General features: G+C 38.0%; 53 protein-coding genes, 3 tRNA genes and 1 pseudogene (2 of these 57 cut by a window edge). 19 read left to right on the top strand and 38 right to left on the bottom strand.

The window, feature by feature from the left end; translation table 11 throughout:
* Both dnaE and CQZ96_RS00215 read right to left on the bottom strand, forming a co-directional pair.
* Positions 1-2,237: the 5' portion of a DNA polymerase III subunit alpha gene (gene dnaE, locus CQZ96_RS00210; RefSeq protein ID WP_105713759.1), read on the bottom strand. 1,336 nt of this gene lie to the left of the window's left edge; only the first 2,237 of its 3,573 coding nucleotides appear in the window; the start codon lies at positions 2,235-2,237; its stop codon lies off the left edge, out of view.
* A 467-nt stretch (positions 2,238-2,704) separates the two neighbouring features.
* The gene (locus CQZ96_RS00215) at positions 2,705-3,577 is read right to left on the bottom strand and encodes an ATP-binding protein (protein WP_105713758.1); all 873 of its coding nucleotides are present in this window, start codon (positions 3,575-3,577) and stop codon (positions 2,705-2,707) included.
* Between the two features lie 201 nt (positions 3,578-3,778).
* Between CQZ96_RS00215 and CQZ96_RS00220 the strand changes: the two genes are divergently transcribed.
* The 5 genes from CQZ96_RS00220 to CQZ96_RS00240 all read left to right on the top strand — a co-directional run bounded on the left by CQZ96_RS00220 (position 3,779) and on the right by CQZ96_RS00240 (position 6,528).
* The gene (locus CQZ96_RS00220) at positions 3,779-5,290 is read left to right on the top strand and encodes a DUF3336 domain-containing protein (protein ID WP_056511973.1); all 1,512 of its coding nucleotides are present in this window, start codon (positions 3,779-3,781) and stop codon (positions 5,288-5,290) included.
* Positions 5,287-6,099, top strand: coding sequence for a protein kinase domain-containing protein (locus tag CQZ96_RS00225; RefSeq protein ID WP_004719295.1), 813 nt, complete (start codon positions 5,287-5,289; stop codon positions 6,097-6,099). Before CQZ96_RS00220 ends, CQZ96_RS00225 begins: the two co-directional genes overlap by 4 nt.
* A gap of 108 nt (positions 6,100-6,207) precedes the next feature.
* A tRNA-Leu gene (locus tag CQZ96_RS00230) sits at positions 6,208-6,292 on the top strand.
* 41 nt (positions 6,293-6,333) lie between these two features.
* Positions 6,334-6,407: transfer RNA gene (locus CQZ96_RS00235), tRNA-Trp, on the top strand.
* Between the two features lie 36 nt (positions 6,408-6,443).
* Positions 6,444-6,528 (top strand) — tRNA-Leu (locus tag CQZ96_RS00240).
* Between the two features lie 172 nt (positions 6,529-6,700).
* Here the strand turns inward: CQZ96_RS00240 and CQZ96_RS00245 are convergent.
* The 7 genes from CQZ96_RS00245 to CQZ96_RS00275 form a co-directional block, all read right to left on the bottom strand.
* Positions 6,701-6,904 (bottom strand): hypothetical protein, encoded by a 204-nt coding sequence (locus CQZ96_RS00245; protein ID WP_004719296.1) that lies wholly within the window; start codon positions 6,902-6,904, stop codon positions 6,701-6,703.
* Positions 6,905-7,226: 322 nt separating this feature from the next.
* Positions 7,227-7,967: an alpha/beta hydrolase gene (locus tag CQZ96_RS00250; protein ID WP_105713757.1), complete on the bottom strand. Its 741-nt coding sequence runs from the start codon at positions 7,965-7,967 to the stop codon at positions 7,227-7,229.
* A 24-nt stretch (positions 7,968-7,991) separates the two neighbouring features.
* Positions 7,992-8,723, bottom strand: coding sequence for a hydroxyacylglutathione hydrolase (gloB, locus tag CQZ96_RS00255; RefSeq protein ID WP_105713756.1), 732 nt, complete (start codon positions 8,721-8,723; stop codon positions 7,992-7,994).
* Between the two features lie 204 nt (positions 8,724-8,927).
* Positions 8,928-9,545 carry a hypothetical protein gene (locus CQZ96_RS00260; protein ID WP_105713755.1) on the bottom strand — a complete coding sequence of 206 codons (618 nt, stop codon included), beginning with the start codon at positions 9,543-9,545 and terminating at the stop codon, positions 8,928-8,930.
* Between the two features lie 233 nt (positions 9,546-9,778).
* Entirely contained in the window at positions 9,779-10,474 is a 696-nt protein-coding gene (locus CQZ96_RS00265; RefSeq protein ID WP_034613374.1) for a methionine ABC transporter permease, read from the bottom strand.
* On the bottom strand, positions 10,471-11,496 hold the full coding sequence (locus CQZ96_RS00270) for a methionine ABC transporter ATP-binding protein (RefSeq protein WP_105713754.1): 1,026 nt from the start codon (positions 11,494-11,496) through the stop codon (positions 10,471-10,473). Before CQZ96_RS00270 ends, CQZ96_RS00265 begins: the two co-directional genes overlap by 4 nt.
* 113 nt (positions 11,497-11,609) lie before the next feature.
* Entirely contained in the window at positions 11,610-12,482 is an 873-nt protein-coding gene (locus CQZ96_RS00275) for a MetQ/NlpA family ABC transporter substrate-binding protein (RefSeq protein WP_105713753.1), read from the bottom strand.
* A gap of 560 nt (positions 12,483-13,042) precedes the next feature.
* Here CQZ96_RS00275 and CQZ96_RS00280 point away from each other — a divergent pair.
* Entirely contained in the window at positions 13,043-13,705 is a 663-nt protein-coding gene (locus CQZ96_RS00280) for an RBBP9/YdeN family alpha/beta hydrolase (protein ID WP_105713752.1), read from the top strand.
* A gap of 94 nt (positions 13,706-13,799) precedes the next feature.
* On the opposite strand, the gene purD is transcribed toward CQZ96_RS00280, so the two are convergent.
* The 7 genes and pseudogenes from purD to CQZ96_RS21840 form a co-directional block, all read right to left on the bottom strand.
* Complete coding sequence (gene purD / locus CQZ96_RS00285) at positions 13,800-15,083, bottom strand: phosphoribosylamine--glycine ligase (protein ID WP_004719304.1); 1,284 nt, start codon at positions 15,081-15,083, stop codon at positions 13,800-13,802.
* A 143-nt stretch (positions 15,084-15,226) separates the two neighbouring features.
* Complete coding sequence (gene purH / locus CQZ96_RS00290) at positions 15,227-16,801, bottom strand: bifunctional phosphoribosylaminoimidazolecarboxamide formyltransferase/IMP cyclohydrolase (RefSeq protein ID WP_105713751.1); 1,575 nt, start codon at positions 16,799-16,801, stop codon at positions 15,227-15,229.
* 94 nt (positions 16,802-16,895) lie between these two features.
* On the bottom strand, positions 16,896-17,165 hold the full coding sequence (gene fis, locus CQZ96_RS00295) for a DNA-binding transcriptional regulator Fis (protein WP_001086304.1): 270 nt from the start codon (positions 17,163-17,165) through the stop codon (positions 16,896-16,898).
* A gap of 384 nt (positions 17,166-17,549) precedes the next feature.
* The gene (locus CQZ96_RS00300) at positions 17,550-18,410 is read right to left on the bottom strand and encodes a zinc-ribbon and DUF3426 domain-containing protein (protein ID WP_105713750.1); all 861 of its coding nucleotides are present in this window, start codon (positions 18,408-18,410) and stop codon (positions 17,550-17,552) included.
* Between the two features lie 21 nt (positions 18,411-18,431).
* Positions 18,432-19,334, bottom strand: coding sequence for a 50S ribosomal protein L11 methyltransferase (prmA, locus tag CQZ96_RS00305; RefSeq protein WP_105713749.1), 903 nt, complete (start codon positions 19,332-19,334; stop codon positions 18,432-18,434).
* A 128-nt stretch (positions 19,335-19,462) separates the two neighbouring features.
* A complete protein-coding gene (locus CQZ96_RS00310; protein ID WP_105713748.1) occupies positions 19,463-20,338 on the bottom strand; it encodes a bile acid:sodium symporter family protein in 876 nt (291 codons plus the stop codon).
* A gap of 517 nt (positions 20,339-20,855) precedes the next feature.
* Positions 20,856-21,089: pseudogene (locus CQZ96_RS21840) on the bottom strand (hypothetical protein); the annotation flags it as partial.
* A 259-nt stretch (positions 21,090-21,348) separates the two neighbouring features.
* On the opposite strand from CQZ96_RS21840, the gene mnmG reads away from it, so the two are divergent.
* The gene (mnmG, locus tag CQZ96_RS00320; protein ID WP_004719311.1) at positions 21,349-23,229 is read left to right on the top strand and encodes a tRNA uridine-5-carboxymethylaminomethyl(34) synthesis enzyme MnmG; all 1,881 of its coding nucleotides are present in this window, start codon (positions 21,349-21,351) and stop codon (positions 23,227-23,229) included.
* Positions 23,230-23,353: 124 nt separating this feature from the next.
* A complete protein-coding gene (locus tag CQZ96_RS00325; RefSeq protein WP_105713747.1) occupies positions 23,354-24,292 on the top strand; it encodes an ADP-ribosylglycohydrolase family protein in 939 nt (312 codons plus the stop codon).
* 61 nt (positions 24,293-24,353) lie between these two features.
* On the opposite strand, the gene CQZ96_RS00330 is transcribed toward CQZ96_RS00325, so the two are convergent.
* Both CQZ96_RS00330 and CQZ96_RS21500 read right to left on the bottom strand, forming a co-directional pair.
* Positions 24,354-25,310, bottom strand: a complete 957-nt coding sequence (locus tag CQZ96_RS00330) for a hypothetical protein (protein WP_105713746.1) — start codon at positions 25,308-25,310, stop codon at positions 24,354-24,356.
* Positions 25,311-25,733: 423 nt separating this feature from the next.
* Positions 25,734-26,729 carry a helix-turn-helix transcriptional regulator gene (locus CQZ96_RS21500; RefSeq protein WP_004719313.1) on the bottom strand — a complete coding sequence of 332 codons (996 nt, stop codon included), beginning with the start codon at positions 26,727-26,729 and terminating at the stop codon, positions 25,734-25,736.
* 310 nt (positions 26,730-27,039) lie between these two features.
* Between CQZ96_RS21500 and CQZ96_RS00340 the strand changes: the two genes are divergently transcribed.
* The 5 genes from CQZ96_RS00340 (at position 27,040) to CQZ96_RS00360 (ending at position 31,634) form a co-directional block, all read left to right on the top strand.
* The gene (locus tag CQZ96_RS00340; protein ID WP_105713745.1) at positions 27,040-28,641 is read left to right on the top strand and encodes a circularly permuted type 2 ATP-grasp protein; all 1,602 of its coding nucleotides are present in this window, start codon (positions 27,040-27,042) and stop codon (positions 28,639-28,641) included.
* A gap of 38 nt (positions 28,642-28,679) precedes the next feature.
* A complete protein-coding gene (locus tag CQZ96_RS00345) occupies positions 28,680-29,288 on the top strand; it encodes an alpha-E domain-containing protein (protein ID WP_004822456.1) in 609 nt (202 codons plus the stop codon).
* Entirely contained in the window at positions 29,285-30,064 is a 780-nt protein-coding gene (locus CQZ96_RS00350; RefSeq protein WP_105713744.1) for a transglutaminase family protein, read from the top strand. The genes CQZ96_RS00345 and CQZ96_RS00350 overlap by 4 nt, the downstream gene beginning before the upstream one ends.
* A gap of 73 nt (positions 30,065-30,137) precedes the next feature.
* Positions 30,138-30,872, top strand: a complete 735-nt coding sequence (locus CQZ96_RS00355; RefSeq protein WP_004719323.1) for a proteasome-type protease — start codon at positions 30,138-30,140, stop codon at positions 30,870-30,872.
* Between the two features lie 333 nt (positions 30,873-31,205).
* Positions 31,206-31,634, top strand: coding sequence for a BLUF domain-containing protein (locus CQZ96_RS00360; protein WP_004719325.1), 429 nt, complete (start codon positions 31,206-31,208; stop codon positions 31,632-31,634).
* A 66-nt stretch (positions 31,635-31,700) separates the two neighbouring features.
* Here CQZ96_RS00360 and alr read toward each other — a convergent pair whose 3' ends face one another.
* Positions 31,701-32,774 carry an alanine racemase gene (gene alr / locus CQZ96_RS00365; protein ID WP_105713743.1) on the bottom strand — a complete coding sequence of 358 codons (1,074 nt, stop codon included), beginning with the start codon at positions 32,772-32,774 and terminating at the stop codon, positions 31,701-31,703.
* Positions 32,775-33,056: 282 nt separating this feature from the next.
* Here alr and CQZ96_RS00370 point away from each other — a divergent pair, with 282 nt between their 5' ends.
* Positions 33,057-33,479 (top strand): DUF4259 domain-containing protein, encoded by a 423-nt coding sequence (locus tag CQZ96_RS00370; protein WP_004719330.1) that lies wholly within the window; start codon positions 33,057-33,059, stop codon positions 33,477-33,479.
* A 57-nt stretch (positions 33,480-33,536) separates the two neighbouring features.
* Here CQZ96_RS00370 and dnaB read toward each other — a convergent pair whose 3' ends face one another.
* From dnaB to rpsF, 4 genes are all read right to left on the bottom strand, one after another.
* On the bottom strand, positions 33,537-34,982 hold the full coding sequence (gene dnaB / locus CQZ96_RS00375; protein ID WP_105713742.1) for a replicative DNA helicase: 1,446 nt from the start codon (positions 34,980-34,982) through the stop codon (positions 33,537-33,539).
* 219 nt (positions 34,983-35,201) lie between these two features.
* A complete protein-coding gene (gene rplI / locus CQZ96_RS00380; protein WP_004719333.1) occupies positions 35,202-35,648 on the bottom strand; it encodes a 50S ribosomal protein L9 in 447 nt (148 codons plus the stop codon).
* A 9-nt stretch (positions 35,649-35,657) separates the two neighbouring features.
* Positions 35,658-35,885, bottom strand: a complete 228-nt coding sequence (gene rpsR / locus CQZ96_RS00385; RefSeq protein ID WP_004719336.1) for a 30S ribosomal protein S18 — start codon at positions 35,883-35,885, stop codon at positions 35,658-35,660.
* Positions 35,886-35,896: 11 nt separating this feature from the next.
* Positions 35,897-36,283 carry a 30S ribosomal protein S6 gene (rpsF, locus tag CQZ96_RS00390; protein WP_004719337.1) on the bottom strand — a complete coding sequence of 129 codons (387 nt, stop codon included), beginning with the start codon at positions 36,281-36,283 and terminating at the stop codon, positions 35,897-35,899.
* Between the two features lie 266 nt (positions 36,284-36,549).
* On the opposite strand from rpsF, the gene CQZ96_RS00395 reads away from it, so the two are divergent.
* The gene (locus tag CQZ96_RS00395) at positions 36,550-37,035 is read left to right on the top strand and encodes a hypothetical protein (RefSeq protein ID WP_105713741.1); all 486 of its coding nucleotides are present in this window, start codon (positions 36,550-36,552) and stop codon (positions 37,033-37,035) included.
* A 65-nt stretch (positions 37,036-37,100) separates the two neighbouring features.
* Here the strand turns inward: CQZ96_RS00395 and CQZ96_RS00400 are convergent, their stop codons facing one another.
* The 9 genes from CQZ96_RS00400 to ppsA all read right to left on the bottom strand — a co-directional run bounded on the left by CQZ96_RS00400 (position 37,101) and on the right by ppsA (position 48,796).
* Positions 37,101-37,850 (bottom strand): DUF3142 domain-containing protein, encoded by a 750-nt coding sequence (locus CQZ96_RS00400; RefSeq protein ID WP_105713740.1) that lies wholly within the window; start codon positions 37,848-37,850, stop codon positions 37,101-37,103.
* A gap of 7 nt (positions 37,851-37,857) precedes the next feature.
* A complete protein-coding gene (locus CQZ96_RS00405) occupies positions 37,858-39,990 on the bottom strand; it encodes a hypothetical protein (protein WP_105713739.1) in 2,133 nt (710 codons plus the stop codon).
* Positions 39,991-40,076: 86 nt separating this feature from the next.
* Entirely contained in the window at positions 40,077-40,955 is an 879-nt protein-coding gene (gene cyoE, locus CQZ96_RS00410; RefSeq protein WP_004719345.1) for a heme o synthase, read from the bottom strand.
* A 6-nt stretch (positions 40,956-40,961) separates the two neighbouring features.
* Positions 40,962-41,288: a cytochrome o ubiquinol oxidase subunit IV gene (gene cyoD, locus CQZ96_RS00415; RefSeq protein ID WP_171066910.1), complete on the bottom strand. Its 327-nt coding sequence runs from the start codon at positions 41,286-41,288 to the stop codon at positions 40,962-40,964.
* Positions 41,285-41,905, bottom strand: coding sequence for a cytochrome o ubiquinol oxidase subunit III (gene cyoC, locus CQZ96_RS00420; RefSeq protein WP_004719350.1), 621 nt, complete (start codon positions 41,903-41,905; stop codon positions 41,285-41,287). The genes cyoD and cyoC overlap by 4 nt, the downstream gene beginning before the upstream one ends.
* Positions 41,906-41,909: 4 nt before the next feature.
* Positions 41,910-43,901: a cytochrome o ubiquinol oxidase subunit I gene (gene cyoB / locus CQZ96_RS00425; protein ID WP_004719352.1), complete on the bottom strand. Its 1,992-nt coding sequence runs from the start codon at positions 43,899-43,901 to the stop codon at positions 41,910-41,912.
* 3 nt (positions 43,902-43,904) lie between these two features.
* Complete coding sequence (cyoA, locus tag CQZ96_RS00430; RefSeq protein WP_004719354.1) at positions 43,905-44,969, bottom strand: ubiquinol oxidase subunit II; 1,065 nt, start codon at positions 44,967-44,969, stop codon at positions 43,905-43,907.
* Positions 44,970-45,264: 295 nt separating this feature from the next.
* Positions 45,265-46,044: an RDD family protein gene (locus tag CQZ96_RS00435; protein ID WP_056512633.1), complete on the bottom strand. Its 780-nt coding sequence runs from the start codon at positions 46,042-46,044 to the stop codon at positions 45,265-45,267.
* Positions 46,045-46,417: 373 nt separating this feature from the next.
* The gene (gene ppsA / locus CQZ96_RS00440) at positions 46,418-48,796 is read right to left on the bottom strand and encodes a phosphoenolpyruvate synthase (protein ID WP_004719359.1); all 2,379 of its coding nucleotides are present in this window, start codon (positions 48,794-48,796) and stop codon (positions 46,418-46,420) included.
* A gap of 154 nt (positions 48,797-48,950) precedes the next feature.
* Between ppsA and CQZ96_RS00445 the strand changes: the two genes are divergently transcribed.
* Together CQZ96_RS00445 and CQZ96_RS00450 are read left to right on the top strand one after the other, a co-directional pair.
* Positions 48,951-49,787 (top strand): pyruvate, water dikinase regulatory protein, encoded by an 837-nt coding sequence (locus CQZ96_RS00445; protein ID WP_004719361.1) that lies wholly within the window; start codon positions 48,951-48,953, stop codon positions 49,785-49,787.
* A gap of 112 nt (positions 49,788-49,899) precedes the next feature.
* A complete protein-coding gene (locus CQZ96_RS00450) occupies positions 49,900-50,652 on the top strand; it encodes a hypothetical protein (protein ID WP_228722756.1) in 753 nt (250 codons plus the stop codon).
* A 70-nt stretch (positions 50,653-50,722) separates the two neighbouring features.
* Here CQZ96_RS00450 and CQZ96_RS00455 read toward each other — a convergent pair whose 3' ends face one another.
* The 6 genes from CQZ96_RS00455 to CQZ96_RS00480 all read right to left on the bottom strand — a co-directional run bounded on the left by CQZ96_RS00455 (position 50,723) and on the right by CQZ96_RS00480 (position 55,619).
* Positions 50,723-51,280 (bottom strand): flavoprotein, encoded by a 558-nt coding sequence (locus CQZ96_RS00455; protein WP_105713737.1) that lies wholly within the window; start codon positions 51,278-51,280, stop codon positions 50,723-50,725.
* A gap of 17 nt (positions 51,281-51,297) precedes the next feature.
* Entirely contained in the window at positions 51,298-52,227 is a 930-nt protein-coding gene (locus CQZ96_RS00460) for a ferritin-like domain-containing protein (RefSeq protein WP_004719369.1), read from the bottom strand.
* A 213-nt stretch (positions 52,228-52,440) separates the two neighbouring features.
* A complete protein-coding gene (yiaA, locus tag CQZ96_RS00465) occupies positions 52,441-52,923 on the bottom strand; it encodes an inner membrane protein YiaA (protein WP_004719371.1) in 483 nt (160 codons plus the stop codon).
* 238 nt (positions 52,924-53,161) lie between these two features.
* A complete protein-coding gene (locus CQZ96_RS00470) occupies positions 53,162-54,175 on the bottom strand; it encodes an LLM class flavin-dependent oxidoreductase (RefSeq protein ID WP_004822422.1) in 1,014 nt (337 codons plus the stop codon).
* A gap of 169 nt (positions 54,176-54,344) precedes the next feature.
* Positions 54,345-54,884, bottom strand: coding sequence for a glycine zipper domain-containing protein (locus CQZ96_RS00475; protein WP_105713736.1), 540 nt, complete (start codon positions 54,882-54,884; stop codon positions 54,345-54,347).
* Positions 54,885-55,187: 303 nt separating this feature from the next.
* The gene (locus CQZ96_RS00480) at positions 55,188-55,619 is read right to left on the bottom strand and encodes a hypothetical protein (RefSeq protein WP_004822418.1); all 432 of its coding nucleotides are present in this window, start codon (positions 55,617-55,619) and stop codon (positions 55,188-55,190) included.
* Between the two features lie 390 nt (positions 55,620-56,009).
* Between CQZ96_RS00480 and prfA the strand changes: the two genes are divergently transcribed.
* Both prfA and prmC read left to right on the top strand, forming a co-directional pair.
* Positions 56,010-57,098, top strand: a complete 1,089-nt coding sequence (gene prfA, locus CQZ96_RS00485) for a peptide chain release factor 1 (RefSeq protein WP_004719378.1) — start codon at positions 56,010-56,012, stop codon at positions 57,096-57,098.
* Positions 57,098-57,671, top strand: partial view of a peptide chain release factor N(5)-glutamine methyltransferase gene (prmC, locus tag CQZ96_RS00490; RefSeq protein WP_105713735.1) — the 5' portion only. 245 nt of this gene lie beyond the right edge of the window; the window shows 574 of its 819 coding nt (coding positions 1-574); the start codon lies at positions 57,098-57,100; its stop codon lies off the right edge, out of view. The genes prfA and prmC overlap by 1 nt, the downstream gene beginning before the upstream one ends.

The raw sequence follows: 57,671 nt of genomic DNA on the forward strand, positions 1-57,671 counted from the left end.
CCATAGCCTGCGAATTTTTCCATATAGTCAAAGATATGGTTGGCTGTACCTTCATCAATATCTTTTTTCGCAGCACCTTCAATAAAGGTGGCACGTTGCTTGACCATTTCCTCGACTTTCTTTTTACCCATCGCACGACGAAGTAAATCTGCACCACCCAGTGTATAGCCTGCACAGAACTGTGCGGCTTGCATCACCTGTTCCTGATATACCATGATCCCATAAGTGGGTTCGAGTACACTTTCTAACAGCGGATGTAAGTATTCAAACTCACCACCATGCATACGATGGATAAAGTCGGGGATAAGGTCCATTGGACCCGGTCGATATAAGGATACGAAGGCAATAATTTCTTCAAATTTACTTGGGCGTGCTTCTTTAAGCATTTTTTTCATGCCCACGGATTCAAACTGGAATACCGCGGTGGTATTTGCGTCAGCAAATACTGCATAGGATTTAGGATCGTCCAAAGGAATGTTTGAAATATTTAACGGCTTATCAGATTGAATACGCTTATTAATATTTTGAATCGCATCTTCAATTACAGTAAGGTTACGTAAGCCCAAGAAGTCGAATTTTACTAGGCCCGCAGCTTCTACATCATCTTTATCGAATTGGGCAACCCGTCCTGTGCCATCAGCTTCACACAAAATTGCCGAATAATCGGTGATTTTGGTTGGTGCGATGACCACACCACCTGCGTGTTTACCTGTATTACGGGTAATGCCTTCAAGCTTGAGCGCCATTTCCCAGATTTCAGCAGCATCATCATAATCTGGGTTGGATGGATTGGTCACAATATCTTTAAGTTGTGGTTCAGCCTCAATAGATTCTTCTAAGGTGAGACCTAAAGGTTTAGTCGGAATCATTTTAGAAATACGATCTGCTAAACCATAAGATTTACCTAAAACCCGTGCTACATCTCGAATCGCACCTTTAGCAGCCATGGTACCGAAGGTTGCAATCTGAGAAACCGCATCACGACCATAATGGCGTGCCACATAATCGATGACCTTATCACGCCCAGCGATACAGAAATCGATATCAAAGTCGGGCATGGATACACGTTCTGGGTTTAAGAAACGTTCGAAGAGTAGGTCATAACGCAGCGGGTCTAAGTCAGTAATTTTTAAACTATAAGCGACGAGTGAGCCTGCACCTGAACCACGACCGGGACCTACAGGAACCCCATTGTTTTTAGACCATTGAATAAAGTCCATGACGATGAGGAAGTAACCGGGGAAATCCATTTTATTGATAATGCCAAGCTCATAGGCCAGACGTTCATCATAAGGCTTACGAATTTCAGCCCAATCTTCATCACGCGTTTCAATAGGGTAAAGGAAGTCTAAGCGTTCTTCTAAACCAATTTCAGAGAGATGCTCAAAGTAAGAATGGATGGTATGACCTTCCGGAATTGGATAGTCTGGTAGGTCATGGAATCCTAAACGGAGTGAAACTGTACAACGCTTTGCAATTTGTAAGGTATTTTCTATCGCACTTGGAATATCTGCAAACAGCTGAATCATTTCAGCAGAGGTTTTAAAATATTGCTCAGGGCTGTAATGCTTAGGACGTTTACTATCGCCTAGAACATAACCATCTGCGATGCAAACGCGTGCTTCATGTGCTTCATAATCTTCTGGTCTAACAAAATGCACATCATTATGTGCCACAACACCAATATTATATTTTGCAGCGAGTTTAACCGCTTCTTCATTGAAGCTTTCTTCTAATGGGCGACCTGTACGCGTGAGTGCTAAATAAACACGATTGCCAATTTTTTCGATCCATTGTTCTAACAGCGGTTCGGCTTTTTCAGGATAAGCTGCACAGAGCATTTCTCCGACATCACTATGTAGGCCCAAAAGTACAATAAGGTCTTCAGACTGTTCAAGCACCCATTCTTTTTGTACACATGGAATCGACAGCTGTTGTCCTTCAATAAAGCCGCGAGAGACAATTTCAGTCAACCCACGCCAGCCTTTATTGGTCATTGCCAGTAAGGTTGCTTTATGGTTTGCATCGTTTAATCGAATTACACTGCCGAAAATAGGTTTAATCCCTTTCCCCAGCGATTTGTTATAAAACTTAACAGCTGCATGCAGGTTGGATAGGTCTGTAATGGCTAAAGCAGGCATTTCATCAGATGCGGCAGCTTTAATCAGATCAGGTATACGTACGATCGATTCTGTAATCGAGAATTCGGTATGAATACCAAGATGAACAAACTGCATAGACCTATCCTATATGAAACTGTCGGCTATTTTATCACGCTTAAACTGTGATGTGCTGAAATAAAATGTTCTGGATGAATTATTGCTTTGTGTTTAAGTATTTGAAATATATTTAAATATACTGAATTTTTTAATTTTGGCTTTTAGTTGCATGATTAACCAGCAGTCAGCTTGAGTTGTGTGTTGATGGTCTTTTTTACATAGAAACGAATAATTTAAGCTTTATTTGAATGATATGGGTTGAAAGAAACAGGGTAATCCATTCAAGCTATTGTTATCAAATGAGACAAAGATACAGTGAGATTTTATCGGGTGATAAATGGGTTTAGCATGAATGAGCTTATTGGACGTTTTGATATCGCTATTTGCTTAGCTTACTTATTCTTATCGCATATGATCTAACTGATAAATAATAAAAGCCCTGACTATTATTCAGTTAGGGCTTTGTATATCTAAAAAAGTCGGGCTTATAAAGCCTTTAAACGTTCTGAACCAATCCAATGTTTAGAAAATTGATATGCTGCACGCCCTGAGCGTTGACCACGAGCTTGACACCATCTTAATGCTTCAGCACGTACATCATCAGCAAAGGGCATGTCTGCTTTTGTTAAATAGTGCTCCACAATTTCTAAATAAAGATTTTGATCCATCGGATAAAACGACAACCACATACCGAAACGATCTGATAAAGAAATCTTTTCTTCGATGGCTTCTTGTGGGTGCAACTCTTTATATTGCGGCACATCGACTTTGGTTACAGGCGTGTTTTCATGCATAAATTCAGGTAATAAATGACGACGGTTACTGGTCGCGTAAATCACAAAATTACTTGAGCCAGATTGTAGCGAGCCATCTAAGACACTTTTTAAACTACGATAATTTTCATCTTCAGCATTAAATGCCAAGTCATCACAATAAACGATGAACTTTTCTGGACGATCTTTAATAATTTTTTGAATTTCTGGCAAGTCTGACAAATCATCTCGTTCAATTTCAATTAAACGTAAGCCTTGTTCTGCATACTGGGTAAGTAAAGAACGGACAATGGATGATTTTCCTGTACCGCGTGAGCCAGTCAGTAAAATATCGTTGGCCGGTAAGCCGTGTAGAAATTGTTCAGTATTTTGTAAAATTTTAGCTTTCTGACGTTCAATCCCTTTAAGATCATCCAAATGCATTGCTTTCGGGTTATAAATCGCTTTGAGTTGTTTATCGTGCCACCTAAAAGCCACTGCTTCAAAGTCGGTATCCTTTTTTGTTTCAGGAAGGACTTGATGTAACTGATCAAGAACAGTGGATAATTTTTGGATGATATTGTCAGGTAAGTCGAAAGTTGCCATATCCGTTCGCTATTTTCAGAAATTACAATGTGTGGTTGATATTAGCACAGTAATTTTATTGAGCTAATCTCAATAGGCGATAATTGGAATCTAAAGCAAGAATTAAATGACTTATGGTAATTGATTATCTGGTTATTTTTCAGCATAGTTTATCGACAGGTATCTAAAAGTGTCGGATTAAAAATCAAAGGAATATTAGAAATGTTATTAGAACTTACTCAAGATTTAAATCCGCATCAGGCTTATCGTATTAAAAAACTAAAAAGAAAACTGAAACATGCGGAAAACTATGAAGAGTGGAAATCTATAGCGTTAAAACTGGATGAAGAAACGGGGGCACAGGAGTGGAAGCTGGATAATACCTCTCCATATTTTGATGCTGAAATTATTTCCCATCGGTTAAATTTATTGCGTCGTTATCGTCTGCAAAATCGCACCCAAGATTTGATGTATATCCTAAGAGAAGGATTTAGTCACGATGTTGCCAACATCGGGCATCCGATGCTATTTGCACATACCTATGTTGGAACTAAAAAAATAATTGAAGATTATATCGATGAAGTCAGTAATAGTTTGGCATTCATCGCTTCAGAAAGTTGCCAAGCCTTGTGTCATGAAAGCAAAAGGAAGTTTTTCGAAAACTGTGAAAAGGCCTATGGTCAGCCCGCACTGATGTTTTCAGGTGGGGCAACCTTAGGTTTATTCCATAGCGGTGTTTGTAAGGCATTAATGGAACAAGACTTAATGCCAAAAGTACTTTCTGGTTCAAGTGCTGGGGCAATCATGACGGCGATGCTGGGGGTAAATGAACCAGGTGAGATTCCAAACTTGCTGAGTGGTGACCAATTTTATAGTGAAGCCTTTCACTTTCGTAGCTTAAAAGAATTAATCAAAGGCAATGGTGGTTTTGCAGATGTCCGATATCTTAAAAAGTTTTTGGTCGAAAATTTAGGTGATGTAACGTTTCAGGAGGCATTTGAAAAATCAGGCTTGGATATCAATGTCACCGTCGCGCCTTATGATGTTTCCCAAGAAGATGTACGAATCATGAATAAATATACCTCACCAGATTTATTGGTCTGGAGTGCAGTATTGGCATCATGTGCTGTACCGGTTTTATTTCCACCTGTGCGTTTGATCAGTAAACGTTACGATGGTGTACATACCCCTTATTTGGCAAATACGCGTTGGGTGGATGGCAGTGTCCGCAATGATTTCCCCCAAGAGCGCATGTCACGTCTTTATAATTTGAATTACACCATTGCCAGTCAGGTTAATCCACATATTGTACCGTTTATGCAGAATGATGAAGAACGTTATCGTAGAGATTTACTGAGTTGGCCTGAACGTATTGTGCGTAGTCAAGGACGCATGGCTGCAATGGGGATCATGGATTTTGCCAGAGGTCGTATGGGACGAGTTCCTTCTATGCGTCGTTTACTCGATCACGGTTACGGTATTATTGACCAGCGCTACTATGGTGATGTCAATATTATTGGGGAGTATAGTCTGCGCCATTATAGCTATATGTTACAGAACCCACGCCCATATCTATTCAAGCTGTTGCAACGAGAAGGTGAGCGTGCAACTTGGCCAAAAATTTCAAGCATAGAAACACATGCGCGTATTGGTAAAACAATCCAACATTGTCTAGAAGTTTTGAATCATCCAATGACGAAAGATATACCCGCAGAACAATTGACCGAAGTATGAGCCAAAGCAGAATTCTTCCAGTTGCATATAATTCAATCCAAAGTCAAAAATTTGGTCGCCGTGTTTATCAAATTCAACAGGGACAGCAATGGTTTTGGTTGAAATTACAGCTCAAAAATTCAAATCGCTGTTATCAACAGCACTTTTTCAATGAACTGAACTGTTATAGCGAGTTGAATGCATTGGAGACTGAAGCTCAACCTGTATTGTTAAATTTTTCAATATTTGATCCATTTCAGCAATTTAAAATTGAAGAAGAGGTCATTGATCAGACTTTATGGGTGGAAGATGCCCCAAAGCTTTTTCAGGATCTGCCTGATCGACTTAGCTTGGCTGAAATTGGTAAGCGATTAGTACTCAGCTTAGATGTGCTTGAACATTTGCATGACTATGGTTATCTGCATGGCGATATCAAAGTTGAGCACTTTCGAGTTAAGGATGAGAAAAGTTATTTGATTGACTTTGAACAGGCTGTAAACATCGCTCAAGAGGCAAATTTAACAAATATCGCAACACATACCGCAACACCTCGGTATATGGCACCAGAATTGTTTCATGGTCAACCAAAATCATTTCAATCCGATATTTATGCGTTGGGAATCGTTTGGTTGGAGTGGTTGACACAACAGCGCTTATCGGCGAAAAGCTATCAAGATTGGGCATTTTTGCATTGTCAGCAGTTAAATGTGGTGTTACCACAGCAATTTAAAATTTTTGAAATGGTTTTAACAGAGATGTTAATGAAAAAAATAGGGCAACGTTGCTCAAATATTTATCAAATAAAACAAGTATTAAGCCAAATTGTTTAAACAAAAAGCAGTATTTGCAACATTTGTTTTTTATTTAAACAAACGAGTGTCTTTTTCGAAAAAAGGGCTTGTCATAATAAAACGATCTCTATAATATACACAGCCATTGGGGACGTGGCGAAATTGGTAGACGCACTGGATTTAGGTTCCAGCGCCGCAAGGTGTGAGAGTTCGAGTCTCTCCGTCCCCACCAAGCAATTCATTTTGTGGTACTAAAACAAAATGAAGGGTTATAGAGGATTGGTGTAATGGTAGCATGACGGTCTCCAAAACCGTTCGTCAAGGTTCGAATCCTTGATCCTCTGCCAAGTTATTTAAAAAGACTACAGCGTTAGTTTTTATTCGGGGACGTGGCGAAATTGGTAGACGCACTGGATTTAGGTTCCAGCGCCGCAAGGTGTGAGAGTTCGAGTCTCTCCGTCCCCACCAAATTTAAAAAAGCATGATGAAAATCATGCTTTTTTTATGCTTAAATTTTTATTCTAACTATGCTGTATCTTGATTAAAGGTTTTTTAGAATTAGAATTTTATCCAGATCAATAAAAAGACCTAAACGTAATCGTTTAGGTCTTTTCAAAGAGAAACTTCATTTAGACACTTACTAAGCCTTTAAGTGATCCTCAAACTCTTCACCGAGCTGCATTGCTAAGTTATTACCAGATAAATCACAAGTGACTAAACCATATTCTTTTTTAAAGCTGAAAGTAAATCCTTTTCCATCAGCTAAATTTTTTACTGAATAGCCTAATTTTTCTAACCAAATACGAAAAGCGATTAAATTCTTTGCCTTTACAACCTTTTTCACAGAAGATCTCCTTAATTCCTGCCTATAAATTTAATAGGGGTGATCATTAAATTTTTAAAGGGGAAATTTGATGAAACTTATTTTTTATATCAATATTTGAGCAATTTGAGAAATGACGCTTTTGTATCAATGCGTATTTTTTTGCTATCAATATGGATGAAATGTGAATTCACTTAAAAATTTTGAAATAAAACAACCAATTAATTAAATATGAAAACTGTGCTTGTAATATTTTGATGCAAAGATATCGTTTTAAAAAAGCAGAATTTTTCTCATTTTTACTTTGGCTAAATGTAAGTAAATTTAACAGAAGTATAGGTTATTACGGCTGTATGGGATGATGTTGATCTAAGAAATCTAAAATATCGCCAAACAGTTGTGTCTGATCTTTGCCTAAAGTCATGAGATGCCCTGTATTGGGATAACTTTTAATCTGTTTTTTTGTAGAATTCACATGATTATAAATGGTTTGTGCACTGGATTGATAATGTGCATCATCTAACTCGCCATACAATAAAAAAATAGGTGCACGAATTAAAGAAGCATTGCTTATGGTTGCGGCAACAAACTGATGAAATGCCTGTAGTTGTATTGCTGCTTTATTTTCTAAGCTTTTTAAGTCTAGCTCTACATTGCTATTCTGAAATTGATGAAGATATTCGGCATAGTGTTCTAATCGCTTAAAAAGATCATTTACACTTCGATCCTGTGGCGCAGACATGCTAATACAAGCATCAATTGGAAAGTGCTCAGTGAGTTTTAACGATAAAATTGCACCTAAAGAAACCCCAATGACAGCAATATGCTTATAACCCTGATTTTCTAAGAGTTGATAAGCATTATATGCATCTTGCCACCAATCATCTGTAGTGTAATTGAGAAACTCATCAATCGTTAAACCATGCCCGGCGTAGCTAGGTGCATAGCAAGTGTAGCAATGTTGATGCAGAAATTTTGCTAAGGCCTTCATATCTTGAATGGTGCTGGTATAGGCATGTAATAACAGTACCGCCTGCTGCGAGGCTTTTAAAAACAGAGGCTTAGGCTGGCGCAGTTTTAACATTGTGGGGACAATAATCGTGATTGCTTAAAAATGATCTTTCAATGCACGAATACGCGCAAATTCTTCAGCACTTTCGACACGTAAAAAAGGATTGGTTTCAAGCTCAAGTTCAATGGTGCTGGGCAAGGTGATTTTCCCATGTTCACGGAGCTGTTTGATTTCTTCGGCACGTTGTTGTATTGCTCGGTTCTCTGGCTCGATATGCAAAGCAAATTGTGCATTAGAAAGCGTATATTCATGGGTACAGTAAACTTTGGTTCTTGGTGGTAAAGCAGCGAGACGATTGAGAGAGTGATAAAACTGCTCTGCAGTTCCTTCAAACATACGTCCACACCCCATAGCAAAAAGGGTATCACCACAGAAAACGCTGTCTAATGCATCAATAAAATAAACGACATGCCCTAGGGTGTGACCTGGTACAGAGATAATGTCGATGTTTAACCCATGAAATTCAAATTGATCATCGTGTTGCAGCGGGTAGGTAATAAAAGGAATGTGACTCAGTTCAGCGCGTGGCCCATAAACAGGAATATTATGATCTGCGATTAATTCTGGAACACCACCAATATGGTCTTTATGCCAGTGTGTGAGCCAAATTTGTTTTAAATTCAGCTGATGTTCAAGGCAATAATCTTCAACCAGCGATGCTTCTGTGGGGTCAATTGCAACGACATCATGGCTTTGACTGTCTTCGATCAGCCAAATATAGTTTTGTAATTGATTTTTTACATCTATGACGTGAATTTTAAATTGCATCGTTGAATTCCATGGATATGCTGACACAAATTTAATAGCAAAATCAGGCTATAGACAAGTTAGAAAACTGATTACAGTCTTTTTTATGTGAAAACATATGTAATTCGACAGTACTGCATGCTGTTTGCTTAAACAAACAAGTCATATGGTAGGTTATTCTTTTAGAGAATAGCATATAGATCAATATGCTATTCTCAATAAAACTTAACAGGCCATCCCTTGGTTGATTTCTAATTTGCTCAGTTTGCCATTTTTAAAACTAAAATCGACATAACTGCGATAGCCTGTTTCAAATTCAGCAGGATTTTTTAAAAACTCTTTGGCTTCCGATGCCGTTAAAATTAAAACACTGGTGCCTGTTTTGGCGCTGTTTGGGAAGTCTTTTTTAAATTGATTCATGCTATACAGATTAGTGATGGGTTTATTGTTAATCAGGATTGTATCCGTGATCGCTGGCGCATTTGACCAAGAAAGCCAAACTCGTCCTTTGGTTGTGCCAAGTTGTTGAAAAGTATTTTTGCTTTTATAAAAAGTGTCAGACTTAATCTGTGGATTGTCTTCACTATAAATTTCAAACATCAGTTTTTTCCCTGATGCAGTAGAGCTTGAGTATTCATAGTTACCACTACATTCTGAAAATGCTTTTGTAGTTTTTTGAGAGGTGTTTCCGAGCAACTTTTCAATTTGCGTTGCACTTAGCGCTTGGTTGAGCTCTACACCATTGACTTTTACTGTGGTGGTGTAATCGTCTGAAGCTTGCGCAAAACTACAAATAGGTAGCATAAGGAGTAGTGAGGCGATTGTTTGAGTAAAATTATTCATTTCAAATATTTCTTAAGTTTTCTATAACATAATTAGTTCTGACTGATTGATCAAGAGCAGATGATCAAATGAGTGGAATTAAAGTGGATAGGACTAAGCAAGTATAGAATCAAGTACGGATCTATAAATTTTATAAGTATTTATATCTGTAGCTAACTAAAGAAATAAAAAATACCCTCAACAAGGAGGGTATGATTTTAGAAAAAAGAACAGCTGGAAATGGCAAGCAAGGATTATCGAAGCTTTGATAACCAATTTCCAAGACTCTGTACAATTTGTACAAGGATCAATAAGACAATCACGGTGAGATAAACCACACTTTGATCGAAACGTTGATAACCATAAGAAATTGCTAAATCACCAATACCGCCAGCGCCTACAGCACCCGCCATTGCTGTTGCACCAATCAAGCTAATGGTTGCTGTGGTAAGGCTCAAAATGAGTGAGCTACGGGATTCAGGGATAATAAACTTAAAAATAATCTGCCAAGGCGATGCACCCATTGCTTGTGCAGACTCAATGATCCCTTCATTCACTTCAAGCAATGATGTTTCTACAAGACGACCAATATAAGGACCAACATAAATGGTCAACGGTACAATCGCTGCCCAAGTACCGATTGTTGTACCCACGATTGCTTTGGTCAGTGGAAAAACCGCAATCAATAGAATAATAAAGGGGAGCGAGCGTAGTGCATTGACGATAGGATTTAAAATCTGATAGACAGCACGATTGGGTAAAATGCCATTAGGGCGAGTGACCAGCAAGGTAATTGCTTGAATAAAGCCCCAAATGGTACCAAACAGCATTGCAAAAATGACCATTTGAATGGTTTCTTGCATCGCTGTAACAAATTGGTCAATGCTTAAAGAGCTTTTCCAAAATGGTGCAGTAAGCGTAGTGAGCCATTGTACAATGAGTTCTCTCATAGTCTAACTCCTGACTGTTCCACCTTGACCCCATTTTTTTCAAAGAAATCTATGGTTTGGCGAATGCTTTCAGCATCTCCCAAAAGTTGTATAAACATTTGACCGATGACTGAGCCATTAATTTCAGTCATATTGGCAAATAAAATATTTAAGCTGACATCAAATTGCTTAATTGCTGCTTGTACCACAGTCTCTTGCGCTGAAGTACCCAAAAATTGCAGGCTATAAATACTTTTATGATTTTGATTTTCGAGATTGTTTAAGATATTAACAGGGAGCTGTTGCTGTAAAACAGTTTGAATAAAATTTTTCGTCGTCGGGTGTTGCGGTTGACTAAAAATTTCTAAGGTAGAGCCAGTTTCAATCACTTTGCCTTGTTCCATGACCGCAACATAATCACAAACAGATTCAATCACATCCATTTCATGCGTAACCATGACAATGGTAATCCCTTGCTCTTGATTAATCTTTTTAAGCAAAGCGAGAACAGATTTCGTGGTTTGTGGATCAAGTGCAGAGGTTGCCTCATCACAAAGTAAAATTTTGGGGTGGTTGGCCAAGGCGCGTGCAATACCGACACGTTGCTTTTGTCCTCCCGAGAGTTCATCTGGAAAAGCATCTTTTTTGTGCTTTAGATCAATAAACTCAAGTAACTCATTTAAACGTTTTTCACGTTGGTCTTTACTGACACCCAGCAACTTTAACGGCATTTCAATATTGTCAGCTACAGTTTTGGTTTGTAGCAAATTGAAATGCTGAAAAATCATGCCTATATTTGCACGTTCTTGACGTAATGCACGTGCATCAAGTGCCGTAAAGTCTTTTTGATTAATGATGACTTGTCCTTGGTTGGGACGCTCAAGCAAGTTAATCAAACGGATTAAGGTACTTTTACCTGCACCACTATAGCCGATAATGCCAAAAATACTGCCCGCTGGAATCTCAAGATTAATCTGATCCAGCGCACGTATGGTTTGACCTTTCAACTCATAGTGTTTTGAAATGTTTTTAAATTCAATCATATCGTCAAAAACTATAGCAAAAAGAAAAAACAGGCAAATTCACTTTGCCTGTTTTATGAGGGCCTACAGACCTTTCATAAAAGAATGGTCAATAGACCTGATCCATTATAAAACTATTTTGATTCTGTAAGATAGCTTACAGGTTTATTCACATCAACTTTAGTTCCACCGAAGTGTTCTTGAACATATTTACCTACAGCAGGAACATGATATAACTCACCCACTTTTTTCAAAAGGGCATCATCTTTACGTGCATCTGCAACAGCAAGTACGTTGATATTCATTTTGGTTGTTTGGTCAACTGGCTCATAATAAACCGAATCTTTAAGCACGTTTAAACCGCCTTCCATTGCCAAAGTATTACCTAAAACAATTGCATCAACTTCATCTTTAGCACGTACCGCAGTCGCCATTTGAATAGGTTTGATAACAATTTTCTTTGCATTTTCAGTAATATCAGCAGGCGTGCCTTTAACTAAATCAAAGCCATCTTTCAATTTGATGAGACCAGCAGATTGTAAAAGTAACAATGCACGTGATTCATTTGCGCCATCATTTGGAATAGCAATGGTTGCACCATTGGCAAATTCTTCAACTTTTTTAACTTTACTAGAATAAATACCCATTGGCTCTAAATATGTTGTAGAGATTGGTGCAATTTTTTCTTTGTTTGATTGATTGAAAGCAACAAGATATGCATAAGATTGAAATGCATTGATATCGACTTCTTTGTTTGCCACAGCAGTATTCATTGCAACATAGTCAGTGAAGTTTTTAACTTCTAATTTAATTCCAGCTTGCTTTGTTTCTGGTAATGTTGCGATATAGCGCCAAATATCTGCATCTGAACCTGTAGAAGCCATGGTAACGACTTGTTCTTTACCTGCATCTGCTTGAGCAGCATCATTTTTTGGAGCTTCTTGTTTTCCACAAGCAGAAAGAGTAAGCACAGACGCGCTAAGTAAAACGCCAAACAGCTTTTTCATGAATAAATCCTAAGTAGCAAATGCAGTAGAATTTTGTCCTTTGCATTCTCGATCATTTAAATCGAATTTTTAACATTTTGAAAATAAATAATGCGGTGACGTACTTGTCTGATTGCGCTATCTATATTCTTTACATTTGAGGATTAGCAGTATGTTTTAAAAGAATTTTAATTGTTTAAAACAGACTCTAAAGATTTGTTTATCATATCAATAAATGAAAATTATACATAGTGGCTGCGTGTTGACATTGGGTAGTGATGTCGTTGCATGAATATCAATGTTTTTATTAATTTAATAAAGAAAACAAATGCTTTTGTTGAATGCTAAACGATAAATGATTAAATTTTATACTTATTCATAATATATAAATTTTTTAGGATTTATTATCTTTTTTTTGAATAAGTAAAATAAACTTAGATCTGCATTTATAGCAGTGCTCTGATAAGCGTTATTTCAGATTGTTAGGCGAAATAGGGTGATTTTATTCAAACAGTGATTGACATTGACACTACTGTCATACTTTAGCATGAAGATCTTATATACATCAAAGAGATCAATAAATGAAATTAATCATCTTACTTTTAAGCAGTTTGTTATTGCTAAATACTGCATATGCTCAAAATAATGTTTATATCATTCATGGCTATGGTACAAAGGTGGATGATCATTGGTTTGATTATATTAAGGAAAATTTACAAGATAAAAATACTAAAGTTGTAAAGATCGCGTTACCGAATTCAAGCAATCCAAATCTTTTACAGTGGAAGCAAACCTTAAAAAATAATATTGCTCAAATTGATCAACATACATTTTTTGTTGCGCATAGTTTGGGGTGTATTACGCTGCTTGATTTCCTGTCTGAATTGGATTTTCAACAGATAGGCGGTGTTGTCTGTGTATCTGGATTTTCGAATAAATTGGCAGTATTACCTCAACTGGATTCATATATCACTGAAACGAATAAGGATTTTTATTTTAAAAATAAATTATTGCATCGGAAGATGTTTATATCGAGTAATGATCAGTATGTTCCAGCTGATTTAAGTATCTCGCTGGCAGAAAAATTAGAGTTTCCTTATGAAATTATTCCCAATGCTGGACATTTTTTAGCGAGTGATGGATATCGGGAATTTCCTCAATTATTAGATTGGCTTCAAATGGTCATTGGTGGTGTTGAGGAAGTAGGTGATTCAAATGATTCAGCGCAAAATCAATCAAGGTAATTAATCTTATATTTATTATTCTGGAAGAGCATTACTCAATAAAAATTTACCAAATAAAAAACCCGCCTAGGCGGGTTTTACAACTCAATCGAGTTTAAGCATTTTCACGAGCAATCGCACGGTAACCAATATCTTTGCGGTATTGGACACCATCAAAAGTCACTTTTTGGCAAAGTTCCAAGGCTTTTGCTTGCGCTTCACCAATTGTGTTGCCTAACGCTGTAACGCAAAGTACACGACCGCCAGCAGTCACTACATCACCATTGGCATTATTTGCTGTACCTGCATGGAAAACTTTAGCATCTGTCATTTGGGTATCTAAACCATAAATGACATCATCTTTGCTCGAAGTTTCAGGATAGCCTTTAGACGCAAGCACAATACCAACAGTTTTACGCTCATCCCATTCAGCTTCAGTAGGTAAGTTACCAGCAATACCAGCTTCTACTAAATCAACCAAAGAAGATTTTAAGCGCATCATGATCGGTTGAGTTTCAGGGTCACCAAAACGGCAGTTAAATTCAATGACACGAGGTTGCCCTTGCTCATCAATCATCAAGCCAGCATACAAGAAACCTGTATAAGTATGACCATCAGCTTTCATACCATCTACGGTTGGACGCATGACTTCTTTCATGACTCTGTCAAAAACATCTGCAGTCACAACTGGGGCAGGGGAATATGCACCCATACCACCCGTATTTGGACCTTGGTCAGCTTCAAAAATACGTTTATGGTCTTGTGAAGTTGCCATAGGTAGGATGTTGTCACCATCAATCATACAAATGAACGATGCTTCCTCACCATCAAGGAATTCTTCAATAACAACACGCGAACCTGCATCACCAAATTTATTGCCTGCAAGCATGTCATCAATTGCATCAAATGCTTCTTGATTGGTCATCGCAACAATGACGCCTTTACCTGCAGCAAGGCCATCTGCCTTAATTACGATTGGTGCGCCATTTTTTTCTACAAATGCTTTGGCTGCATCCACTTCAGTGAATACATCATAGAATGCTGTAGGAATGTTATGACGTTTTAAAAAGTGTTTGGCAAAAGCTTTAGAGCCTTCAAGTTGTGCTGCAAATTGGGTTGGTCCCCAAATTTTAAGACCAGCTGCTCGTCCTGCATCCACCACACCATTTACAAGCGGAGCTTCAGGGCCAACAATAATGAGGTCAACGGCATTATTTTTTGCAAAGTCGATAATGGCAGGGTTGTTGAGAATATCTAAAGCAACATTTTCACATTTATGTTCAGTTGCTGTACCCGCGTTTCCTGGTGCAACAAAAACTTTAGTGACTTGATCGTCTTGCGCAATTTTCCATGCTAATGCATGTTCACGACCACCACTACCCAAAACTAATATGTTCATCTTATGTATCCTTTTTTAATCCCTCCCAACCTCCCTTTATACAGGAAGGGGTATCACAAATTTAAAGAGTCCAGTAGTTCGTGACAAGTCCCTCTTATGAAAAGAGGGACTTAGGGGGATTTTAAATAATGATTTATTGTGAATTAGTGACGGAAATGACGCATACCCGTGAAGACCATTGCAATACCAGCTTCATCCGCTGCTGCAATTGTTTCTTCATCACGCATTGAACCACCCGGTTGAATAATACATTTGATACCGGCTTTTGCAGCGTTATCAATACCATCACGGAATGGGAAGAATGCATCAGATGCCATAACAGCACCTTCAACCACTAAACCTGCATGTTCAGCTTTGATCGCTGCGATACGTGCAGAGTTTACACGGCTCATTTGACCAGCACCAACACCAATGGTTTGACGACCTTTAGCATAAACAATGGCATTGGATTTAACGTATTTGGCAACTTTCCAAGCAAAGATTAAATCATCAATTTCTGCTTCAGTAGGGGCACGCTTAGTTACCACTTTAAGATCATCTTTGGTGATCATACCGAGGTCTTGGTCTTGAACCAATAAACCGCCATTGACACGTTTATAATCGTATTGTGAAGCACGTTCATCAATTTTAGGAAGTTCGCCACATACCAGAACACGAACGTTTTTCTTTGCGCCAGTCACTTCAAGTACACCATCGGCAATACTTGGTGCAATAATCACTTCAACAAATTGACGCTCAACAATTGCTTGAGCTGTAGCAACATCTAACTCACGGTTAAATGCAATGATGCCACCAAATGCTGATTCTGGGTCAGTTGCATAAGCAAGATCGTATGCAGCTTTAAGACCATCTAACGATACTGCAACACCACATGGATTTGCATGTTTAACAATGACACACGCTGGTTTTGCAAATGATTTGACACATTCAAGTGCTGCATCTGTATCTGCGATATTGTTATAAGAAAGTTCTTTACCTTGTAACTGCTTAGCAGTTGAAACCGATGCTTCAGTTGCAGTCGATTCTACATAGAAAGCAGCAGATTGATGTGGATTTTCACCATAACGAAGATCTTGTACTTTATTTAACTGGGTATTGAAAGTACGGGCAAATTTGTCTGCTTGACCTTCTTCTTTACCAACTCGTGCACCAAGGTAAGAAGCAATCATGCCGTCATACTGGGCAGTATGTTCAAATGCTTTTACCGCTAAATCGAAACGAGTCGCATAAGATAAAGCGCCATTCGCTTTAAGTTCTGCAATTACAGTTGCATAATCAGTTGCATTTACGATGATCCCCACAGATGCATGGTTTTTCGCAGCTGCACGAACCATTGTTGGGCCACCAATGTCAATATTTTCAATTGCATTTGCAAGCGAGCAGTCTGGTTTAGCAACAGTGGCTGCAAAAGGATAAAGGTTTACGACAACGAGATCGATTGCATCGATGTTGTGTTCAGCCATGACAGCTTCGTCTAGACCACGACGAGCCAAAATGCCTCCATGAATTTTAGGATGCAGTGTTTTTACACGACCATCCATCATTTCTGGGAAGCCTGTGTGCTCTGAAACTTCAACTACAGCCACATTGTTGTCTTTAAGCAACTTATATGTACCGCCAGTAGATAAAATTTCCACCCCAAGAGCAACAAGGTTCTGGGCAAATTCAACGATCCCGGTTTTATCAGAAACAGAGATTAAAGCGCGTTTAATAGTCATGATCTTCGTCAACAGTTTTTAAGTCTAGAGATTGAACAGGTAGGCAAAATATAGGTAAAAAAAATGCCCACGCAAGCCGTGAGCATTTTATCATTTATTCACTCATTAAACCGTGAGCTTTTAACTTTTTGCGTAAAGTGCCGCGGTTCAGTCCGAGAATCTCAGCAGCGCGAGTCTGATTCCCGCGTGTGTATTCTAAGACAACAGATAAAAGAGGTTTCTCCATTTCTGCTAGCACCATGTCGTACACTTGTGATGGTTGCTCACCTTGCAATTGTGCAAAATAGTGACGAACTGCGCGATCTACGTGAATACGAAGAGCGACGTCAGATTGTGCAGTAAAAATAGGAGATTTGCTATTCATGCGAGTTAATCCGAAAATCAAAATATTACTTGGGTAAAGTAATATATAAATGTGGTCTAAAAAAATCTGAGCTCCGTTTTAGATCCTAAAACGGTTGGCTCTAAAACAAGAACAATTAGCTTGCCACAAATCGTCGAGTTGAGTGAAAAATAAGCGTAACAATAGATTAATATTTGTTACAACACTCTTTTAAACAAAAAAATGTTCTACTTGCGCGATATTGGATATAAAGCACATAACAAAACAGTATTTTTTTGAAAAAATGCGAGGAGTTTGCAGGACAAAGCTTTCGTGGCGCGTATGATACCATTGTCTAAGAAAAAATGAGCAAGAAAACTACATTTTTTTTCATTTTTTTATAATTTTTTATAATTTTTTTTAATTTTAAGGGTGAATAATGTCTAATTGGTACTGATCAAAACTTTTTCTTGGCTCTGTAACAACAAATTTAAAAGGATATGGGCTATTTTTAGGAATACGCTTAATTCCAACCAAACTTTCTATCAGATATTGCTCAGGTGTAATCACATGTGTAGCAATGATCTTATTTTGAGCTTTTAAGGTGACTCTTATTAGGGGTAATTCTAAGCTTTTAGAATATTGGTTATTGAGTTGACCTGAAAATTGCGTCTCGTCTCTACCAAGTGCTTTAACTTTAAGATGACTAATCACAATTTGTTTATAGCGTTGATCAACAGTATCACACTGTAAGACGGCACAGGTTTGGGTAAAGACAGTATTTAAAAACGGATAACGATCAGTTAAGTTTGGATTAAACCAAAGGATTTGAAATAATAAAATGCTGAGTAGGGCAAGGTTGATCAAGCTCCACGCCAGATAATAAAACGTACTTTTGGGTTTTATTAAATGTTGCCCGTGGTTATTTAAACCTTGTGATAGGTTTAAGCTTGGAATATTATTGACCGGTTCATTGTTGAAATAATTCAAATTGTTTAAGTATGTTCTTAAATCAATATTGGAGTTTTCAATTTTACGATTAAAAATATCTAAGACATTGGTTTCGATTTGTCGTTTCGTCGTAATGAGGTTTTGTGCCTGATTTTGCACGACAGTATCAGGATCGATCTTGGGTTGAGCAGGTTGACTGTTTTGTAGATGGATTAATGCATTAAAATTATGTGAACATTTCGGACAACAAACCATACCCTGCGCAACAGTGAGTTGCGTAACTGATACTTTATAAACTGAAGCACAATTTGGGCATCGGGTTTGTTTTTCGGTCATAAATATTTATATTTTCATAGATTAAACAGCCTTACGCGACCCAGAAATTCTGCACCAGGTTTCTTCACGTTTCTCGACTTCTACTATATCAAAAAATTCAGAATAAATACTAGAAACATCAGTAACTTGCTCTTCAATTACGCCAGCAAGTGCGAACTCTCCCTCAGATTTAATCAAAGTTGAGAATTCTTTAGCAAGAGACATAAGTGGGCCTGCAAGAATATTTGCAACCAAAATATCCGCCTGTTGGTTTTTAAATTCTGCATTGAACTCTTCAGGTAATCCAACATAAAGATTTTCAAGAACGCCATTCAGCTCAGCATTTTGTTTGGTTGCTAAGACGGCTTGAGGGTCAATATCTGTTGCATAGACTTTCTTCGCACCTAAAAGCAGTGCTGCAACACCGAGGATGCCTGAACCACAACCATAATCAATCACCACTTTATCTTTAACATCGGTTTTGCCTAACCATTGTAGACAAAGGAAAGTAGATGCATGGTTACCCGTACCAAATGCTAAGCCTGGATCAAGTTTGATATTGACTGCATCCGCTTCTGGTGGCTCTATCCATTCAGGTACGATCCAATACTTTTCACCAATTTGAATTGGTTCATAGTAATCCATCCAAGAACGTTCCCATACTTGGTCTTCAAGAAATTCACTGCGCATCGGTTCAATTGGGAGTTGGGTGCGAATAAATGTTTCTAGTGCTGTTACATCAATGTCTTCGCCTTCTTCTTGCGCATAAATTCCTGTAACAATCACTTTATTCCACAGCGGAGTTTCACCTGGGAGTGGTTCAAGCAAGTCTTGGTTTTCAGCATCATCTAATGTCACGCTGACTGCGCCTAAAGAACTTAACAAGGTTTCAGTAAAATCAACTTGAGCTTGTTCTACAGTAATATGAATTTGTAACCACTTCACGGCAAAGACCTAAATCGTTTTCTTAAAGGCAGTATTGTAGCCGAAACTGGGAAGTTACGCTTATATTCAGTGGGAAAATAAAAAAATGGATGCTTAAGCATCCATTTTAGTCGAGGTGTATTATCGCTTTATGCAGCAGATTCAGTTTCAGTTATAGCATGTCTTGAAATTAAGGCACCAAAAATAGCAGCGAAAATATACATAAAGATTGAGTAAACCGCTGCAGGCATCGCAACTGTAGAATTTGCGATGACAGTTAAAGCAATTGTCATGGCTAAGGTACTATTATGAATGCCGATCTCAAATGCACATGCACGTGCTTGAGCACTATTAATACCAAGTAATCTTGGAACGAAGTAGCCAATAACCAGACTGCAAATACAGAAAATCACCGTGGCTAAGCCAACTTGAGTCAGGTACTCCATGATATGTGCACGTTCTTTGGTGATGGCCCCAATAATAATGAGAATCAAAAACACCACTGAGAAAATTCGTAAAGGTTTACTTAATTTTTCAGTAAAGTGTGGCGCATAATGTCGAATGAGCATGCCGATACACACAGGAATTAAAATAATTGCAAAGACTTGCAGTATCTTACTGAACTGCATGGTGATTTGTTGCCCATCATTCATAAAGTATTGAATCGAAAAGTTTACGATTAAAGGCAAGGTAAAGGCAGCAATGACCGAGTTAATTGCAGTTAAGGTAATATTAAGTGCAATATCCCCTTTAAATAAATAACTAAATAGATTGGCGGTACTTCCTCCAGGTGAGGCTGCAAGTAACATTAAACCAACGGCAAGCAAAGGTGGGAGTGCAAGCACTTTACAAATGATAAAAGCGATACCGACCAAAAGTACCAACTGACAGAATAACGCAATCAATACGGCTTTAGGGTGTTTAGAAACTCGCGCAAAATCTTTTGGAGTAAGTTCTAAACCTAGTCCAATCATAATAATGGCGAGGGCGAGGGGAAGCATTATGGTAATTATCCCTGAATCCATAGTTTCATCCTTTTTGTTGTTTTGACATCAATTCAATATGTGAATATTCTGTACTCGATTTGAGTGTAATCGAAAGGTATCGAATTGAAAAATGAAATCTATGACTCAGAAATCTTCTTGGAAATATGTGCTTTAAATATATAGCATTAGGCCGAATAACAATTGATTCATCGTAGATGTAAAACTATATGGATACTGATATTAATCAAGTCTACACAGACTTGAAATAAAAAAGGTGCTCCATTTTTCAATGGAACACCTTTTTGCTCAGACATGCTATTTATAAAAGCAGGAATTTATAAAAGCATATGCCTATGCTTAACGCAGATTATTGCGCTTGGATCGGATCTTCGCTTGGAGCGGCTTGACTCGGCTGCTCCATGGCAGGTTGTTCCGCTTGTGATGCATCATTTGTTGCTGGTGCATCTGCACTCGCTGGAGCAGATTGTTCTACAGCTGGGCGGTTTTCAATGGCTGGTTCAGGCGCTGCAGCAGCGGCGGTTGGGTTGCCACCTGCAGGTGCTGGGAAGCTAAATTGTAATTTACCATTTTCATTTGGTTCACATGTACCATTAAAAGTTACACCTTTATTGGCGTAGGTGACCCAGTCACCTTGTTTTTTCTTGGCACATACCTGAATTTGCTTTTTCACTTCGGCTTTGCTGGTGTTTTCATCAGCAGCATGGGCAAAACTAAATGCAGCACAACTGAGTAAAGATGCTGTAATTACTTTAGACATGGTATTTTTCATCATGATATTCCTTTTATATAAAGTCTCGAAAAAAATAATTTGTCCGTGTATTGTCTATCGTATCGTGAGTTTTTGATAAGTTAAATTCTATTTGTAGGGCAGTCATGAAACGAAGTGTCAATTTATGTTGCCTATGTATAAGAGATGTTTATTCGTTCATACGCATGATTAAGGGAAATAATATTTGTAAAACTGCCTAAAACTAGAAGTAAAATTTTGCTATAATTTCCTGTCATTCTTTTATCTCTCATTTATCACTATGCATTATCCTAAAGTTTACGATGTCATTGTTATCGGTGGCGGTCACGCAGGTACGGAAGCGGCACTGGCTGCGGCGCGTATGGGTCGACAGACTCTGCTTTTGACTCATAACATTGAGACTTTAGGGCAGATGAGCTGTAACCCAGCCATTGGTGGTATTGGTAAATCTCACCTTGTTCGCGAAATTGATGCCTTAGGTGGTGCAATGGCGTTGGCTGCGGATAAGGGCGGTATTCAATTTCGTATTTTGAACTCGCGTAAAGGCGCAGCTGTACGTGCAACTCGTGCACAAGCTGACCGTATCCGTTATAAAGCCGCGATTCGTCATACACTTGAAAATCAAGCCAATTTAGATATTTTTCAACAATCTGCAGATGACTTAATTGTTGAAGGCGATACGGTTAAAGGTGTAGTGACCCAAATGGGTATTCGCTTTGATGCGAAAACTGTGGTGTTAACCACAGGTACATTCTTAGGTGGCGTGATTCACGTTGGGCTAAATAATTCGTCAGGTGGACGAGCAGGCGATCCACCATCAATTTCGTTAGCAGCTCGTTTACGTGAATTAAATCTACCAGTAGGTCGTTTAAAAACTGGTACACCACCACGTATTGATGCGCGTTCTGTCGATTTTTCTGTGATGATTCCGCAACCGGGTGATTTCCCATCACCAACCATGTCATTTATGGGTGATGCTTCGATGCATCCTGAGCAAGTAAATTGCTATATCACGCATACCAATGCGCGTACTCATGAGATTATTCGTGGTGGTTTAGACCGTTCGCCGATGTATACCGGAGTGATTGAAGGTGTAGGCCCACGTTATTGCCCATCGATTGAAGATAAAATTCATAAATTTGCAGATAAAGATTCGCATCAGGTATTCCTTGAGCCAGAAGGCTTGGATACCCATGAGCTTTATCCAAACGGTATTTCAACATCTTTACCATTTGATGTGCAGTTTGAGTTGGTACGTTCAATCCGTGGTATGGAGAATGCACACATTCTTCGCCCAGGCTATGCAATTGAATATGATTATTTCAACCCGCAGTCTTTGAAATTCTCACTTGAAACCAAATCGATTAATAACTTGTATTTTGCAGGTCAAATTAACGGTACAACAGGTTATGAAGAAGCTGGTGCACAAGGTTTATTGGCGGGCTTAAATGCTGCACGTCGTGCATGGGATCAAGAGCAATGGACGCCTAAACGTGATGAAGCGTATATGGGTGTTCTTGTTGATGACTTGATTACTTTAGGTACCAAAGAACCGTATCGTATGTTTACTTCTCGTGCGGAATATCGTTTGATGCTTCGTGAAGATAATGCTGATCAACGTTTAACAGCAATTGGCCGTGAAATGGGCTTGGTTGATGATGAACGTTGGGCTTCTTATTGTGAAAAAATGGAAGCAGTTGAAAAAGAAACAGGTCGTTTACAACACCTTTGGGCTGCACCAAACAATCCAATGGGTAAAAAATTCGTTGAATTGACCGGTGCTGATCTCTCTAAAGAATGTTCTGCAATCGATTTACTTAAACGCCCAAACATTAACTTTGCACAAATTGCTGAATTAACTGGTTCTGAAGTATCTGCATTTGTCGGTGAGCAGATTGAAATAGCAGTGAAATACGAAGGTTATATCAATCGTCAGCAAGAAGATGTTGCGCAAATGAAGCGTTTGGAAGACACCAAAATTCCTGCTGATTTTGATTATGATATCGTTTCAGGGCTTTCTCGTGAAATCACCATGAAACTGAAAAATGTATTACCTGAAACATTGGCACAAGCCAGCCGTATTCCGGGTGTAACACCTGCTGCTGTTCAATTGGTGATGATTACAATTCGTAAAAATAACCAAGCGAGAAAATCAGCTTAAGATGTTGAATTGTAAGAAACCCGCTATATGCGGGTTTTTTATTGTCTATAGCAAAGGGGGATTTTTATTGAAAATATATTGTCATTATGACAATATAAAAAGTAAGTAGATTCTAGAGTAAAACATGACAAAACAAGATCAATTAAAAGGTGCAATCTATGGTTTGTTGGTAGGTGATGCTGTAGGGGTATCTTATGAATTTCTCTTAGCTGAGCAGTTACCAGCCTATGACCAAATTGAAATGCTTCCACCGAATAATTTTGCCAAGACCTATCCTCATATTCCAGTAGGGACATGGTCAGATGATGGCGCACAAGCTTTATGCCTTTTGGATTCATTACTTTATAAAAATAAAATGGATACAGAAGATTTTATGAAACGTATATGTAACTGGTATCAATGTGGTTATATGGCTGTGGATTTTCAAGTATTTGATGTTGGAGTGCAAACTGCTGAAGCCATAAGAAACTATCTGTCTGGTGTGCCATTATTACAGGTTGCAAATAATGATGTACTTGCAAATGGCAATGGTTCATTGATGCGGGTATTACCTCTAGCAATTTGGCATCAAGGTTCAGATATACAGTTGATTGAAGATGCTTATGCGCAATCACATGTCACACATGCGCATTTACGTTCTAAAGTTTGCTGTGCTTTATATTGTTTATGGGCAAGGTCTATTTTAAATGGTTTGGATATTGCAGCTGCTTGGTCTGATGCAGTGACAAAATTACGTGCTTATTTAAAAGATAAGCCAGATGATCTAGAACAACTAGAATATTATATTCGACCTGATGAATTGGAAAAGGGAACAGGCAGTGGTTATGTGGTTGATTGTTTAAAATCGGCTAGATATGCATTAAAACAAACAACATATCAAGATGTCATTAAAACAGCCATTGCATTTGGTCGAGATACAGATACAACGGCTTGTGTCGCAGGAGGAATCGCTGGATTATATTTTGGTTTTGATTCAATTCCAGAATCATGGTTAGCGCAGCTCAGAGCTAAAGATTTAGTTGAACCCTTATTGGCCAAACTACTCTCCAATGTGCCAGCTTAAAGGCAAATATTTATGTAAATCAAAGGAAAATCTTAATGATGACCCTTTGATTTTATAAATTCTACAGGCCAACTTGGCCATCTAAGTAATCATCTTTTAATACGCCATCTAGTTTTACTTTACTAAAGTTAAATGTAAACGTTTTTGGATTAAATTGGATGTTTTTTAAAGAGTCTGCTTTTACTTTGGGTGATGGGACAATATTTGAGTAAATATTAAAGTGTGATTCAGTAGCCTGATTATCAATGGTTTTTATATATAAGTTATCAAATGGGCTCAAAGAGCTTGACCAAAACTCAATGATATTATGGTTTGTAAAAGAGATTTTAAAATGTTTTCCATTAAAGTTAGTTGAGCTGTTATTTAGCGTGTTATATAGCACAATATTATTTTTTATATCAGTTTTTTCAATACTTTGAATTTTTATAGGTGGTTTGGATAAGGTACCTGAAATTTTTCCATTGAGTTTAATTTCTATTTTCTCTGAAGTATCTTCATTATATAACAACGTGTTGTTGAATGTAGCATAACTACTTCCTGAATTTGGATCGATTGACATTGTTATATTCTTACAACCAGTTCTATAAGAATAACAGATATATTCAATAGGATTCGTTATGGAGGTAACATCCATTAATCGAGTAATTTCAGGTTCTTTGGTGAGATCTTGTTCATCAAAAAGTACGCCAACTATATAGCTGTGGTTTTCATTCAATTGATTTTTTGCATCGAATTGAAATTCATAATAATTGTAACTTAGTTCATAAGTGCCTACTTCATTCAGATTTGGAGCTTCAAAGCTTTGCATTACTCTATATAAAGGCTTCGTTTGGTCTTGAGTTTCAACATTCGCTTGTAATGAAGTAATTTGATTATCTTTAGTAATGAGTAACTGGCTTTCCACTTTATTTGGCGGGAGTTGCTCAGACGGTGAATTGTTATTATTGGAATCATTTCCACCACCACAACCTGTTAAGTACAAACTTGTTATTGATAATATAAGCATTTTTTTAATCATTGAATATTTCTCATTGGTTACTTTTGATTTTTAATCAAGTGTAGTGTGTTTAACAGATTTAATAAACAGATCCAATCTAACTTTATAAAAATAACTCCTAAACAGAATTGATGAAAAACAAAGCAGTTTTAATTATTTTTCAGTTTGCAAAATCATCGCTATAGTCAATTTACATTCAAAAGAGAGGTGAACACCATGACAATGAAATCAATCCGCTACAATAGTGCTGAACTTGCGTGCTGTAACATGTGATGTTTAACATACTCCAATAAATCCCATGTCTTGTGGACATGTAAAAATGTGACATGGGTTTTATATCAGCGCAAAAACAATAAAATTTAAAAACAACAATCAAAACAATAAATCAAAGAGCCGAAAGGCTCTTTTTATTTTGATTGTTTTCGCTTGGATGAAGTCGATAGATTATTCAATTTCATGTACTGCATTAAACACTTCAACAGGCTCAATTCGGACAATCTTTTTACCAAAACTTCTTAACCACCATACCAGTTGTGAGGTAAATGGAACCACAGCACTGACTTGATACAGTTCTTCATTCAGTTGTTCAACTTTTTGCTCTTTACTGAGTTGGCTCTCCGTAAAGTATTGTGCATCATCTTCGTGCATAACTAATTTTAATTCAACATTTTCGGTCGGTCGAGAAAAGTCGACTCTAAAGCCTAGCGCACCAGAATCGATATATTCATCAATATCGAATTTGACTGGGTGTAAAGCACGTAAATCTAAAACAGTTGCAGATTTAAAACGGTGTAATGCAAAGGTTTGAACTTCTGTCTTGTCATGACGCGTACAAATCAAATAGATAATTGCACCTTTTTGAACCAAACCTAAAGGATTTAGAGTATAAGTTTTCTCTTCACCCTGATAACCACGTGCACGATAGACACATTCAATTTGTTTATCTTGTAGTAGTCCTTCATAAATGGCTTGCTGTGCATGTCTTTCCACCAGAGGAGGGATTACTGGTTGGCTTGCAGGCACAATTCGAACACGGTTAATCCATTGGCGAACATTGTTCTGCGTAGAAAGGCTACGCCGTGCCAAATCGAACCAAGGGTTCATTTCATCAATTAAACTCGGTGGAAGCAGGTGTTTTAAATGTTCTTCAACCATCATAAACGTGACTGCTTGCGAGCTGGTCATATGCGGCAGACTTTGAATCGGGGCATCTGAACGCCAACGCCAGCCTTGCGGTACGGTTTTGTTACTCTCGATAGGAAAGCGTTGAGCAATCTGATTTAGATCACGTTGAATCGTGCGTAAGCTGATTTCGATCCCTTCACGTTCTAAAACTTCTTGTAATTCACGTGTGCCCATCCACTTCCCAGTAGAGAGTCGGGACAGGATTTGCCATTGGCGATAGAGGCTATTGGAAGTTTCTTTTTCTTGTGCAGACATGGTTTGGTATCAATGGAATCGTGAATGTTTAAGGGAAATAAATCAGCTACACAATAGAAAATTAAAACTGATTCTGCAAGTTATATCCTGTGAGTAGTTGCTTAGGTGTTGAAAATATTAGCTAAAAAATTTTGAAACAAGTTCGATCAAAACTCACATTGAGTGCAATAGTAAACAATGAATTAATAAAACTGAGCCAGAAAGATTTAATTGTACAGGTGAAGAATACAGGATATGGCGATTTAATAATATTTTGGCATTGATATTGCATTATTAAAGAAGCCATTAGAGAAGATAAAAAGAGGTTTGTATGCTAAAAGAAACCATAGATACAAATTCAAGCAATGAGAATTATGCAGATCGCTTTGCTTTGCCAATTGCTGAGGCAGAAGAAAAAACTGAAACGACGAATCAACAACAGATAGGAAATATTCAACAGGCCATTAATCTAAATATCGATGCACAACAAGCCTCACATCATTTACTTAAACAGATGAATTCGGTTTTTTTTAATGAAATGACGGATGATCACGTTCTTTCGCCCGAAACTGCTGAAAAAATTGAAGATTGGTTATCTCAACACAGCATTTACCAACTTGAAAAACTGAATGAAACAGCCAAAGCACATTTTTTATATCAAGGAATTACTTTTGCGGTTTATGGTGAAACATCGGGAATTGATCGAACCATACCGTTTGATTTAATTCCGCGTGTGATTGCCAAGCAACAGTGGAACAAGATTGCAGCAGGCTGTACACAGCGTATTCAAGCGTTAAATTTATTTTTAGCTGATATCTATAATCAACAAAATATTTTAAAAGAAGGTTTAATTCCAGCAGTACAAGTGCTATCACATGAAGCTTATCAACCGGTGATGATGAATCATCGCTTGAATGGAAATATTTACAGTCAAATCAGTGGAATTGATATTGTACGCGACTGCAAAGGTGAATTTTTTGTCTTAGAAGATAATCTACGTACGCCTTCAGGTGTGTCCTATATGCTTGAAAGTCGTAAGATGAGTCAAAAAATTATGCCTGAATTATGCAATCAACACGTTGCCAATATTGAGTTGTATCCGCAATTGTTGCGTGACGTTTTGGCTGAAAATTCAAATGTAGACAGCCCAACAATCGTGGTTTTAACACCAGGACGTTATAACAGCGCCTATTATGAACATTCATTTTTAGCAAGGGAAATGGGTGTGCCATTGGTGACATCACGTGATCTTTTTGTTGAAAACGACAAGGTTTATGTGAAAACTATCCGTGGACGTCAACAGGTTGATGTAATTTATAGACGTTTGGATGATGGTTTTTTAGACCCATTGAGCTTTAGACCTGATAGCACTTTAGGTGTAGCAGGGTTGATGTCTGCTTATTTAAGCGGAAATGTGGTGATTGCCAATGCACCTGGTACAGGCGTTGCAGATGATAAGTCGATTTATCCATATGTGGATCAAATGATTGCTTATTATTTAAATGAAAAACCAATTTTGTCCAATGTACCGACGTATCAATGCCGTGAAGCTGAAGCTTTGGATTATGTTTTGGCAAATCTGGATCAATTGGTGGTAAAAGAGGCTCAAGGTTCAGGTGGTTATGGGATGCTCATCGGTCCTAAAGCAACTGAACAAGAAATTGATCTATTTAAAATGAAGTTAATGGCTTCACCCTCTGCGTATATTGCGCAACCCACCTTAAATTTATCTGTTGCACCAACACTAACTTCCCAAGGAATTGCTGAACGTCATATTGATTTACGACCATTTATTCTCAGCTCACCAGAACGCATAGAAATTGTTCCAGGTGGCTTGACTCGTGTTGCGATGCAACAAGGTTCACTGGTGGTCAACTCATCACAAGGTGGTGGAATTAAGGATACATGGGTAATTGATGAATATTCAATTTAGCCCCACCTTCAAATAATCCCAGCCAAAGGAGAGCAAACATGATTTTACTCAGTACCAATGCACAGAATATATTTTGGTTAGGACGCTATTTAACCCGTATTCAATATTTGTGTAGTCAATTTCCATTTAAAACCAATGAATTGGCTTTAGATTATGCACATGCTTTTTGTTTACCCGCATTTGATGCAAGTTCTTTAAATGAATTGATTTTAGACAATGAGCAACCTGCATCATTTCATCAGCATTTTTTATGTGCCAAAAATAATATTCATGATTTACGTGGGGTGATTTCAGCACAGTCCTTTGCCGAATTAAATCAGTTATTGCAACAGGCAGAGCAAAATGCTGGTTTTATTTGTGATGTTTGTGAAGAATGTAATGACGTTTTAGAGGCAGAAGATGATGAATTGTTGTTTCTATTTTTTAGTTTAGGGCAAAAAATGGAACAATTTGATCGTCAATTGCGTCTGAATCAAGACAAATCAGTGACTTTGACACAATTGAATCATTTGATTGATCGTTTAGATCAACATGGTATGTGTAGTTTGCCTGAAGTTTGGGAAGAACTAAAAAACCAACCAGACCGTATGAATTATTATCATTTTAGTGACCATATTGACTCATTATTTGAATTGGATCGCTTATGAAACTGATGATTAATCACCAAACGCATTACCAATATTCTGAATGGGCAAAAAATAGTATTCAGTATATCAAGATGACACCACAGTCAAATTTGCATCAACAAGTGACGGGTTGGCATGTCAGTGTTCCCGGTGAAAAACAGATTAAAAAAGATGCCTTTGATAATGTCTGGTTGACCAGTTCGCAAATTGAGCCTTATCAACAAATGTCCATTATGGCGCAGGGGATTGTCGATATTAATGTAGACAATCAATTTGGTATAGAAGATCAGGTATCACCTGTGGTTTTTTTACAGCCAACCACTGCAACCTTGTGCAATACAGAAATGATTGCTTTTGCTGAACAGTATATAACGCATAAGCGTTGGGCAAATTTCCAAAAATTAGCAGAAGCTTTGTTGCAACATATGCCTTATATCAGTGCAAGTACCACAGTAACGCATACCGCAGTGGAGTCTTTTTCAGCACGACAAGGGGTATGTCAAGATCATAGTCATGTCTTGATTGCGATGGCCAAAGCATTGGGTGTACCGGCTCGCTATGTTTCTGGTTACTTATATGTAAATAATCAATCGCATTTGGCAAGTCATGCTTGGACAGAGGTATTTTTAGATGGTAAATGGCATGTTATTGATGTCAGTAATCAATTATTTCGTCCAGAATCACATGTCTATGTGGCGATTGGACGCGACTATTGGGATGTTGCACCCGTTCGTGGAGTAAGAGAGCAAGGTGGCACTGAAACCATGTACTCTATTGTTCAAGTGCTTGCATGTTAGTGATGGCAATGGTAAATAGTGTGAATAATTGCAGAATGTGATTAATCTCAAATTTAGTTGTATAGGTAGTTTCATGACGTATTGCTGTGCTTTAAGACTCAAACAAGGTTTAGTATTTATTAGTGATACTCGTACCAATGCTGGAGTCGATCACATTTCTGTATATCGAAAACTTTATACGTTTGGGGTAAAAGGCGAACGCTTTATTTGTATTCAAACTTCTGGTAACCTTGCAACGACCCAAGCGGTGATTGGACATTTAGAAAATCATTTGGCACTTAAGCAAGAACCCAATTTGTATAGTGTGAATACAATGTTCGAGGTCGCTGGATTGGTTGGGCAAACCCTACGCAAAGTCATCGCAGATGTCACTGAAGATACTCAAGAGCAAAGTAACTATTATTGTAGTTTGTTGGTTGGTGGTCAGATCAGTGGAGAGGAAATACAGCTTTATAATATTTATCCGCAAGGTAATTTTATTTCTGCAACCAGTGATACGCCTTATTTCCAAATTGGTGAAAGTAAATATGGTAAACCAATTTTAGATCGTGCCTTAAGTTATGACATGCCTTTAGATGAAGCGTTACGTTGTAGTTTAATTTCATTTGATTCGACTTTACGTTCAAATGTATCTGTTGGTATGCCATTAGATGCGATGATTTATCTTAAAGACAGCCTAGAGGTACCAAAAGGCAAGCGAATTAACGACAGTGATCCTTATTTTCAACACATCAGCAAACAATGGTCTGAAACTTTAAAGAAAGGTTTGCAAGATTTACCTAAACCGACCAATGATTATTTTGAATAATACTGTATGTGCTTTAAAGCGAGTTTAATCTCGCTTTTTTTATATTAAAAATTATGAAGAGGTTGCATAAATTCAATTTTATGTTTCTTTTATTCTAAAATTTATATCGAGACAATTGACTAGGTGGATCATGATTTACTTTGTGTTTTTAATGATAAATATATATTAAATCACTGTTTTAAATTAAAAAATTAAAGAGCACGGTTGCTATGTATTTAGTTTAAAGCAATCCATATAAAAGAATAGATAAACAATTAAATAATAAAACGTTAAGGCTTGTATGATCGCAAATAATTGTTTATAAATAATGAAAGTTAAAAATAGAAGAATTACATGACTTTTCAATTATGCTACGCAAGTAAAACAACTTCACCCCATCATCAAATACTCAATGATTTAAGAGATATTTTAGGTGAAGCGAGAGATTTTAATATACTTCATCAAGTGCAAGGCGTTCTGTATTTTGCAGATGAGCATTTTTTTCAATGCCTAGAAGGTGAGGAAGTGGTTATCTTACATGTATTGGAAAAACTGCATAAAGATCCAAGACATCATCAGATCAAGCTGTTTAGAGCAGGCCATGTTGAGCAAGGGCATTTTTCACAGTGGTCTATGAAATATGTGAGACGAAATGGCAAAATTCAACAATACTTTGAGAGTAAGGGCTATAACCATTTTCGCCCATTAAGTTTAGATGAGCAGGATATCCCGACATTACTTAAACTACTCTATGAGATTGAACAGCCAGAAGAATTTGTCTAAAACCTGAAAACTCTTAAAAAATCCAAGCGATGGCTTGGATTTTCATCTTGAATCGAGAACGAGTGCTTAAAGTTTTTTACGGATAGGGCGAGCACTCATACGACAGAGTAACTCATAACCGATCGTACCATTGGCAGCAGCTACATCATCAACCAAACGATCTTTGCCCCACAGTTCAACGACTGTACCTAGTGGTGCATCTATGCCAGTGACATCAATTGCGATCATATCCATTGCGACACGACCAATGATCGCTGTCATTTGACCATTGATGCTGACATAGTTTTGTTGAGGAAAAGCACGCGGATAACCATCCCCATAGCCTATTGAAACAATGGCGATATCCATTTTATTTTTGGAGACAAATGTAGAGCCATAGCCTACAGATTCACCTGCTTGAATATGATTGAGTGCGATGATTTCAGCGGTAAAGCTCATGACAGGTTTGATGTCTAGTTCAGCAACGCTTCGATCTGCAAAGGGAGACGCGCCGTAAAGCATGATACCTGGACGTACAAAATCAAAATTCAGTTCAGGCCATTTAAAAATAGCAGCAGAATTGCAGCATGAAGCTAAGATCGGTTCACAAGCAGCTTTTACCTGTAAGAATTGATCTTTCTGTTGTTCATTTAACGGGTGATGATCCGCATCCGCATTGGCAAAATGCATGGTCAGCACACAGGTAAAGCCTTCTGCTTTGAGTGATTGAATCACTTCAATAATTTCAGCCACCTTAAAACCCAATCGGTTCATACCGCTATTGAGTTTTACCCAGACTTTTAAACCTTTGTCGATATATTGTTTTTTATGTGCACGTAACCATGCCAATTGTGGTTGATGATGTACAACGATTTCAAGGTTATTTTCAAGAACACTAATCATTTCATCAGCGCTGAAAATACCTTCGATGAGAGTAATCGGTTGTTGATAGCCTAATGCTCGAATCTCTAAGGCTTCAGCAAGGCAGGCGACACCAAAGGCATCAGTCGCATTTAAGGCGGCTAAACAGTCCTTGACGCCATGTCCATATGCATTGGCTTTAACCATACTGACAATTTTAGCGCTTGGTGCAAGTTGTTTGACTCGGTTTAAATTATATTGCAGTGCTGCACTGTCAATATAAACTGTTGCTTGACGCACCCTAGTTACTCCTGAGGAATGGCAAAGATTGAATAATGCTAAATCGCATAAATAGAGATAAAAGCCTAACTTTAAAAAAGTGCAGCTTTAAAACGCTAAATATTGTAGTCCTATCAGCTTTAAATAAACATAAACATTTGTGTTTTGAATGGTTTATTGATTTTGTATCGATAAAATTTTTGCTAAGCGCTTTGCACATAATTTGTAAAGATATAGCACTTTATTTTTTAAATAAAATCGTACATTTTATATTTAAATTTAAGGATTTATTTCGGAGGGTGTATGGGAACATGGTCACATGAACCATTTGGAAATGATACTGCAAGTGATTGGGCCTATGAGTTTGAAGAGCAAGATGGGCATGTTGTCATTGAACAAGCTTTTGATGAAATGATTGATATGGCAACCGAAGAGTTTATCGATGCCGATATTGGTTGTATTGCGCATGCTGCAGCAGATGTTTTAGCTAAATCATTTGGTGAAGGGATTGAAGAAAATGAATATTATCCTGAACCTGTAGAAAAATGGCTTGAACAAAATAAAAACAATGTCAATTATGCGCTTATTCCCAAAGCATTGACTGCATTATTATTATTGACCAGTGAAAACTCTGAATTGGATGAGCTTTGGCAAGATTCAGATGATTATGATGAATGGACTAAGAATATTGAAACGTTGAGAGAGACTTTAAGTTCCAAGATTTGAGGATTAAAATCTCATCTCAACAGCAGTGTTAAATGATGCTAACTCTATTGATCAGCATTATTCTTCATCTTGATATTGCGCATAATACTCAGGCGATAGATTACTAAAGCGTGTGTATTGGCCTTCAAAGGCTAAACGTACAGTCCCGATCGGGCCATTACGTTGTTTACCAATGATAATTTCAGCTGTGCCTGCTTCTTTCGACTCTTTGTTATAAACCTCATCACGGTAAATAAACATAATTAAATCGGCATCCTGCTCGATTGCACCTGATTCACGCAAGTCGGACATTACTGGACGTTTATTTGGGCGGTTTTCCAGAGAACGGTTAAGCTGTGATAGTGCAATAACAGGGCACATCATTTCCTTGGCAAGGGCTTTTAAGCTTCGTGAAATTTCACCAATCTCACCAACACGGTTATCACCCATGCCTGGCACTTTCATCAATTGTAGATAATCGATCATGATACAACCCAGCTTGCCACCATGTTGTTTGGCAATACGTCGTGCACGTGCTCGAAGTTCCGTTGGTGGCAATGCAGATGAATCATCAATATAAAGATGTTTTTCTTGTAGTTGTAAAATGGTTCCTGTGACTTTAGACCATTCATCGCCATCGAGTTTACCCGAACGTAAATGCCCTTGATGAACTTTACCGTATGCTGAAATTAGACGCATGGCGATAGAGTCTGCTGGCATCTCCATAGAGAATACCAGTGCTGGAAGATCACAGTTAAATAACACACTTTCAACAAGGTTCATGGCAAAGGTTGTTTTACCCATCGACGGACGTGCAGCAACAATGATCATATCTCCAGCTTGCATACCAGAGGTTTTATTGTCTAACTCCATAAAACCTGTGGTTAAACCGGTGATATTGCCTTCCATTTGAGAAAGTTCATTTAACTTATCAAAAACGTCTGCAACAACTGAGGTAATGGCTTTTGGCCCTTGTGCTTTCGCGTTGTTATTATGTTGTTCTGCAATAGAGAAAATATTGGTTTCAGCTAGATCAAGAATTTCACTGACTTCACGACCTTTGGTGTCATAAGCATTTTGCAGGATTTCATTGCCTACTTTAATCATGCTTCTTAACGTTGAAAATTCTTTGATTTTGCCCGCATAAGTTTCTAGGTTATAGAAACTTGAAGGTGAATCGGACATCAATTGCATTAAATATTCTTCACCGCCAATTGCATCAAGCAAGTTTTGCTTAATCAGCCAATCGTTGACTAAAACTGCATCATATGGAGAGTTTTCTTGTGCTAGTTTTTCGATTGCACGAAAGATGTATTTGTGACGTGTTGCATAAAAATCAGTTTCATTCAAAGTATCACTGACTTGTTCAAAAGACTCAGCAACCGTCATCAATGCAGCCAGTACAGCTTGTTCAATTGTCAAGTTATGAGGAGGCGTACGAAACTCTTTTAACTGAGCATTGTCTTTGTTTTTTGCATCAGTGCTGAAGGGATTCTGTTGAGCTGTGGCAGTTGCCTGAGACATATAAAACCTTGATTTTTAAATCGTGCAAAAACATTATTTACGTAATGTACGTGTGTACTGAAGTACTCACTTATCTTAATGCAAAATACTAAAAGTATCTAACAGTAATACCGATAAGTAGGGGAATGAATCAACTAGAAACAATTTCAGCTGATCCGAGGTAAAATTTAAAGATAAAAAAAGAGCATACAAAAGTATGCTCTTTTTTTCTGCAAGAAATTACTCAGATACGATAGTAACGAGAACTTCAGCAGTAACATCATGATGCAATTGGATTGCGATGTTAAATTCGCCAGTGTGACGAAGTGCACCGTTCGGTAAACGAACTTCAGCACGGTCAACAACAAGACCAGCATTTGTTAACGCGTCAGCGATATCACGAGTACCGATTGAACCGAATAATTTACCTTCATCACCAGCTTTCGCAGTGATAACGATGTTTACTTCGTTCAATTGGTCAGCACGTGCTTGAGCAGCAGCTAAAACTTCAGCTTCACCTTTCTCAAGTTCTGCACGACGAGCTTCAAATGCAGCAGTATTCGCTTCAGTCGCTGCAACTGCTTTACCTTGAGGGATAAGGTAGTTACGGCCGTAACCAGCTTTAACTGAAACTTTATCGCCTAATTTACCAAGGTTTTTAATGCGTTGTAATAAAATAATATCCACGGCTCAACCTCACTTATGATTGTCAGTGTAAGGAATCAACGCTAAATAGCGAGCTTGTTTGATAGCAAGCGCTAATTGACGTTGGTAACGAGCTTTAGTACCTGTAATACGGCTAGGAACAATCTTGCCGTTTTCAGTGATGTACTGTTTTAAAGTGTCGATATCTTTGTAGTCGATGTACGTAACGTTCTCAGCTGTAAAGCGGCAGAACTTGCGACGACGGTAAAAACGTGCCATTGATGTTCTCCTTATGCTTCAACAGAATCTTGAGCTTGTTGTGCTTCTTCACGTTGAGCTTTACGCGCACGTTTTTCTTCAGCACTCTTAGCGAGTAAAGATTCTTCAGTGATTGCGTTTTCACGACGGATAATCACGTTACGAAGGATTGCATCGTTATAACGGAACAATTCTTCTAATTCATTAAGCGTAGTTTGGTTACATTCAATGTTCATTAAAATGTAATGCGCTTTATGGATTTTGTTAATTGGGTAAGCCAATTGGCGACGGCCCCAATCTTCAAGACGGTGAATTTGACCTTCAGCATCTTTGATGTGAGAAATGTAGCGTTCTACCATTCCCACAACTTGATCGCTTTGGTCTGGGTGTACCAGAATTACGATTTCGTAGTGACGCATTGTCAGCTCCTTACGGTTTATACAGCCCCAACCTTAAAAAGATTGAAGCAAGGAGTCACAATCAGCATAAACTTTAAACAACAGTTTAAAAGCCAATAGATTGTGCCGCAAAAATTGCGAGCGCTTATTATAGGAAAGTTTGTGCGTAAACACAATTTAATATTCAAATATTTATTGGAATAACCACTAAAATTTTACAGCCCCGAGATTGAATTTCATCTTGTACCTATTTAGATTGAAAATGAATAAAAATATGGATCGCTAAAATGACAAACTACAGCGCTGAAAAACTTGAAACAATTGAATCTTATATTGAAAACCCTACACAAGACTTCTACTTTGATGTTTTTGATGGTCGTTATGACATTGTCATGGTGGTGGATTGGAGAGAAGAGGATGATGCAATTATTGGCTATTGTGAAAATATTTTAGAAACTGGACAATTGTCTGCTGAACTTGAAGATGCTGAAAATCAACAAGGTTTTAGCATCACAATTCATTATGGTGAAAAATCATTGTTGATTCCTTATCAAGGAGAAGGTGCTGATCGTGATACCACGCTACGGTCACTCAATGAAATTTTACAACCTGAGTATGAAATCCGTTTCTGCAAAGCTTCTGATGGTTCCGACACATTAGAATTTATTCCACTTCCGAAAAAATTATGGCATCAACTGGATATGAAATATGCAGGAAAAATGGATGCATTATTTGCTCGGTTTGAGCATGATTCAGTTTTTTTTGGAAGTTAATTGGGTTAATCAATTAGAAGTAAAATTGACTAAAATAAAAACGTGAATTTATTGATTAGATTAATTCATGATTTATTTTGTGGTAATAAAAACACCACAAAGCCCTTAAAGTTTGGATCAGTATCAAATTTAAGTTGTTGATTCCATTTACCATGTTGTACCAAGCCAATTTTATAAGGCAGTTTCAATGTTGAAGCCTTGGTTAAATAAGCCTGATAATTTGGAATAGTCGAAGAGCCTTGATAGGTTTGAATCACCATTTCATCAATATTTTCTCTAAATAGCCTAAGTGTATCTGGATCACGCAGATTGGCCCAATCCATCAAACTGGTGATGCTGAGTTGATAGTGCTGTGGTAACTGCTTTCTAAGCTGTTGTAGAAATAAGCCATACGCTTTTAAATTTTTAGTTGGCGCATCAAAGTCAATTTGAATACCTTGAATGTGATTGCCTGCGCTTTCCCACTGTCGGACGCGTTGTAAAATTTTTTCTATTTCAGTGCCTTGCCAATTTAAATGATGATTTCGAAAAACCAACCATACCTTCTGATGTGAAATTTTAACCACAGAAATGCCTTGTTGGATCAAGATAGATTGGTTGGAATTTTTCTCCAGCCTAACTTCACCTTGTAAAATATAGATTTCCTTAGCTTTACTTAAATAAGGCGCAGACTTGATATTTCCCCAAATCCAAAAGGCATCATAGTCATTTGCATTGACCTGATCTGAGGCTGTTGCGGATTGACTCGGTTGACACGCCATTAATCCTAAACAACATTGGATTGTCAGTAGAACCGAGAAAATCTGTTTAAGCATGAATCAGCTACCAATAATATTTTAAAGATTTTGCCCATGTGGTATTTGGATAGTCACGTTTAATTTGTGCGTACCATTGTTTGCGTGTGGATTTTGTGGCCTCTTTTCCACCACAGACATTTATACTACTCGGCGAATAACACATAACAGCGCGATAAAGCGCATAAGCTTGTAATTCACTTTTAGAATTCGATTTAATAATTTCCTTATAGACCTCACCACGACTAAAAGTTTCACCTGTAAAGGCATTTTTCGGCTGGCTAAAACTTGGACCATAGTAATAGTCACCATAAAAATTTTCTAAAGCAGTGCCTTGATTACGCATATATTCGCCTAGGCATAAACGATAAGTTAAATTTTTCGGATTTTTTTCTAAGCCAGCTGTTAAGGTACTTAATTTAGGGCATTTGAGTGTTGGTGTAATTTCATGACCATTCCAAACAAAAACTTCGAAGTGGGGTTCTGACTTATAAGCTTTAATTTTACTGTTGTATGCTTTGTATTCTGAGGCATCTTGAGGTAACCAAGTGGTATAGGCTTTATTGAATACCGTATAGTTTTGATTCATAAAGCTTTTATCTAATAATGTATACAAAGCCAGATTTTTTTTATCAGCTGAACTGTCTTTGGCAGTAATGATACTTTCCAAAGCTTTGACATCGGCAATTTGAGTAATGAATGCTTTCTGTAAGCTTGCTTGTTTGATTTTTGAATGTTTTCCTAAAAAAGCATTTTGGTTATTGGTGTTTTTATAGTGAATCGCTAGGGCGACTTCTGCCAAAGTTTTTTGATAAGGATTAGCAGAAATTGCGAGTAAATGATCCCAATATTGTTCAACCAGATTTTTATCACTACTTTTTTCAAGAATGACCCCTTTAAGCGTATATTGGCTGAGTTCTAAATAATTTTGAATGGAATTGGGTTTTTGTTTTGGTAAATAATTTAACGCATCTTGCGGTTTTTTCTGAATAAAATATAAATGAACGGCTTGTAAATAACGGAACAACTCAGGTTGCTCCTTAAATACAGGTTTTTGTGCATTTAACTCGGACCAGCTAATTGGCTGGTACTGTGTAGAATCACTTTGACGCATATACATCAGATCATAGATGGCTAAAAAGAAAGGATCGTTGAGTGTTTTTGCGTTGAAGTTTTCTAAACCAAATACCTTGCGATCTATTTCGGCCGGCAATGTGGACATATCGAGATTGTAATAATCTGATCTGGGGTGATCCATCTGCCAAATCATCTCTTTGACTAGCGCATCTTGTTGATTGGCAATCCAGTAGCCTCGGCGTAAAAAGCCTCTGGCACTGGCTACGTATTGACCTTTAGGATAAAGCTTAAAATAATCAGTAATGCGATTAAAAAAAGTTTTAAGAAGTACTTGATCAACTTTCTGAGTATCTAAATCACCATAAGTTCCTAATGACTGGCTATACAGCTCATTTAATGTCGTACGGATGAGCATGTATTGAGCTGTTTCTTTTAACCAAGGGTCATCAATTTGGCTTATGGCTGTAAATATTTTAGTTGCTGAGGAATAGTTAGCTTTGTAAAATAAAATGATCCCATTTAAATAAGAAGCATACTGTTGAGCGGACTGTGTCCATTGTGCATTGACTTGAATCAGTGGAATGCTTTGTTGACAATTTTTGATCTGATTTCGTTGTTCTAACAAGCTGCTTTTTTCGTCTTGAGATATTTTCTTGTGATTTGAAACCTGTTGAAGAAAAACTTCAGCACCAGATTTGAGCGTTATACAGCGCTCATCATAGACGTGATCATTTGCATCATAAAAAGCACGTTTGTTTGGAATTTTATTTTCAGATGCTTGAGTTAATTCGGTAGGGTAAAAAGGGACTAAGCCACTAGACGTATCCCATAAACTCATTTTATCAACTTCAAATGCTTTGATACTTGCTAAACCTTTGTCACTTAGCAGTAGCATCATGTTGGTTCTATTGTCATTGGCTGGATAGAGTACGGGGAGGTTTAATATACGATATTGATTGTTGTTTAGGTCAAAAGTTGGTGATGCGATTTCTTCTGCAGCGCCAGCAAAGCTAGAACTAGGATGAACTACCAAAGGTAAACCGATAAGAAGGACATATTGCAGTGTTTTATTTTTAAAAAGCATAAAGTGCCTATCGTTATAATAAAAATTTTAATATTTTAATTTTATTTATGCAGATAAAAAAAAGATAGAGAGAACTCTATCTTTTTTTAAAACAGTGGCAAATGAGGTGCAGGGGAGACATAACTAAAACTAAAGCTCACACTGAGCGCTGTAATTAGAATGACGGAATACAAAAAATATTTTTTTGCCCAGACCTGATCATTTTCAGCTTTAAATCCAATAATCGATAAATATACCCAATAGGCACATAAAGCATTAAAGGTAATAAGGAAGAAAATGTTGGTATAGCCAAAACAATACAATCCATTTAAAACTGCAGCAAACAGAATAACGTAAATTAAACTTTCAACTTTCGTGCGAAAAATTGAACGGGCTACAGGTAAAATTGGAATATTTGCATTTTTATAATCATCAAATCGATAGATTGCAATTCCCCAAGAATGTGGCATTTGCCAGAGTGCATAAGCTAAAAAAATCAGCAAAGCGGCAACATCAAATCCGTTGGAAACAGCAGTATATCCAATTACAGGAGGGCTTGCGCCAGAAATACTTCCAATCACAGTTTGGTGAATGGTAGTACGTTTACTCCAAAGACTATAAAAAATCACATACACAACAAAGCCAAGTACAGCAAAGCCAAATGCGTAGGCGTTGACAAAAAACCACAACAAAGCAAAGCCAATTAAACCGAGCACAGCAGAAAAAATTAAAGCAACTGTTGGGCTGATGGTTTTTTTGACGAGCGCACGATTCATTGTACGTTGCATTTTTTGGTCAATGTCTTGGTCAATGACATTATTCACCACACAGCCAGAGGCAACGACAAGCGTAGTACCGAGTAATGTGATGAGAAGTAAAAGGAAATCTACAGAACCTTGAGCGGCTAAGAAAAAGCCGCCCAAAGTGGTAACGAAGTTACCAAAGAGAATTCCTGGCTTAGTCAGGAATAGATATTTTTTCAACATGACACCCTAGAGCATCATGTTTGAATGTAAGTAGTTCATGATCCATACAGAACCAATTAATAGAACTGCAATCGTCAGAATCGTATAGATGAATGCAATCACATTCCAGCGTTGTTCAGAAGATGAATTCATGTGCAAGAAGAAAACTAATTGTACAAGAACCTGAGCAATCGCAGTGATCGCAATCGTTGCAACAACTGCACCACCAGTCATTCCTTTCATCACCATCCCGAAAGGGATGATGGTCAATACGACAGAAAGAATGAAGCCGATAGAGTATTGTTTGATGTTTCCGTGCGAAGCACCAGCAGCATTATGATCATGACTCATTATAAAGCTCCCAGTAAATAAACTACGCTGAATACACAGATCCAAACGATGTCAAGGAAGTGCCAGAACAAACTTAGGCAAGCAAGACGACGTGTATTTGGAACAGTCAAACCATTTTTCTTGATTTGAACCATTAACACGATCATCCAGACCAAACCAGATGTTACGTGGATACCATGCGTACCTACAAGGGTAAAGAACGCAGATAAAAACGCACTGTGGGTAGGACCATGACCAGCGTGAACTAAATGATTAAATTCATAAAGTTCCATACCGATGAATGTTGCACCAAAGAGCCAAGTGATAATTAACCACATAAGCACTTGGTTGACATTTTTCTTGTAAGAAGCAAGTACCGCAAAACCGAAAGTCACAGAAGAAATCAAGAGAGCAAAGGTTTCAACAAGTACGAAACCTAAAGACTCACCAAATAACTCTTTTGGACTTGGAGTACCAGGCGGAATATGACTGCTTAATACAGCGAACGCGATGAAGAGTGTACCGAATAAAATCAAGTCACTCATCAAGTATGTCCAGAAACCAAAGACGGTGATGTCTGTATCATCGTGATGATGATGTTCATCGTGTCCGTGGTTGTCGTGATGAAGTACTTCAGCCATATCCTTAGTCCTTCTTCAAGTGTTTTTCAAGTAAAGCATAACGCTCGTTTTCGATACGTTCTACTTCAGCAGCTGGTACGTAGTAGTCCACTTTTTTAGTGAATGAACTTACGATGAAGCTGATAACAGCACCAAGGAAAGTTGCAACGACTAACCACCAGATATGCCAGATTAAAGCGAAGCCCATTGCTGTAATGAACAAGGCAATAACAAAACCAGCAGCACGGTCAGTTGGCATATGAATATCTTCATATTTCTCAGGACGTGCATACGCTACACCATTCTCTTTGTCATTCCAGAAAGTATCAATACCATTGATTTTTGGAATTTCAGCAAAGTTATAGAACGGAGCAGGGGATGAAGTAGACCATTCAAGTACACGACCATCCCATGGATCGCCTGTGTTGTCCATATTGTCGTGACGTTGTAAGAAACCAACAATAACTTGCATTAAGAAACAAGCAATACCGATTGCTACAAGCACAGCACCAAACAAAGCAATTGCTAAGTATGGGTCCCATTCGGGGTTGTCATATGTATTCAAACGACGTGTCATACCCATGAAACCAAGGATATAAAGTGGCATGAATGCAAAATAGAAACCAAAGAACCAGAACCAGAACGATGCTTTACCCCAAGTTTCATTTAACTTCCAACCAAACATTTTTGGCCAGTAGAAAGTGATACCTGCGAACATACCGAATACAACACCACCAATAATTACGTTATGGAAGTGAGCGATCAAGAATAAAGAGTTGTGTACCAAGAAGTCAGCTGGTGGAACAGCCATCAATACACCCGTTAAACCACCGATACCGAAAGTCACAAGGAAGCCAAGTGTCCAGTACATTGGTGATGTAAAGGTAATACGACCCTTATACATAGTGAATAACCATGAGAAGATTTTCACACCAGTAGGAATCGCAATAATCATGGTCATGATACCGAAGAACGCGTTAACGTTGGCACCAGCACCCATGGTAAAGAAGTGGTGTAACCATACCACGAAAGCAAGTACTGTAATCGCAATCGTTGCATACACCATAGACTTGTAACCGAACAACGTTTTACGAGAGAACGTTGAAACGATTTCAGAGTAAAGACCAAAAGCAGGTAATACTAAGATATATACTTCTGGGTGACCCCATGTCCAAATCAAGTTCACATAAAGCATTGGGCTACCGCCAAGCTCATTGGTGAAGAAGTGGAAACCGAAGTAACGGTCTAGCGTTAACATTGCAATTGTTGCAGTCAATACTGGGAAAGATGCAATGATCAATACTGCTGTACAAAGTGCAGTCCAAGTAAAGATCGGCATGTCCATAAGTTTCATACCAGGCGCACGCATTTTGATGATGGTAACAAAGAAGTTAACACCCGTTAAAAGCGTACCTAGACCAGAAACCTGGAGTGCCCAGATATAGTAGTCAACACCAACACCAGGAGAATATTGAATGCCAGAAAGAGGTGGATAAGCCATCCAACCTGTTGCAGCAAACTCACCTAATACTAATGAAACCATCATCAAACCAGCAGCACCAGCAAATAACCAGAAGCTCACAGAGTTTAATAATGGGAATGCAACGTCACGCGCACCAATTTGAAGAGGTACAGTGATGTTCATCATACCAACAACAAGACCCATTGCTACGAAGAAGATCATGATTACACCATGTGCGGTGAAGATCTGATCGTAATGGTCTGGATGTAAGTAACCTTCACCGCCACCTTTTGCAAGGAACAGTTGAAGACGCATCATGATTGCATCTGCGAAGCCACGAAGTAGCATCACAACAGACACAAGGATATACATAATACCAATTTTTTTATGGTCTACAGATTTAAACCATACATTCCAGAGGTAACCCCATTTTTTGAAATAGGTGATACCGCCGAAAACTGCAATTGCACCAAGAGCCATAATGACCATTGTTACAAGTACAATCGGCTCTTTAGGGATTGCATCCCAATTGAGTTTACCTAATAACAAAGACATGTCTTATTCCCCTACAGAAGCAGTTGCATGTTCAGCACCTGCATGTTCAGCGCCTGCATGGTCTGCACCATGGTAGTTGCTCATGTAAGTGTTGATAATGCTTTTGAACAAGTCAGGCGTAACTGAAGAATAATAAGTCACAGGATGAGGCTTAGTAGGGAATGGACCTTTACGTTCAGCTTCGTGTGCAGCTTTAAGTTCTTCTGGAGTATGCGCATTGTTCAGCATTGCTTCAATTTGGTGTTTAGAACGATCACCATCTTTGAGCGTAGCAAATTCAGTCGCATCAAGCGTGGTTTTTTGGATCGCTTCAGGATTAATTGAAGTACCTTTACCTGCTTTAATAGCGTCTACCCAAGTGTTGAAGTCAGCATCTGAAACAGCATGAGCTCTGAAACGCATTTGCGTAAAGCCATAGCCGCTATAGTTTGCTGAGAATCCACGGTAGCCATCTACTGGACTTGGATGTTCTGCAAGCATATGTAACTTAGTTTGCATACCTGCCATTGCATAAACCTGACCTGCTAACTTAGGAATGAAGAACGAGTTCATTGTAAAGTTAGAAGTGATTTGAAATTCAATTGGTTTATTGACTGGGAAACGAACTTCGTTAATTGTAGCTATTTGTTGTTCAGGATAGATAAATACCCATTTAAATTGTTCAGCGACTGCTTGAATTTTTAAATGTTCTTCCATCTGACCTTGAGTATTCGTTAATGGTCTGTAAGGGTCATATTTGTGTGAACCCCACCATGTTAAATACGCAAGAATAGCAATAATAATACACGGGATACCCCATACTACAATTTCAATCGCAGTAGAGTGTGCCCATGTAGGTTTATAGTCTGCATCTTTATTTGACGCGCGATATTTCCAACCAAACCACAATGCCATCAAGATCGAAGGAATTACGACCAATAGCATTAAGTAGATCGCAGTCATCATCAGGCTACTTTGACCTTCAGCGACTGGACCTTTAGAGTTTAGAAGTACTATATCACCACCACACCCAGTTAAGAGTGCGGCGATCGCAGATAAAGACAATACAGCTAAAGTCGTTTGTCTCATTTTACAACCTCGGTGAAGAGTCCCATTCCCTATATAAATATGGGATAGCGATTAAAGTGCCGCATGATTGAAAATGACTATTATTTCTAAATAGAAAACATTCTCAATGATCTGACACCGCTACGTTGTAGGGCATTATGCCTCATATCGTCAAACTTAGCTATACATAGAGGTTGAATATATTGATGTAAAAATACCTGATATTTTTAGTCGGAATTATAAAGAAAACAAAAACATAAATTATTATTTTGTGCTTGGCGAGCGATAAAAAATGGCGGTATAACCGCCATTTGAATTATTCAGAAAGATCAATAACTTTGGTTTTAGAAATACGATCATGTAATGCATAATTCTCTTTAGAGAAAAACATGAACAAATCAACAATGAAAATGATGGCAATCAGAGGTAATACACTCATAACTTGAGACAGGATAAGAAATAAGAATGAACGAACGAAAAATCCTCTTAGCGACCCTGGCAATTGATTGGTATTGACATCAACAATTTGCAGTTTGAATATTTTTTTACCAATAGATTGTCCAAATTTGGTAATCATAAAGCATTGAGTGATCAAGAGAATAAGTACAAAGATCATCAGAGCAATATTCAGGTAGGCCGGCATACTTTGACTGATCATTTCCGCAATTTTAACTTGGTTATCTACTGAGAAACCATCTGAAGCAACTTTGATTGCATCTTCAGGCATAAAATAAGCAATAGCGATGAATTGGGGTAAAAACAAAAGGGCGAAGTCGATAAGTTTAGCTGAAATTCGTTTACCTACAGGTGCCGCTTTAATGATTTTTTTTGTACTTTTTTCAATTTTTATATTGGTGATAGCAGGATTTTCTTGACGATCAATTTGTTCGTTGTTTGATGACATTGGTGTGACATAACCAATAGGCTCATAAACAAGTTTACCTTGTGTAAGTTCACCAAGCGCTTTCCATTCCGTTAATCCTTGATGCCAAGCTAAATCTGTTAAAAGCACTTGCTGGCTTGCAAGCATTTGATTCAGTTGTTCAATTGAATACGGACCAGCTTGTTGGTTATTTCTCGCCAAGTAAATTTGCATAAAACTCAATTCTCAAAATAAATCTAAAAGTACAAAATTGGTAGATGAAAATGAACATAACCGCAACTTTGTTCACCTACTTTTTTAAACCACTATGTATACTAGATTTTTGAATGTATTAACATTAAATTTACACGAAATCTTAAAATATCAAGAAAAATTAACCTATTTAGCAGCAGACCGGTGACTGTGAAACTTGGTTTAACATTCAAACACAGATGTGAAAACTTAATACAGAAACTATATAAAATGTTTGTATCTACGTTAAAAACTACCAATCTTAAATCTGATATTTCATAGAATATTAAAATCAAAGTTTTAAAAAATATACATAAAAAAGACCCTGCTAGAGGGTCTTTTTAAACAGCTTTGATTAAGATTGTTTAATCTTTTCTTCTGCAAGGAAGAACCAAGTATCTAAAACTGAGTCTGGGTTTAATGAAACAGATTCAATACCTTGTTCCATTAACCATTTTGCAAGATCAGGGTGATCAGAAGGACCTTGACCACAGATACCTACATATTTACCCGCTTTACGGCAAGCATGAATTGCCATAGAAAGTAATGCTTTTACTGCTGGATCACGTTCGTCAAACAAGTGAGAAACGATACCAGAGTCACGGTCTAAACCAAGTGTTAGCTGAGTTAAGTCATTTGAACCGATAGAGAAACCATCGAAGTGTTCAAGGAATTGTTCAGCAAGTAATGCGTTTGTTGGTAACTCACACATCATGATCACTTTAAGACCGTTTTCACCACGTCTAAGACCGTTCTGAGCCAATAACTCAATAACACGTTTCGCTTCAGATACTGTACGTACAAAAGGAATCATGATTTGAATGTTGGTTAAACCCATTTCATCACGTGCTTTTTTCAATGCACGGCATTCGAGTTCGAAGCAGTCACGGAAGTTATCAGATACATAACGGCTCGCACCACGGAAACCAAGCATTGGGTTTTCTTCTTCAGGCTCGTAAAGCTTACCACCAATCAAGTTCGCATATTCATTTGACTTAAAGTCAGACATACGAACAATCACTGGTTTGTCAGCAAATGCAGCTGCAAGGGTAGAAATACCTTCAACCAATTTTTCAACATAGAATTCAATCGGTGATGCATAACCTGCAGTACGTGCCAGAACTGCCGCACGTGTTTCGCGTGGTAGGCTGTCGATGTTTAACAAAGCTTTTGGATGCACACCAATCATACGGTTGATGATGAATTCTAAACGTGCAAGACCGATCCCTTCGTTTGGAATTTGAGCAAAGTCAAATGCACGGTCAGGGTTACCTACGTTCATCATAATTTTGAACGGAAGTTTTGGCATAGATTCGATCGAGTTACGTTGAATTTCGAAATCTAACGCACCTTCATAAATAAAGCCTGTATCACCTTCAGCACAAGAAACAGTGACTTCTTGACCATCAACAAGCACTTCTGTTGCATTACCACAACCTACGATGGCAGGAACACCAAGTTCACGGGCAATAATTGCCGCATGACAAGTACGACCACCACGGTTAGTTACAATTGCAGCCGCACGTTTCATCACTGGTTCCCAATCTGGGTCAGTCATGTCTGATACAAGAACATCACCTTCTTGTACTTTGTCCATTTCTTTAATCGAAGTAACGATACGAACTTTACCAGAACCAATACGTTGACCAATTGAACGACCTTCACAAAGAACTGTACCTTTTTGTTTAAGCAGGTAACGTTCCATTGTGCCGACATTCTCACGGCTTTTTACAGTTTCAGGGCGTGCTTGAACGATATAGATTTGACCATCATCACCGTCTTTTGCCCATTCGATATCCATCGGCGCTTGATAATGTTCTTCAATGATCAAGGCTTGTTTAGCAAGTTCTTGAAGCTCTAAATCATTTAAAGCAAATTGCTGACGATCTGTTTTTTCAACATCAACAACCACAACAGATTTACCCGCAGCACCTTCTTCACCATAAATCATTTTTTGGTGTTTAGAACCAAGATTACGGCGAATAACGGCATGTTTGCCATTTCTTAGAAGTGGCTTAGAAACATAGAATTCATCTGGGTTTACTGCACCTTGTACAACCATTTCCCCCAAACCGTAAGAAGCAGTAATAAATACTGCTTCACGGAAACCAGATTCTGTATCAAGTGTAAACATTACACCTGCAGCACCCGTTTCAGAGCGAACCATACGCTGAATACCAGCAGAAAGCGCAACAATATCATGTGCAAAATTTTGGTGTACACGGTAAGCAATGGCACGGTCATTATAAAGTGAAGCAAAAACTTCTTTAATTGCGATAAGAACGTTGTCGATCCCACGAATGTTTAAGAAAGTTTCTTGTTGACCCGCAAATGAAGCATCTGGTAAGTCTTCAGCAGTTGCAGAAGAACGTACCGCAACAGCGATGTCAGGATTACCGTTAGAAAGGGCAGCAAATGCTTCGCGAACTTCAGTCTCTAGACCTGTAGTAAGTGGAGTTTCTACAATCCATTGACGGATTTTTGCACCAGTTTCTGCAAGTGCGATTACATCATCAACATTTAATGCTGCAAGTTCTGCATTGATTTTAGCATTTAGGCCACTTTGCTCTAGGAATTCGCGATATGCATCAGCAGTCGTTGCAAATCCACCTGGAACCGATACGCCAGCATTTGCTAAATGACTGATCATTTCCCCAAGTGAAGAGTTTTTACCACCCACGATCTCAACGTCGTGTTTACCTAGTTTTTCCAGACCGATTACGCGTGCTTCCAAAGTTGTTACTCCACTTATGCAGTATTAATCACTATCTTGGCATGAAATTATAACAAAAAACTTAGCATTTTGATTCAACTAAGTGATAGTCATGTAAGATGGGCTTACTATAAAGATTATACATCGCTAAGACAAATGTTTGAGGAGATTTTTAATGTCAGAAAGTAACCAAATAAAGCGGAGCGTATTTTTTATTTCTGATGGTACAGCGATTACGGCTGAAACCCTTGGGCATTCATTATTAGCGCAATTTCCTCATGTAAAGTTTGATATCCATATTATTCCCTATATTACCTCTGAAGAAGCTGCAATGAATGTGGTCGAAGAAATCAATAAAAGGGCGGATAAAGATGGTCAACAACCCTTGGTATTCGATACTTTGGTTGACCCTTATGTTCGTGACATTATTAATACTGCAAATGCAGTAAATCTTGATGTTTTTGAAGGGCTTATTAGTAAGTTGTCAGACGTTTTAGGTACACCGCCTACAACTTTAGTCGGACAAACCCATGCTGTGACGGATTCTGAGTCGTATAAAGCACGTATTGATGCTGTTCATTTTGCTTTGGATAACGATGATGGAGCACGTACCCGCCATTATGACAAAGCAGATTTAATCCTGATCGGCGTATCGCGTTCTGGTAAAACCCCAACTTCAATTTATTTATCTTTGCAGTTTGGTATTCGAGTTGCAAACTACCCATTAACCGAAGAAGATTTAGACGATAATCGTTTACCTGCGGTACTGAAAGAACATAAAAATAAACTATTTGGTTTGATGATTGATGCTGAACGTCTCGTTGCCATTCGTTCTGAACGTAAAGCCAATAGTCGTTATGCGAGCTTTTCGCAGTGTCAGATGGAGCTACGTGCTGTTGAAGGGATCTATATTTCTGAAGGGATTAAATATTTAAATGTTTCAGAGATGTCGATTGAAGAAATTTCAACACGTGTTTTACAAATGACAGGGCTTAAACGTCGTATTGGATAATCCATCCTTATAATTTTAGATGTGTGATGTGGTGTAAGAACAGTATTGAGCTGAATCAAGATTTGGCTCTTTTTCTTTTATGTTTATTATTTTTTATAGTGTGATTTGTTATATGAATAAGATATTAAAAGTAAGTTCATTTTTCATGCTTGTAAGTGTACAAGATATATTTGCACAACAAACCAATGCTGAATCACTGAGCAACTTTGAAAATGGTTTGGTTGAAAAATACTATCAAAAAACCTGTTCAGGGCGTGGTGAATGTGATCAGTACAATGAAAAAATTTCCAGTGAAATTGAAAATAAAATAAAAAATGATTCAGTGAGTTTTGCATATTCGTTTGCAAAACTCACTGAAAAAAATATGCTGGATATCCATTACAGTCCTGATCGAAAAATCAAATTTTATACGATGGACGTTTCTGCTGGGGGAACGATGAGAGAACCATATAGTTTAATTCAAGTGAAGCGAAGCAATGGTTTGGCATCCCAAGAGTTATCTCAAGTGGGATTTATCGATAAAATTGCGCAAGTCAAAATTAAAAATCAGGACGTTTATTTAGTCACCAGTCTATTTATTAATAGTACCTGTTCAAGAGGCTATCGCATTCACTCCTTTGTGTTGAATAACGGCAAATTTGTCGCGCAACCCATTTTTGAAACCAAGACTCAAAAACTTGATTCAATTGGCATTGAAAATGATTGTCAGGGATGGGAACGTTCTGCTGAAGATTTTATCCGTATCTCAAAAGACTTAAAAAATATCGATATATTAGTGGTGAATGCTTCAGGAAAACTGACCAATAACTATTTACGTTATCAAAAGACTCCACAGGGTTATCGTTACAGCGGTGTGGTCAAATAATTCAAAGAATAGTGAATTTAACAAGTATAAGAGGCCTAGAAGCCTCTTAAACTCGAATCTTCTCAAGCTATTATTCGTAAGTGGTAATAATCACATCCACTAAATGCTCAATTCCTTCCATACTTTGTACGGCATTTTCAGTAATTTTAACGACTGGCCAAGTGATCAATTTACAGTTTTTACGTTGTAGCGCTGTATAGTAGGTGTCGGATTTTAAAAACACTTTACTCTTTAACGCAGAGTTCGGCATCAACTGACGTTTTAACCATTGTTCCTGAACTTGCGACTCTAGATAACGAATCGCTAACATCGATTTAACACGATGATTAAACAAACGACGGTTTTTGATAATCAAAGGGTGCGAGATTAACTTTTGAACCCCTTTTTCAGTTTGCGGTAAAATAAAAGCCGGTGTAATTTGAAACACTTTTACAAATTCAGCACTGTTTAAAACGTGGCCAAGATGGGTGACTGTAAGTTGGTTTGCACCAATAATTGCCACGTTTAAACCAGTAAAATCGGTGAGTTTAATCTCAGTAGATGCAATAATTTTACCTTTATAATGTTTAAAAAATTCAGGCTGATTTTGAAAAAAACCTTCATTTTGACTCTTTTTCCTATCGAGCATATTATTTCCTTTTTATACTAATTGGTCGCAGTGGGTTCTGACGTTAATTGATATATCCAACTTGGGACTTTAGGTAAAGACTTTTCTGGAATCTTGTCAGTCACGCTAACCATGGCATCAATCGGGATATGGAACCATTTTTTATTGCGATCTACTACATTTTTGCCATGAAATTGAATGATTTGAAACCACGGGTTACGGCGTCCTTCCACTGTTCTTCCGCCAATTTTCGAAAATTTATTCATTGCTGCATATAATTTTTCTTCAGGAAGTCCGAGCTTAATGACATTGTCACGCATTTTATTGATCAAGGGTAAGTAAGCCAAAATACCCAGCATCAAACGTGGGTCGACTACTCGTGCAGCCATTTGGGCAAGCTCAATGACGCTTTTATTGATCCCTTGTGCTTCCATTACACTGAAACCCACACCTAAATGCCGTGCTTCATCACCATTAATCAGTTCAAAGGCTTGGTGGCAAACAGGATCATCTACAGTATCCAATAAAAAGGTACATAAAGCGCCATCCAAAGCCACTTCAAGCATGGGAATCACTGCGCCTAAAATATAAAAAGGCATTTCATCGGCATAGGTATCTAGCCATTCAATAATTAAACGTAAATTTTTATTTGGTTTAGGGATATCACCATCTAACATTCCCCAACGTTTCATGAGCGCCATTTCTGCATTGGCATGGCGTTGCTCTTCGGCATGGAAGATGGCGTACATCTCCCGTAAAGTTGCTGTTGGCGCTTTTTTTGACATTGCCGAAAATGCACGGGCACCTACATGCTCAATCCACATCAGATCTGCCATAAAGTCTTTAAGTTTTGGCCATTGTTCGGCTGTAACCAGCTCTCGACCTGGTGCATCCCAATCAATATCGGATAAAGTCCATTGTGTGTTTTTGACTTTATCTAACATTTTTTCTAAGTCAATTGAAGCCATAGCAAATCTATCAAAAATAAGGATTTCATTGCATTTTATTTAATATTTCTGTGAATCAATTGGCAAAGATATTCATTGTGGAATGATGAAAAATATCAACGCAGTAATGGTTTGATTTTGAATGTGAAAATTTAGCTAAGTGATTGAGATAAAAAGAAAGACTTGTCATAAAAGGACAAGTCTTATCATTTGGAGCAATGGATTGTTTAACAATTAAAATTTATCTTCTGGTGTTTCTAGTTCTTTAACTTCAACTTGCTGAACAGGGTGGGGCTGAGGTAGTTCAGGCTGTGAATGCGTTCTGAGATATTCCAAGTCTCGAATATTCTTTTGTACAGCAACAGCACCGAAGAGACTAAGTAAAAAAGCCATGATATAAAAGCCTTTCTCACTGAATGCCATCGTCGCGTTCCATAAACCCAATGCGAGCAGAACAATACAGATCACCACTGAAGCCCAGCACAGTCCATAATAAATTGCTGTAACTTGCTGACCTTCAAGTTTATCCCGAACAACTTTTTGCAGTGAAACAGCAGAAAATAAACCATAAAGGATCAGGATTAAATAATAGCCTTTTTCATTCAATAGAATTTCTGCATTGAATAAACCGACACAGTAGGCTGCTGCACCAGCAAGTAAAGCCACCCAACTGACTGCAATAAAAGCAGGGGTGGGTTTATTGATATATTGGTTCATTGTTGTTCCTTATTACTATTTTACTGATTTTTATATGTTCTATTATGCTGATTTGAAATGAGATGGCAAATCTTTTCAATTTATGAGAGCTAATTCAAATAGAGTTTAAGTGTGGGAAATAATAAATAGTATTTTAAATCAATTGGATATTTCAGCTATAGGACAGTTAAATCAAAAAAAAACCAAAATGAAATTTATCATTTCATTTTGGTAAAGAGGAAAACATGATTGATTTGTATTATTTTTTTAAATCCATCAATAAACTAAAGTTGTCTAGGCGCTTCTGTGTATCATAAATATCGCAAGTGAAAATAAATTCATCTACCTGATATTTTTCTAAAAGTTGCTTTAAACCGTTCTTCACTGTGTCTGGTGAGCCAATTTGCGCCATACCTAAGAAGTTTTGTACGGACATTTTCTCTGATGCAGACCATCGGCCTTCCATTGTTGCTACAGGCGGTTTCAGTTTTAAACTTTGTCCTGTCAGTAATGCAAGAATACGTTGATACACACTTGTGGCTAGATACTCTGCTTCCTCATCGGTTTGGGCGACCACAGTAGGAACTCCCATAGATACAAACGGTTTATCTAAATAGGCGGATGGTTCAAAATTGTCACGATAGAGCTGAATGGCTTGTCCTAACATTCTCGGTGCAAAATGTGAGGCAAATGAATAAGGAAGCCCCAATTTAGCCGCCAGTTGTGCGCTAAAAAGACTCGATCCTAAAAGCCATACAGGCACATGCGTACCTTGTCCTGGTGTTGCTTTAATTCTTTGCTGAGGCACTGCATCGGCGAAATAGCTTAAAATTTCTAAAACATCTTGTGGAAATTGCTCTTCAGTTTCTTGACGGCCACGTCTTAATGCACGCATGGTGGTTGGATCTGTTCCGGGAGCGCGACCTAAGCCGAGTTCAATACGATTTGGATAGAGTGTTGCCAAGGTACCAAACTGTTCAGCAACCACTAAAGGTGCATGGTTGGGTAACATAATCCCTCCCGAGCCCACTTTAATATTTTTTGTATTGGCTAAGATGTAACCCAGTAATACAGCAGTTGCGGAGCTGGCGATACCGTCCATATTATGATGTTCAGCTAACCAAAGGCGATCAAAGCCTAACTGTTCTGCATGCTGAGCAAGTTGCAATGCATGCTTAAGAGAAAACTCAACTGTTTGATCTTCTCGAACAGGTGCGAGTTCTAGGATAGAGAACTTCGTATTCTTTAATGCGGTATCTGTTAAAGACGACATTTTTAAACTCGAAAATAATATATATCGAAATAATACGATGTAAGTGTGCAAATGTATATCGAAAATTGTCGATATTTGGTGGTTTTGATGTTGATTTTATTGTCCAAAAACAAATTAAGCACCCGAAGGTGCTTGATTTAAATGATTGGATATTAATTTTGCAATGAAATTAATTTTTCCAGTTATTCCAACGGTTTTTGTTTTTGTAGTGACCATAATGATTGCCATTGTCTTTACGATAGCCACGGTCATTGTAGCGATAATCAACATTACGGTAACCGCCACGATCATATCGATCATTATAACGTCCATAACGGTTGTCATAGCGGTCATCATAACGACGGTCGTTACTGACTTTTTGACCTAATGCCGAACCACCTGCAGCACCAAGACCTGCGCCAATATAGCCACCAGTTGAAGTACCCGTCACATTACGACCTACGGTATAACCACCAGCACTACCTAAAGCACCACCGATGATCGCACCATTACGGTCACGTTTATTTGATGAAGCGCCTGCGCCAACACCACCACCGATTGCAGAACCAATCATAGCGCCTGTTGAACCACCCATTTGTTGGCCAATCGCAGCACCCACCACACCACCAAGTGCAGATGTTAATGCTGTATTGGTTGAGTTGCCTGCATGTGCAGTCGTCATCATTGTTGCTGCAATTACAGTTGCACCAAGGATTGCTTGTAATTTCATTTTAAACTCCTGATCGAAGCTTCTTCGAATTCTTTAACTTGAGGCTAGAATAACGAAACATTTAGCAATAATTATGGATTTGAATGTAAGCAATTTCTGTGTTTTGTGTGTGGATTGTATTTCTTGCTCTTTAATTTATTCATATTACGTGAATGTTAAACTTAATTTTAAGTAAAACCTTATTTAGTACAATCAATATTAACCTATAAATCATTACTTGTAGTTCTACAGGATAGACAGTTTATCTAAGATGAAACGATACAAAAAAGCACCCGAAGGTGCTTGATATCGTTCAAGGATCAATTAGTGATGACGACGGTGTTTTTTGTAGTACTTTTTATTGTACTTACGTTGATCTGCATGGCGGTCTTGAGAAACTTTTTTACCAAGAACTGAACCACCCGCTGCACCAGCAGCAGCACCAATATAACCACCTGTGGTACCACCCATATTTTTACCTACGGTATAGCCACCAACACCACCTAAACCACCACCAATTGCAGCCGCAGTACGGTCTTTTCTATTGGTTGATGCAGCAGCACCACCTGCACCGCCCACTGCTGAACCAATCATTGCGCCAGTGTTACCACCAATTTGTTTACCTACAGCAGTACCAACGACACTACCTAAAGCAGAGGTTGCTGCGATACGTGTTGAGTTATCAGCATGAGCACTTACTGTAAATATTGAAGTTACTGCCAATACAGTACTAAATATGATCGTATTAAATTTCATGTGTTGCTCCATGTCCTTATCTGGACAGTTCTATCTCTATTCGATGTGGCAAATGTAACAAAAATTTTTCCAAAAAATGTGGAGAGGGATCTGAAAATTGATAGCGTTTGGTATCTGAATGTATGTTTTCTATTAAAAGTGATTTTAAAACACCCATATTAGTCAACAATTAGCATGAATAATGGAGAATAAAAGCATCTAATCAAAAATCATGCGGATCATCTTGCTATAAATTCTATAGCTTATCTTGATGGCGCTTATATAAATGTGTCATTTAAATGGCAGAATCGGTAAACTAGGCACAATTTTAGAATTTTCTTACCAATTTTAAATGGGCTGTTATAAAGCTCGATGTTTTTTGGTAAGGCTTAGCTTGAGAATGTATTTAAAATGAAAGAATCGTTACGTTTACGATTAGACCAACTTTGTGATCGACATGAAGAGTTAGAAGCATTATTGGCAGATGTCGAAGTCATTTCAGACAATAAGCGTTTTCGTAATTTGTCCCGTGAGCATAATGATTTATCAGAAATTACCGATGTTTGGAAAAAGTACAAGCAAGCTGAAGAAGATATTGAAACAGCAGAAGCAATGTTAACTGATCCAGATTTTAAGGATATGGCTGTTGAGGAAATCAAAGAGAACAAAGCTTTAATTGAACAACTTGAAGCTGAGTTGAATATTCTCATGATTCCTAAAGACCCAAATGATGCCAACTCGGCATATTTGGAAATCCGCGCTGGTACCGGTGGTGATGAAGCGGCGATTTTCTCGGGTGACTTATTCCGTATGTATAGTAAATACGCTGAAACTCAAAACTGGCGTATTGAGATCTTATCTGAAAATGAAGGTGAGCATGGCGGATATAAAGAGATTATCTGTCTAGTGAATGGTGAAGGTGTTTACGGTCGCTTGAAGTTTGAAAGCGGGGCGCATCGTGTACAACGTGTTCCAGCCACTGAGTCACAAGGTCGTGTACATACTTCGGCATGTACTGTGGCAATTCTTCCAGAAGTTGATGTAGACACTACAGTAGAGATTAATGCTGCGGATCTACGTATTGATACTTACCGTGCTTCTGGTGCGGGTGGTCAGCACATTAACAAAACTGATTCTGCTGTACGTATTACCCATCTTCCAACAGGTACTGTTGTGGAATGTCAGGATGAACGTTCACAGCATAAAAACAAAGCAAAAGCGATGGCGTTACTGGCTTCACGTTTAGAGAATGCGAAACGTGCTGCAGCCGATGCAGCAACATCTGAAATGCGCCGTGATTTGGTAGGTTCAGGGGATCGTTCGGAACGTATCCGCACATATAACTATCCACAAGGTCGTATGACAGATCACCGTATTAATTTAACTTTATATAAGTTAGATGCAGTAATGGAAGGTGATTTGACTGAGCTACTTGACAGCTTACATCGCGAATATCAAGCAGATCAGTTGGCGATGCTTGCACAACAAAATGGTGGTTAATGAATATTGCACAGGCTTTGGCCTTACGTGGAGAAGCTGAAAGTTATGAGCGTCAAGAAAATGCTTGGTTACTTGAGCATATTTTAAAAATTGATGCTTTTGATTTGTCACTTAAATCTACGCAAGAATTAACTGCTGAGCAAGAACAGCAATATGTTGAGGGTCTAGCGCGGATTGCTGCGGGTGAACCCTTGGCTTATGTAACTGGCTCACAACCATTTTGGACTTTGGATTTAACCGTTACCAGAGACACTTTAGTCCCTCGTCCAGATACTGAGGTATTGGTTGAAACGGTTTTAAATCTTGATTTGCCTGAAGATACTCGTATGGTTGATTTAGGTACGGGTACAGGTGCGATCGCATTATCGCTGGCAAGTGAGCGTCCAAATTGGTCTATTATTGCCACAGATATTTATGAACCGACTTTAGAAGTTGCTTTACATAATGCTGAAAAGCATGACTTGGGGCAGGTCAAGTTTTTTCTAGGAAGTTGGTTTAAAGCTTTGAATCGTCAATTTTTTGATGTGATAGTTTCTAATCCACCTTATATTGATGCTGCTGATGAGCATATGC

The sequence above is a fragment of the Acinetobacter sp. MYb10 genome (assembly GCF_002980175.2).
GTDB classification, from domain to species: Bacteria; Pseudomonadota; Gammaproteobacteria; order Pseudomonadales; family Moraxellaceae; genus Acinetobacter; species Acinetobacter guillouiae.

Bases quoted from the DNA above. Each gene is read 5' to 3' on its own strand.
- CQZ96_RS00215 (WP_105713758.1), bottom strand. From the start codon at position 3,577: ATGGCAACTTTCGACTTACCTGACAATATCATCCAAAAATTATCCACT.
- CQZ96_RS00220 (WP_056511973.1), top strand. From the start codon at position 3,779: ATGTTATTAGAACTTACTCAAGATTTAAATCCGCATCAGGCTTATCGT.
- CQZ96_RS00225 (WP_004719295.1), top strand. From the start codon at position 5,287: ATGAGCCAAAGCAGAATTCTTCCAGTTGCATATAATTCAATCCAAAGT.
- CQZ96_RS00250 (WP_105713757.1), bottom strand. From the start codon at position 7,967: ATGTTAAAACTGCGCCAGCCTAAGCCTCTGTTTTTAAAAGCCTCGCAG.
- gloB (WP_105713756.1), bottom strand. From the start codon at position 8,723: ATGCAATTTAAAATTCACGTCATAGATGTAAAAAATCAATTACAAAAC.
- CQZ96_RS00260 (WP_105713755.1), bottom strand. From the start codon at position 9,545: ATGAATAATTTTACTCAAACAATCGCCTCACTACTCCTTATGCTACCT.
- CQZ96_RS00265 (WP_034613374.1), bottom strand. From the start codon at position 10,474: ATGAGAGAACTCATTGTACAATGGCTCACTACGCTTACTGCACCATTT.
- CQZ96_RS00270 (WP_105713754.1), bottom strand. From the start codon at position 11,496: ATGATTGAATTTAAAAACATTTCAAAACACTATGAGTTGAAAGGTCAA.
- CQZ96_RS00275 (WP_105713753.1), bottom strand. From the start codon at position 12,482: ATGAAAAAGCTGTTTGGCGTTTTACTTAGCGCGTCTGTGCTTACTCTT.
- CQZ96_RS00280 (WP_105713752.1), top strand. From the start codon at position 13,043: ATGAAATTAATCATCTTACTTTTAAGCAGTTTGTTATTGCTAAATACT.
- purD (WP_004719304.1), bottom strand. From the start codon at position 15,083: ATGAACATATTAGTTTTGGGTAGTGGTGGTCGTGAACATGCATTAGCA.
- purH (WP_105713751.1), bottom strand. From the start codon at position 16,801: ATGACTATTAAACGCGCTTTAATCTCTGTTTCTGATAAAACCGGGATC.
- fis (WP_001086304.1), bottom strand. From the start codon at position 17,165: ATGAATAGCAAATCTCCTATTTTTACTGCACAATCTGACGTCGCTCTT.
- CQZ96_RS00300 (WP_105713750.1), bottom strand. From the start codon at position 18,410: ATGACCGAAAAACAAACCCGATGCCCAAATTGTGCTTCAGTTTATAAA.
- CQZ96_RS00310 (WP_105713748.1), bottom strand. From the start codon at position 20,338: ATGGATTCAGGGATAATTACCATAATGCTTCCCCTCGCCCTCGCCATT.
- mnmG (WP_004719311.1), top strand. From the start codon at position 21,349: ATGCATTATCCTAAAGTTTACGATGTCATTGTTATCGGTGGCGGTCAC.
- CQZ96_RS00325 (WP_105713747.1), top strand. From the start codon at position 23,354: ATGACAAAACAAGATCAATTAAAAGGTGCAATCTATGGTTTGTTGGTA.
- CQZ96_RS00330 (WP_105713746.1), bottom strand. From the start codon at position 25,310: ATGATTAAAAAAATGCTTATATTATCAATAACAAGTTTGTACTTAACA.
- CQZ96_RS21500 (WP_004719313.1), bottom strand. From the start codon at position 26,729: ATGTCTGCACAAGAAAAAGAAACTTCCAATAGCCTCTATCGCCAATGG.
- CQZ96_RS00340 (WP_105713745.1), top strand. From the start codon at position 27,040: ATGCTAAAAGAAACCATAGATACAAATTCAAGCAATGAGAATTATGCA.
- CQZ96_RS00345 (WP_004822456.1), top strand. From the start codon at position 28,680: ATGATTTTACTCAGTACCAATGCACAGAATATATTTTGGTTAGGACGC.
- CQZ96_RS00350 (WP_105713744.1), top strand. From the start codon at position 29,285: ATGAAACTGATGATTAATCACCAAACGCATTACCAATATTCTGAATGG.
- CQZ96_RS00355 (WP_004719323.1), top strand. From the start codon at position 30,138: ATGACGTATTGCTGTGCTTTAAGACTCAAACAAGGTTTAGTATTTATT.
- CQZ96_RS00360 (WP_004719325.1), top strand. From the start codon at position 31,206: ATGACTTTTCAATTATGCTACGCAAGTAAAACAACTTCACCCCATCAT.
- CQZ96_RS00370 (WP_004719330.1), top strand. From the start codon at position 33,057: ATGGGAACATGGTCACATGAACCATTTGGAAATGATACTGCAAGTGAT.
- dnaB (WP_105713742.1), bottom strand. From the start codon at position 34,982: ATGTCTCAGGCAACTGCCACAGCTCAACAGAATCCCTTCAGCACTGAT.
- rpsR (WP_004719336.1), bottom strand. From the start codon at position 35,885: ATGGCACGTTTTTACCGTCGTCGCAAGTTCTGCCGCTTTACAGCTGAG.
- rpsF (WP_004719337.1), bottom strand. From the start codon at position 36,283: ATGCGTCACTACGAAATCGTAATTCTGGTACACCCAGACCAAAGCGAT.
- CQZ96_RS00395 (WP_105713741.1), top strand. From the start codon at position 36,550: ATGACAAACTACAGCGCTGAAAAACTTGAAACAATTGAATCTTATATT.
- CQZ96_RS00400 (WP_105713740.1), bottom strand. From the start codon at position 37,850: ATGCTTAAACAGATTTTCTCGGTTCTACTGACAATCCAATGTTGTTTA.
- CQZ96_RS00405 (WP_105713739.1), bottom strand. From the start codon at position 39,990: ATGCTTTTTAAAAATAAAACACTGCAATATGTCCTTCTTATCGGTTTA.
- cyoE (WP_004719345.1), bottom strand. From the start codon at position 40,955: ATGTTGAAAAAATATCTATTCCTGACTAAGCCAGGAATTCTCTTTGGT.
- cyoC (WP_004719350.1), bottom strand. From the start codon at position 41,905: ATGGCTGAAGTACTTCATCACGACAACCACGGACACGATGAACATCAT.
- cyoB (WP_004719352.1), bottom strand. From the start codon at position 43,901: ATGTCTTTGTTATTAGGTAAACTCAATTGGGATGCAATCCCTAAAGAG.
- cyoA (WP_004719354.1), bottom strand. From the start codon at position 44,969: ATGAGACAAACGACTTTAGCTGTATTGTCTTTATCTGCGATCGCCGCA.
- CQZ96_RS00435 (WP_056512633.1), bottom strand. From the start codon at position 46,044: ATGCAAATTTACTTGGCGAGAAATAACCAACAAGCTGGTCCGTATTCA.
- CQZ96_RS00445 (WP_004719361.1), top strand. From the start codon at position 48,951: ATGTCAGAAAGTAACCAAATAAAGCGGAGCGTATTTTTTATTTCTGAT.
- CQZ96_RS00450 (WP_228722756.1), top strand. From the start codon at position 49,900: ATGAATAAGATATTAAAAGTAAGTTCATTTTTCATGCTTGTAAGTGTA.
- CQZ96_RS00455 (WP_105713737.1), bottom strand. From the start codon at position 51,280: ATGCTCGATAGGAAAAAGAGTCAAAATGAAGGTTTTTTTCAAAATCAG.
- CQZ96_RS00460 (WP_004719369.1), bottom strand. From the start codon at position 52,227: ATGGCTTCAATTGACTTAGAAAAAATGTTAGATAAAGTCAAAAACACA.
- yiaA (WP_004719371.1), bottom strand. From the start codon at position 52,923: ATGAACCAATATATCAATAAACCCACCCCTGCTTTTATTGCAGTCAGT.
- CQZ96_RS00470 (WP_004822422.1), bottom strand. From the start codon at position 54,175: ATGTCGTCTTTAACAGATACCGCATTAAAGAATACGAAGTTCTCTATC.
- CQZ96_RS00475 (WP_105713736.1), bottom strand. From the start codon at position 54,884: ATGAAATTACAAGCAATCCTTGGTGCAACTGTAATTGCAGCAACAATG.
- CQZ96_RS00480 (WP_004822418.1), bottom strand. From the start codon at position 55,619: ATGAAATTTAATACGATCATATTTAGTACTGTATTGGCAGTAACTTCA.
- prfA (WP_004719378.1), top strand. From the start codon at position 56,010: ATGAAAGAATCGTTACGTTTACGATTAGACCAACTTTGTGATCGACAT.